Annotated in this window: 50 protein-coding genes, 1 tRNA gene and 4 pseudogenes (2 of these 55 cut by a window edge); 32 read left to right on the plus strand and 23 right to left on the minus strand. The window is 64.4% G+C overall.

Annotated elements, in window-relative coordinates; translation table 11 throughout:
- Window positions 1–492: the 3' end of a ribosome biogenesis GTPase Der gene (der, locus tag ACD578_RS08120; protein ID WP_404292184.1), read on the plus strand. 855 nt of this gene lie to the left of the window's left edge; only the last 492 of its 1347 coding nucleotides appear in the window; its start codon lies off the left edge, out of view; it ends in the stop codon at window positions 490–492.
- 183 nt (window positions 493–675) lie between these two features.
- Complete coding sequence (locus tag ACD578_RS08125) at window positions 676–1971, plus strand: ISNCY family transposase (RefSeq protein WP_404292186.1); 1296 nt, start codon at window positions 676–678, stop codon at window positions 1969–1971.
- 145 nt (window positions 1972–2116) lie between these two features.
- Here ACD578_RS08125 and ACD578_RS08130 read toward each other — a convergent pair whose 3' ends face one another.
- Together ACD578_RS08130 and ACD578_RS08135 are read right to left on the minus strand one after the other, a co-directional pair.
- Window positions 2117–4516: an EAL domain-containing protein gene (locus ACD578_RS08130; RefSeq protein WP_404292188.1), complete on the minus strand. Its 2400-nt coding sequence runs from the start codon at window positions 4514–4516 to the stop codon at window positions 2117–2119.
- 370 nt (window positions 4517–4886) lie between these two features.
- Window positions 4887–5444 (minus strand): calcium-binding protein, encoded by a 558-nt coding sequence (locus tag ACD578_RS08135; RefSeq protein ID WP_404292190.1) that lies wholly within the window; start codon window positions 5442–5444, stop codon window positions 4887–4889.
- Between the two features lie 261 nt (window positions 5445–5705).
- Between ACD578_RS08135 and ACD578_RS08140 the strand changes: the two genes are divergently transcribed.
- Window positions 5706–6905, plus strand: coding sequence for a helix-turn-helix transcriptional regulator (locus ACD578_RS08140; RefSeq protein WP_404292192.1), 1200 nt, complete (start codon window positions 5706–5708; stop codon window positions 6903–6905).
- A gap of 49 nt (window positions 6906–6954) precedes the next feature.
- Here ACD578_RS08140 and ACD578_RS08145 read toward each other — a convergent pair whose 3' ends face one another.
- From ACD578_RS08145 to rpsF, 13 genes are all read right to left on the minus strand, one after another.
- On the minus strand, window positions 6955–7575 hold the full coding sequence (locus ACD578_RS08145; RefSeq protein WP_404292194.1) for a LysE family translocator: 621 nt from the start codon (window positions 7573–7575) through the stop codon (window positions 6955–6957).
- A gap of 174 nt (window positions 7576–7749) precedes the next feature.
- Window positions 7750–8493, minus strand: a complete 744-nt coding sequence (locus ACD578_RS08150; RefSeq protein ID WP_404292196.1) for an SDR family NAD(P)-dependent oxidoreductase — start codon at window positions 8491–8493, stop codon at window positions 7750–7752.
- An 8-nt stretch (window positions 8494–8501) separates the two neighbouring features.
- Entirely contained in the window at window positions 8502–9989 is a 1488-nt protein-coding gene (gene purF / locus ACD578_RS08155; RefSeq protein WP_404292198.1) for an amidophosphoribosyltransferase, read from the minus strand.
- A 110-nt stretch (window positions 9990–10099) separates the two neighbouring features.
- Window positions 10100–10705: a CvpA family protein gene (locus tag ACD578_RS08160; RefSeq protein WP_404292200.1), complete on the minus strand. Its 606-nt coding sequence runs from the start codon at window positions 10703–10705 to the stop codon at window positions 10100–10102.
- A gap of 138 nt (window positions 10706–10843) precedes the next feature.
- Window positions 10844–11860 (minus strand): NADP-dependent oxidoreductase, encoded by a 1017-nt coding sequence (locus ACD578_RS08165; protein ID WP_404292201.1) that lies wholly within the window; start codon window positions 11858–11860, stop codon window positions 10844–10846.
- Between the two features lie 188 nt (window positions 11861–12048).
- On the minus strand, window positions 12049–13290 hold the full coding sequence (locus tag ACD578_RS08170; protein WP_404292202.1) for a calcium-binding protein: 1242 nt from the start codon (window positions 13288–13290) through the stop codon (window positions 12049–12051).
- A 140-nt stretch (window positions 13291–13430) separates the two neighbouring features.
- Window positions 13431–14831 carry a DNA repair protein RadA gene (gene radA, locus ACD578_RS08175; RefSeq protein WP_404292203.1) on the minus strand — a complete coding sequence of 467 codons (1401 nt, stop codon included), beginning with the start codon at window positions 14829–14831 and terminating at the stop codon, window positions 13431–13433.
- Entirely contained in the window at window positions 14831–15997 is a 1167-nt protein-coding gene (gene alr / locus ACD578_RS08180; RefSeq protein ID WP_404292204.1) for an alanine racemase, read from the minus strand. Before alr ends, radA begins: the two co-directional genes overlap by 1 nt.
- Complete coding sequence (locus tag ACD578_RS08185) at window positions 15994–17487, minus strand: replicative DNA helicase (protein WP_404292206.1); 1494 nt, start codon at window positions 17485–17487, stop codon at window positions 15994–15996. Before ACD578_RS08185 ends, alr begins: the two co-directional genes overlap by 4 nt.
- 401 nt (window positions 17488–17888) lie before the next feature.
- The gene (gene rplI, locus ACD578_RS08190; protein WP_152709198.1) at window positions 17889–18455 is read right to left on the minus strand and encodes a 50S ribosomal protein L9; all 567 of its coding nucleotides are present in this window, start codon (window positions 18453–18455) and stop codon (window positions 17889–17891) included.
- 23 nt (window positions 18456–18478) lie between these two features.
- The gene (locus ACD578_RS08195) at window positions 18479–19441 is read right to left on the minus strand and encodes a DUF2232 domain-containing protein (RefSeq protein WP_404292208.1); all 963 of its coding nucleotides are present in this window, start codon (window positions 19439–19441) and stop codon (window positions 18479–18481) included.
- A 258-nt stretch (window positions 19442–19699) separates the two neighbouring features.
- Window positions 19700–19960 carry a 30S ribosomal protein S18 gene (gene rpsR, locus ACD578_RS08200; RefSeq protein WP_036353512.1) on the minus strand — a complete coding sequence of 87 codons (261 nt, stop codon included), beginning with the start codon at window positions 19958–19960 and terminating at the stop codon, window positions 19700–19702.
- Between the two features lie 2 nt (window positions 19961–19962).
- Complete coding sequence (gene rpsF, locus ACD578_RS08205) at window positions 19963–20367, minus strand: 30S ribosomal protein S6 (protein ID WP_152709202.1); 405 nt, start codon at window positions 20365–20367, stop codon at window positions 19963–19965.
- Window positions 20368–20818: 451 nt separating this feature from the next.
- On the opposite strand from rpsF, the pseudogene ACD578_RS08210 reads away from it, so the two are divergent.
- From ACD578_RS08210 to ACD578_RS08235, 6 genes and pseudogenes are all read left to right on the plus strand, one after another.
- Window positions 20819–21573, plus strand: a pseudogene (locus ACD578_RS08210) (pyridoxine 5'-phosphate synthase).
- Window positions 21570–21968, plus strand: coding sequence for a holo-ACP synthase (acpS, locus tag ACD578_RS08215; RefSeq protein WP_162002781.1), 399 nt, complete (start codon window positions 21570–21572; stop codon window positions 21966–21968). The pseudogene ACD578_RS08210 and the gene acpS overlap by 4 nt, the downstream one beginning before the upstream one ends.
- Window positions 21969–22171: 203 nt before the next feature.
- On the plus strand, window positions 22172–22948 hold the full coding sequence (gene lepB / locus ACD578_RS08220) for a signal peptidase I (RefSeq protein ID WP_404292211.1): 777 nt from the start codon (window positions 22172–22174) through the stop codon (window positions 22946–22948).
- Window positions 22949–22951: 3 nt separating this feature from the next.
- On the plus strand, window positions 22952–23662 hold the full coding sequence (gene rnc / locus ACD578_RS08225; protein WP_404292214.1) for a ribonuclease III: 711 nt from the start codon (window positions 22952–22954) through the stop codon (window positions 23660–23662).
- Window positions 23649–24563, plus strand: coding sequence for a GTPase Era (gene era, locus ACD578_RS08230; RefSeq protein WP_152709206.1), 915 nt, complete (start codon window positions 23649–23651; stop codon window positions 24561–24563). Before rnc ends, era begins: the two co-directional genes overlap by 14 nt.
- A 493-nt stretch (window positions 24564–25056) precedes the next feature.
- Window positions 25057–26832, plus strand: coding sequence for an adenylate/guanylate cyclase domain-containing protein (locus tag ACD578_RS08235; protein ID WP_404292216.1), 1776 nt, complete (start codon window positions 25057–25059; stop codon window positions 26830–26832).
- Window positions 26833–26880: 48 nt separating this feature from the next.
- On the opposite strand, the gene ACD578_RS08240 is transcribed toward ACD578_RS08235, so the two are convergent.
- Complete coding sequence (locus tag ACD578_RS08240; RefSeq protein ID WP_404292218.1) at window positions 26881–28761, minus strand: OmpA family protein; 1881 nt, start codon at window positions 28759–28761, stop codon at window positions 26881–26883.
- A gap of 197 nt (window positions 28762–28958) precedes the next feature.
- Between ACD578_RS08240 and recO the strand changes: the two genes are divergently transcribed.
- The gene (recO, locus tag ACD578_RS08245) at window positions 28959–29690 is read left to right on the plus strand and encodes a DNA repair protein RecO (RefSeq protein WP_404292219.1); all 732 of its coding nucleotides are present in this window, start codon (window positions 28959–28961) and stop codon (window positions 29688–29690) included.
- A gap of 66 nt (window positions 29691–29756) precedes the next feature.
- Window positions 29757–32003, plus strand: a complete 2247-nt coding sequence (parC, locus tag ACD578_RS08250; RefSeq protein WP_404292221.1) for a DNA topoisomerase IV subunit A — start codon at window positions 29757–29759, stop codon at window positions 32001–32003.
- Window positions 32004–32175: 172 nt separating this feature from the next.
- On the opposite strand, the gene wrbA is transcribed toward parC, so the two are convergent.
- Window positions 32176–32850: an NAD(P)H:quinone oxidoreductase gene (wrbA, locus tag ACD578_RS08255; RefSeq protein ID WP_404292223.1), complete on the minus strand. Its 675-nt coding sequence runs from the start codon at window positions 32848–32850 to the stop codon at window positions 32176–32178.
- Window positions 32851–33132: 282 nt separating this feature from the next.
- On the opposite strand from wrbA, the gene ACD578_RS08260 reads away from it, so the two are divergent.
- Window positions 33133–33414 carry a hypothetical protein gene (locus ACD578_RS08260; RefSeq protein ID WP_404292225.1) on the plus strand — a complete coding sequence of 94 codons (282 nt, stop codon included), beginning with the start codon at window positions 33133–33135 and terminating at the stop codon, window positions 33412–33414.
- A 65-nt stretch (window positions 33415–33479) separates the two neighbouring features.
- Here the strand turns inward: ACD578_RS08260 and ACD578_RS08265 are convergent, their stop codons facing one another.
- The 5 genes and pseudogenes from ACD578_RS08265 to hemB form a co-directional block, all read right to left on the minus strand.
- Window positions 33480–34226, minus strand: a complete 747-nt coding sequence (locus tag ACD578_RS08265) for an arginyltransferase (RefSeq protein ID WP_404292227.1) — start codon at window positions 34224–34226, stop codon at window positions 33480–33482.
- Window positions 34227–34497: 271 nt separating this feature from the next.
- Window positions 34498–34980: an RDD family protein gene (locus tag ACD578_RS08270; protein WP_404292229.1), complete on the minus strand. Its 483-nt coding sequence runs from the start codon at window positions 34978–34980 to the stop codon at window positions 34498–34500.
- A 10-nt stretch (window positions 34981–34990) separates the two neighbouring features.
- Window positions 34991–36246, minus strand: a pseudogene (locus ACD578_RS08275) (threonine ammonia-lyase).
- Window positions 36247–36261: 15 nt separating this feature from the next.
- The gene (locus ACD578_RS08280; protein WP_404292231.1) at window positions 36262–37629 is read right to left on the minus strand and encodes a branched-chain amino acid ABC transporter permease; all 1368 of its coding nucleotides are present in this window, start codon (window positions 37627–37629) and stop codon (window positions 36262–36264) included.
- 172 nt (window positions 37630–37801) lie between these two features.
- Complete coding sequence (hemB, locus tag ACD578_RS08285; protein ID WP_404292233.1) at window positions 37802–38845, minus strand: porphobilinogen synthase; 1044 nt, start codon at window positions 38843–38845, stop codon at window positions 37802–37804.
- Between the two features lie 392 nt (window positions 38846–39237).
- On the opposite strand from hemB, the gene ACD578_RS08290 reads away from it, so the two are divergent.
- The 12 genes and pseudogenes from ACD578_RS08290 to ACD578_RS08345 all read left to right on the plus strand — a co-directional run bounded on the left by ACD578_RS08290 (window position 39238) and on the right by ACD578_RS08345 (window position 52368).
- Complete coding sequence (locus tag ACD578_RS08290; protein WP_404292235.1) at window positions 39238–40290, plus strand: enoyl-CoA hydratase/isomerase family protein; 1053 nt, start codon at window positions 39238–39240, stop codon at window positions 40288–40290.
- A complete protein-coding gene (locus ACD578_RS08295) occupies window positions 40290–40751 on the plus strand; it encodes a hypothetical protein (protein ID WP_152709232.1) in 462 nt (153 codons plus the stop codon). Before ACD578_RS08290 ends, ACD578_RS08295 begins: the two co-directional genes overlap by 1 nt.
- A 274-nt stretch (window positions 40752–41025) precedes the next feature.
- Entirely contained in the window at window positions 41026–42297 is a 1272-nt protein-coding gene (locus ACD578_RS08300) for a murein L,D-transpeptidase (protein ID WP_404292238.1), read from the plus strand.
- A gap of 399 nt (window positions 42298–42696) precedes the next feature.
- Window positions 42697–44001, plus strand: coding sequence for a serine hydroxymethyltransferase (gene glyA / locus ACD578_RS08305; RefSeq protein ID WP_404292240.1), 1305 nt, complete (start codon window positions 42697–42699; stop codon window positions 43999–44001).
- A 216-nt stretch (window positions 44002–44217) separates the two neighbouring features.
- On the plus strand, window positions 44218–44727 hold the full coding sequence (gene nrdR, locus ACD578_RS08310) for a transcriptional regulator NrdR (protein ID WP_152709242.1): 510 nt from the start codon (window positions 44218–44220) through the stop codon (window positions 44725–44727).
- A complete protein-coding gene (gene ribD / locus ACD578_RS08315) occupies window positions 44724–45863 on the plus strand; it encodes a bifunctional diaminohydroxyphosphoribosylaminopyrimidine deaminase/5-amino-6-(5-phosphoribosylamino)uracil reductase RibD (RefSeq protein WP_404292242.1) in 1140 nt (379 codons plus the stop codon). Before nrdR ends, ribD begins: the two co-directional genes overlap by 4 nt.
- Window positions 45863–46497 (plus strand): annotated as a pseudogene (locus ACD578_RS08320) (riboflavin synthase). Before ribD ends, ACD578_RS08320 begins: the two are co-directional and overlap by 1 nt.
- A gap of 178 nt (window positions 46498–46675) precedes the next feature.
- Window positions 46676–47167 (plus strand): 6,7-dimethyl-8-ribityllumazine synthase, encoded by a 492-nt coding sequence (gene ribH, locus ACD578_RS08325; protein WP_404292244.1) that lies wholly within the window; start codon window positions 46676–46678, stop codon window positions 47165–47167.
- 2 nt (window positions 47168–47169) lie between these two features.
- Window positions 47170–47652, plus strand: a complete 483-nt coding sequence (gene nusB / locus ACD578_RS08330) for a transcription antitermination factor NusB (protein WP_404292247.1) — start codon at window positions 47170–47172, stop codon at window positions 47650–47652.
- 242 nt (window positions 47653–47894) lie between these two features.
- Window positions 47895–48881 (plus strand): thiamine-phosphate kinase, encoded by a 987-nt coding sequence (thiL, locus tag ACD578_RS08335; RefSeq protein ID WP_404292249.1) that lies wholly within the window; start codon window positions 47895–47897, stop codon window positions 48879–48881.
- The gene (locus ACD578_RS08340) at window positions 48856–50085 is read left to right on the plus strand and encodes an MFS transporter (RefSeq protein ID WP_404292251.1); all 1230 of its coding nucleotides are present in this window, start codon (window positions 48856–48858) and stop codon (window positions 50083–50085) included. Before thiL ends, ACD578_RS08340 begins: the two co-directional genes overlap by 26 nt.
- Before the next feature lie 156 nt (window positions 50086–50241).
- Window positions 50242–52368 (plus strand): sodium-translocating pyrophosphatase, encoded by a 2127-nt coding sequence (locus ACD578_RS08345; protein WP_152709261.1) that lies wholly within the window; start codon window positions 50242–50244, stop codon window positions 52366–52368.
- A gap of 124 nt (window positions 52369–52492) precedes the next feature.
- On the opposite strand, the gene ACD578_RS08350 is transcribed toward ACD578_RS08345, so the two are convergent.
- Window positions 52493–52945 carry an outer membrane protein assembly factor BamE gene (locus tag ACD578_RS08350; RefSeq protein WP_152709263.1) on the minus strand — a complete coding sequence of 151 codons (453 nt, stop codon included), beginning with the start codon at window positions 52943–52945 and terminating at the stop codon, window positions 52493–52495.
- Between the two features lie 102 nt (window positions 52946–53047).
- Here ACD578_RS08350 and ACD578_RS08355 point away from each other — a divergent pair.
- From ACD578_RS08355 to ACD578_RS08390, 8 genes and pseudogenes are all read left to right on the plus strand, one after another.
- Window positions 53048–53577: pseudogene (locus ACD578_RS08355) on the plus strand (ubiquinol-cytochrome C chaperone family protein).
- Window positions 53578–53589: 12 nt separating this feature from the next.
- Complete coding sequence (locus ACD578_RS08360) at window positions 53590–54105, plus strand: YceD family protein (RefSeq protein ID WP_404292253.1); 516 nt, start codon at window positions 53590–53592, stop codon at window positions 54103–54105.
- 142 nt (window positions 54106–54247) lie between these two features.
- Entirely contained in the window at window positions 54248–55282 is a 1035-nt protein-coding gene (gene plsX, locus ACD578_RS08365; RefSeq protein WP_404292255.1) for a phosphate acyltransferase PlsX, read from the plus strand.
- A 12-nt stretch (window positions 55283–55294) separates the two neighbouring features.
- Window positions 55295–56272, plus strand: coding sequence for a beta-ketoacyl-ACP synthase III (locus ACD578_RS08370; protein WP_152709272.1), 978 nt, complete (start codon window positions 55295–55297; stop codon window positions 56270–56272).
- 125 nt (window positions 56273–56397) lie between these two features.
- Window positions 56398–56709 (plus strand): integration host factor subunit alpha, encoded by a 312-nt coding sequence (locus ACD578_RS08375; protein ID WP_152709275.1) that lies wholly within the window; start codon window positions 56398–56400, stop codon window positions 56707–56709.
- A 22-nt stretch (window positions 56710–56731) separates the two neighbouring features.
- Window positions 56732–57235: a MerR family transcriptional regulator gene (locus ACD578_RS08380; RefSeq protein ID WP_404292257.1), complete on the plus strand. Its 504-nt coding sequence runs from the start codon at window positions 56732–56734 to the stop codon at window positions 57233–57235.
- Window positions 57236–57391: 156 nt separating this feature from the next.
- Window positions 57392–57468 (plus strand) — tRNA-Asp (locus ACD578_RS08385).
- 187 nt (window positions 57469–57655) lie between these two features.
- Window positions 57656–57671, plus strand: partial view of a low affinity iron permease family protein gene (locus ACD578_RS08390; RefSeq protein ID WP_404292259.1) — the 5' portion only. The gene runs 350 nt beyond the window's last position; the window shows 16 of its 366 coding nt (coding positions 1–16); the start codon lies at window positions 57656–57658; its stop codon lies beyond the right edge, outside the window.

Genomic DNA, 57671 nt, shown 5'->3' on the forward strand with positions numbered 1-57671 from the left:
GTGGAGCAGGAAGGCCGCGCCCTCGTGATCGGGATCAACAAGTGGGATCTCGTGGCCGACCAGAAGGGCCTGCTCGCGGACCTGAAGGAAAAGGCCACCCGCCTGCTGCCACAGGTCCGCGGCGCAGCGGTGGTGCCGCTCTCAGGGCTGGCCGGCAGCGGCATCGATCCGCTCATGAAGGCGGTGCTCCAGGTCTACGAAAAATGGAACACCCGCATCTCGACTGCGCGGCTCAACCAGTGGCTTACCGAGGCGCTGGAAACCAATCCGCCGCCCGCCGTGTCGGGCCGCCGGATCAAGATCCGCTACATGACGCAGATCAAATCGCGCCCGCCACATTTTGCAGTCTTCGGCAATCAGCTCGACGCCCTGCCGAAGAGCTACACCCGCTATCTCGTCAACAGCATCCGTGAAGCCTTCGATCTTCCGGGCACCCCTATCCGCATCTCGCTGCGCATGGGGCAGAACCCGTTCGACAAGGAGCGGAAGTAGGGGCGTATTGAGCCGCCGTGTCATCCCCGGCGGCCCGTAAGGGTCGGGAAGGGGATCCATAACGCGGTACAGGTAGATGGATTCCCTTCCCCTTCTGTAGGTCCTCGATAGAGATGTCACCGCTCTCCTCGTTACAAATGTCACCTCCTCCCGGTGTCATTTGCAGCAGAGAGCTTCGTTTCTATGGTGGTCCTTGCCATGAGCCGTCCCGAGATCGACCGGATGCATGTTCTGCGCGACGTGATGGCAGAGCACATCACGGTCAATGAAGCTGCCCAGTTGCTGCGGATCACACGGCGTCAGGTGTTCCGATTGCTCAAGGCCTATCAGACCGGCGGTCCCGCGGCCTTGGTGTCGCGCCGGCGCGGCAGGCTCAGCAACCGCTCCTACCCGGCGGCGCTGCGCGCCGAGGTGCTGGCGCTCATCACGGCCAACTATGCCGATTTCGGTCCAACCCTTGCCTGCGAGAAGCTCGCCGAGCGGCACGGCATCGATCTGGGCGTCGAGACGATCCGGCGCTGGATGCTCGCGGCGGGCCTGTGGCAGGACCGCAAACAGCGGCTCAAGCGCGTGCACCAGCCGCGCTACCGGCGTGATTGCGTCGGCGAACTCGTCCAGATCGATGGCTCCGAGCATTACTGGTTTGAGGATCGTGGTCCGCCCTGCACGCTGCTGGTCTACATTGACGATGCCACCAGCCGGCTGATGCATCTGAAGTTCGTCGAGACCGAGTCGACCTTCGACTATTTCCGATCGACCCGGGAGTACCTGGAGGCCTACGGCAAGCCGGTGGCGTTCTACTCCGACAAGCACGCCGTCTTCCGGGTCAACGGCAGAGGAGCCGTGGGAGGTGACGGCATGACCCAGTTCGGCCGGGCGCTGCATCAGCTCAACATCGACATCATCTGCGCCAATGCTCCGCAGGCCAAAGGCCGCGTGGAGCGCGCGAATGGCACCTTGCAGGACCGGCTGGTCAAGGAGCTGCGTCTGGCTGGGATCTCAACCCTTGAGGCGGGCAATGCCTTCCTGCCGGCGTTCATGGCGGACTTCAACCGCCGCTTTGCCAAAGCGCCCTACAGCGACAAGGACCTGCATCGCCCGCTCAGCGAAGACGATGAGCTGGATGACGTGTTCGCCTGGCGGGAGGAGCGGACGGTCTCGCGCAGTCTGACCCTGCAGTACGACCAGGTGCTGTTCATTCTCGAGCCGAGCGCGATCACGCTGTCCCTCGCCCGCCAGCGAGTGACCGTCTACGACTATCTGGATGGGCGCTTTGCCATCAAGCACAAGGGCCTGGAGCTGCCGTACAGAACCTTTGACCGCCGCCAGCAGGTGGAGCAGGCGGCAGTTGTCGAGAACAAGCGGCTGGGGCCGGTTCTAGCCTATATCGCCGAGCGGCAGAAGGAGCTCGACATGAGCCGCAGCCGCAAAGCACCTCGCCGGCGAGGGCAGGCCAAGAGCCTGTTCAAGGTGGGCTGAGCTCTCAGCAGTCACTCCCAGAGGTGACATCTCAAATAAGGACAATCAGTGACTTGTCTAATGAGTTCTGACAGATTCCCTTCCCCTTCGCCTCGCTCCGGCCGGGAATGAAACTCTCCCGGCCGGAGCGGTACGCAAGGCAGATTCAATCGGCGGCCGCTCGCCGGAGCGGCTGCGGCAGCACGACGACGTTATCGTTGATCAGCGGCACGAATTCCGCGATCGGGGCAGGGCGGCCGAACAGGTAGCCCTGCGCCTCAGTGCATCCCTCGAGTCCGAGAAAGCGCAACTCCTCGGACGTCTCGACGCCTTCCGCGATCACGGGAAGACCTAAGCCCCGCCCGAGCCCGAGCACGGCGCGAACGATGGCGGCCGCCTGCGGGTTCGTGTGAACCGCCTGAATGAAGGATCGGTCGATCTTGATCTTGTCGAACGGGAAGGCGCGCAGGTTCGAGAGCGAGGAATAGCCCGTGCCGAAATCGTCCATGGCAATGTTGACGCCGAGCGCCTTCAGCTTCTGCAGGGTCTGCAGCGCGCGGTTGGGATCGCGGATCAGCGCCGTCTCGGTGATCTCGATCTCCAGCCGCTCCGGCGGAAGCTTCGTCTGACTCAAGGTGCTCTGGACGAATTCGACGAAGCCGTCGCTCGTCAACTGCAGCGCCGAGACGTTCACCGCGATGGTGAGCGGACGCATCCAGGCGGCGGCCTCATGGCAGGCCTCCCGCATCACCCATTCGCCGATCTTCAGGATCAGGCCGCTATCCTCCGCGATCGGAATGAAGATCGAAGGCGGGACTTTGCCGCGCGTCGGATGGGTCCAGCGCAGCAGAACTTCGAATCCGTTGACCTCTCCCGTGTCGACCTGCGCCTGCGGCTGATAGGCCAGGCTCAGCTCGTTGTTGGCGACGGCGCTGCGCAGATCGTGCTCGATGCTGCGGCGTTCCCGGATCTGCGCTCCCATGGCCGCCTCGAAGAAGCGGTAGGTCCCCTTGCCCTCGGTCTTGGCGCGGTACAGGGCCGCGTCGGCGCTGGAGAGAAGCTCCGTGCGGTCCTTCGCGTCGGACGGATAGAGCGCGATGCCGATGCTGACCGACACGAGTCCGGCCGGAACGCCGTCCTCGTCCCATTTGAGGCTTTTCAGCAGCGTGTCGGCGAGCTGCCCCACCTGGACGGGATCGGTCACGAGAGGAGCGATGATGGCAAACTCATCGCCGCCGAGGCGCGCGAGCATCTGCCCGTCGACGAGAACCGACGAGAGATGCCTGGCGATGTCCTGGAGTACCCGGTCGCCGGTGGCATGGCCGTAGATGTCGTTGACCTCCTTGAAGCCGTCGAGATCGAGGCACAGTAGCGCCATTTGGCGCTTGGCCCTGCGATGCAAGCGGATCTCGCGGTCCAGGCGTTGATCGAAGCTCGCGCGGTTGTCGAGGCCGGTGAGCGGATCGTGATGCGCCAGATAGCGGATCTGGGCCTCCGCATTCCGGCGGTCGCGCAGATCGCGGAACGCGACCACGTTGTGGAGAGCGCCGTTGTAGTTGATCTGGCGGGCGATCAGTTCCACGGGGAGCAGCGTGCCGTCGCCGTTCCGCAGCTCGGTTTCGACGGCCTGTCCGAGAGCCGCAAACAGTTTATTCCGCTTCGAGCTGTCCGGAATCCATGCGGCGAGCGACTGACCCACGATTTGATCGGACGTGAGGCCGGCGAGCCGCGCGAAGCTCTGGTTGACCGTCACGATGGTATCGCCGTTGCAGAGAACGAGGCCCTCGACCGCCGCATCGGTGAGATCGCGCATGCGCTCCATCTCGAGCGACGCGCGACGGCGCTCCCGGATGTCGAGGCTCAGGGCGACGACGGCGAGCAGAAGAATCGCGAGGCTGACGAACGCCACGCCGATGGCGAGCCATTCGGTGCGGATGGATGAGGACGAGAGCGCGATCGCGGGATCGGGCGTGATGGCGACCGCTCCCATGGCGGTGAAATGGTGGCTGCAGATCGCGACCGTGAGCAGCAGCGCGCCTACGAGCTTGGAGCGGAGCGAGAAGCTGCGAAGTGCGACGAACAGCGAAGCCGCGCCGATCAGGCCTCCGAGCAGGATCGAGGACGCCACAAGCGCCGGATCCCACGCGATGGTGCCCGCGACTTCGAAGGCGGCCATGCCGGTATAGTGCATCACGGCGATGCCACCGCCGACCATGGCGCCGCCGATCCAGGGCGCGGCCGCCAGCCCGGGCAGGAGCGCGGCGCCGAAGCCGATGCCGGTCAGCGCGACGGCGGCGATCAGGGAGATGACCGTCAGCACGACGTTGTAGGCGGTCGGCAGGGACGGGGAGAACGCCAGCATGGCGATGAAATGCGTGGCCCAGATGCCGAAGCCGGTCGAGGCCGCCGCGATGCCGAGCCAGACGATACGGCTGCTGTGGCCGGAGCGGCGCACGTGATGCAGCAGGTTGACCGCCGTCAGCGATGCCAGCGCACAGACCAGGGCCGCCAGGGCGACGAGCCGGAGATCGTGCTCGGAAACGATGCAATCATAGACGGTCAGCATTATGAACCTTTGCAGACGGCCCGCTGCAGCGATGTCGCGCACGAGGGAAGCCTGTCGGAATCGGAGATTGAACTTAAGAAAAATCCGGTCTCTCACCGGTATGGCGGGGCGGCATCATGCCTTTGGACCGGCTCGCCCAGGTGAGCCCCAATCCGCCATGGATTTCGGGAAATTGTCCCGCCCGGTAAGATGAGACATCGCCTCGCCAAGTCAACGAAGGGTGGGCACGGGGAGACGTTTATCGGGCAGCAGGGTTAACGGAGGCTGATGACACCGACAGGGTCATGGGCCGGTCCACATATTCGCCGGGCCTCAAACAGAAAAAGCCCCTCCGATCCGGAGGGGCTGGTCTTGGCTCTCGGAATTGCCATTAGATGACAGAGAGATCCTTGAAGGTCAGCAACGTCTGTTTGGTCAGGACGGCGAACTTGATCTGCGCCGCCGCGCCCGTGCCGTCGGGATCGTAGTAAAGGCTGCCGGTACCCTTGTCGTAGATGATGCGATCCGACGCGTCGTGAGCCTTCTTGCCGGCGTGGAACGCGTCCGCCTTCAACGTGCGGGCCGCTTTGAGCTTGCTGAACGTGTGGCGGGACAAGCTGATCATGTCCTCAGTCGGGTCGAAATCCATGATGCGGTCGACGTTGGTCTTCGCGTTCAGCTTGGTATCGAAGAAGAAGGTGTCCGCTCCGGTGCCACCATAGAGTCGGTCGTTCCCGGCAGCGCCGGCAAGAACGTCACCGCCGCCGTAGCCATAAATGGTGTCGTTGCCGCCCATGCCATAGAAGCCGTCGATGCTGTCGGTCCCTTTCAGCACGTCGGCGCGGGGCGTTCCCTGTGGCGGGAGGGTCAGGGCGTTGGCCGCCCAAAGCGCATCCTGGTGATTGCCCGCAAATGTCCAGCTGGATTGCGAAGTGTTCTTGTCGCTCATCGTCTACTCCTCAAATCGATTCTGCCTTGGTCCGAAGGACCGCTGGATAAGAGCAAACAATGGTAAGCGCAATGATATGACGTTTGGAAATGTTGCCTGTGGCGAAATGCCTTATCCGGCCCCAAGCGTGGTCGTAGACAGGAGATCGGTCCCGAAACCCTTGCGCAGCTTGGGTTTCGTTGGAATAATTTCGCCCTATAACCCCATCCAAGGTATGGATGTGGCCGGATGGGAAAAGGTCCAGCCCAGGAGGGAAGGCCGATGGGTGAGGTGCTGTCGCATCGCAAGCTGTCGGAACTGATCGGATCGATCTACGACTGCGCCCTCGATCCCGGCCGCTGGGAACCGACCCTGTCGGAGGTCGCGGACACCTTCGACTGCGCCGTCGTGTCCCTGACCCTGAACGATCTCCACGAAAACCGCTTCCTGATCAACAAGGCCGCCGGCTGGGAGCCGGGCCTCCTGCGGATCAAGTCGGAACGGCACGTGGGAGAGATCAACGCCCGGCTGACCGAGTGGCTGACCCTGCAATCGTCGATCGACGAGATGTTTGTGACCTCGGTCCATCTCAGCCCTGACTATGTCCAGACGTCGCCCTACGCGGAGGAATGCCTGAAGCCGCAGGGCATCGTCGACATCATGCACATGTTCCTCATGCACACGCATCGGCAGTTCGCGGAGATTGGACTGGGGAGGCACGCCCGGCAGGGCGTCATCACACCGCGCGAGATCGAACTCGGCCGCCTGCTGCTGCCTCATCTGCGCAAGGCGGTGACGATCAGCGATATCCTCGACGTGCGCTCCATCGAGCGTGCTCACATGGCCGAAGCGCTCGATGCGCTCCGGTGCGGGGTCGTGCTGACCGACGAGCGCTCCGGCATTCTGCACGCCAACCGCTCGGCCGAGCACATGATGAGCAATGGTGGCCCCATCCGGAGCATCCGCCGCGTCCTGGCCGCCACCGCGTCGTCGGCGAGCCGGGAGCTCCGCAAGGCGATCATGCTCGCCGCCCGCAACGGGACGCACCCCGGCGAGACGAGCACGGCCATTCGCCTGACGGATGTCGATCAGCCGCCGGCCTACGCCCACGTGCTTCCCATGGCGACGGGAGACCTGCGCACGCGGCTGCAGCCCAATGCGGTCGCGGCCATCTTCATCGGGGTGCCCGACGAGCAGACAGGGATCGGCCTGCTCGCCAGGGCCTTCAGCCTCACTGCCGCCGAGGTCCGGATCCTGGACAGTCTCATGGCCGGCCATACCCTGGCCGAAACCGCGCAGCATTTCGGCATCGCCCGGTCGACCGCAAAGACGCATCTCGACCATATCTTCGCCAAGACCGGCGTGTCCCGCCAGACGGAGCTGGTCCGGTTGACGATGCAGATGACCCAGCCGGTCCATGGCGGTCCTCTCGACCTCGGGCAGCCCTGGCAGCAGCAGGGAGATATCGGTCGCCCGAGCTAGAGCATTGGATGTGAAAGGTGGGTGGCACTTTTGGGGTCCATCCGTTGCGCTAGACACTGAGCCCCCACGCATTCGCGGCCATCAGCACGCCCAGCAACCCGAGGACCAGGCCCGAGGCCTTGTTGATGAGGTTCAGGACCGTCACGTTCAGCCGCGAGCGCAGGGCGGCGACGCTGCCGCTCACGATCAGCCACCACGTGACCGAGGCCGCGAACACGCCTGCGATCATCGTGGAGGCGGCCGTCGGGGCGGGGGACGCGACGGCGGGCAGCACGGCTGCCAACAGGGCCGGCGTCAGGGGATTGAGCAGGGCGCAGGCAACGGCGCTGCAATAGGACGAAACGGCTCCTCGTTCCTGCGCGACCGATGCCGTCAGCGACACGGTCCGCCGGAGAACGCGCGCGCTGAACCAAAGGAGGAGGCAGGCGGAGGCGGCCGAGATGAAGGCTTGGCTGTTGCCGAGGACCGGGGTGACGGCCGGCCCGACGCCCAGCACGGCGCAGGTCGTATAGATCGCGAGAACAGTCGCCGCGCCGAGGCCGGTGGCGAAGCCCGCGATGGCGCCATAGATCAGCGCGCGCTGAATGCAAAGTACACTCATGGGACCGATGGGCACAGTGATCACGAACCCAACCGTTGCCCCGGATAGGAATGCCGACATGCCAGTCATGACCATGCCTCGCTGAGCCGTGTCGAGGCGAATGTTCGTCCTGGTGCGAGCAGGTCGTAACACCGCCTCTTGCAGGAGACTCGACGCTAGCTCGACCGGCAACGCGCCGCGTCCACCGTTTGGTGGATGCGGAGCATTCAGGCTGGGGCGGAGGCAGATATTTTTGCCGATCCGTCAGGCGGGCATCTGCGGCTCGATGACCTTACCGTCCTGCGTGAAGTCGTAGATCTTGCCAGTCTCGGTCCACGAGGGCAGGGCGAGCTTCACGATGTGCGGAGCGAGGTCGTCCGGGGTCTTCAGGGTCAGCGGGTCCTCGCCGGGCATGGCCGTGCGGCGCATGGCGGTGCGAAGCGGGCCGGGATTGAGCAGCATGGTCTTGACCGGGGTCGTCGCCGTCTCGGCCGCGTAGGTGCGCACCAGCGCTTCGAGGGCGGCCTTCGACACAGAGTAGACGCCCCAATAGGCCCTGTGCTTGTGGGCGGCGCCGGACGTGATGAAGATCGCCCGGCCCGCGTCCGAGGCCCGCAGCAGCGGATCGAGGGAGCGGATCAGGCGGTAATTCGCCGTCACGTTGACTGCCATCACCTCGTCCCAGACCGGCTGGTCGATATGGGTGATCGGCGCGAGCTCGCCGAGCTGGCCCGCATTGCCGAGCAGAATGTCGAGCTTGCCCCAGCGCTCGTAAATCGCGGCGCCGAGCCGGTCGAGGGCCTCGAAATCCTTCAAGTTCACCGGCACGAGGGTTGCCGAGGAGCCCTTGGCGCGGATCTCGTCGTCGAGGGATTCGAGGGCGCCCTGGGTCCGGGCCAGCGCGATCACGTGCGCGCCGGCCTCGGCAAGGGCGAGCGCCGCGGCGCGGCCGATGCCGCGCGAAGCGCCGGTGACGACCGCGACGCGGTTGAGGAGAGGCTTGTCCATTGAGATGCTCAGTCGGCTTCGGCGAGAACGGCGAGACGGCGCGGGGTGGCGACGGTGAGGTCCGTCAGCGGCGTCGGGTAATCGCCCGTGAAGCAATGGTCGGTGAATTGCGGCTGCGCCGGGTTGCGGCCCTTCTCGCCCATGGCGCGGTAGACGCCTTCGATGGACAGGAAGGCGAGCGAATCCGCCCCGATATACTGGCGCATCTGCTCCAAATCGTGGGTAGCGGCGAGCAGCTTTTCCTTCTCGGGCGTGTCGATGCCGTAGAAGTCCGGATGAGTGATCGGCGGGCTGGAGATGCGGAAATGCACTTCCTTGGCGCCGGCCTCGCGCATCATGCGCACGATCTTGACCGAGGTCGTGCCGCGCACGAGGCTGTCGTCTACGAGCACGATGCGCTTGCCGGCAATCGCCGCGCGGTTGGCGGAATGCTTCATGCGCACGCCGAGCTCGCGCACCGACTGGGTCGGCTGGATGAAGGTGCGGCCGACATAATGATTGCGGATGATGCCGAGTTCGTAGGGCAAGCCGCAGGTCTGGGCATAGCCCAGTGCCGCGGGCACGCCGGAGTCCGGCACGGGAATGACCACGTCCGCCTCGGCCGGCGATTCCAGCGCCAGCTCGCGGCCCATGCCCTTGCGGACGTCGTAGACGCTGCGGCCGTTCACGACGGAATCGGGACGGGCGAAATAGATGTATTCGAAGATATCGGGACGGGGAGTCTGCTCCGGCACGAAGCGGAAGGATTTGATGCCCTCGTCCGAGATCACCACGCATTCGCCGTTCTCGATGTCGCGGACGAAGCGGGCGCCGATGATGTCCAGCGCGCAGGTCTCGGAAGCGAGAATGTAGCGGCCGTCGAGCTCTCCCAGCACCAGCGGGCGGATGCCCAGCGGGTCCCGGGCGCCGATCAGTTTCTTGTTGGTGAGCGCCACCAGGGCATAGGCGCCCTCGATCTTCTGGATCGCCTCGACGAAGCGGTCGACCACCTGGTCCTTGCGGCTGCGGGCGACGAGGTGGACGATCACCTCCGTGTCCGTGGTCGACTGACAGATCGCGCCGTCGCGGATCAGATTGCGGCGCAGGGTCAGGCCGTTGGTCAGGTTGCCGTTATGGGCCACCGCGAAGCCGCCGCCGTCGAGCTCGGCGAAGAGGGGCTGCACGTTGCGCAGAACCGTCTCGCCCGTGGTCGAGTAGCGGGTATGGCCGATGGCGGACAGGCCTTCCAGACGCTCGATGGTCGCCCGGTCGGAGAAGTTGTCGCCCACGAGACCCAGCCTGCGCTCGGAATGGAAGACCGACCCATTGTAGGAGACAATGCCCGCCGCCTCCTGGCCGCGGTGCTGCAGGGCGTGGAGGCCGAGTGCCGTGATGGCGGCCGCATCCGGGTGTCCGTAGATGCCGAAGACGCCGCATTCTTCGCGCAGGGTATCGCCGTCGAGGTCGAGGTCGACCTGCTTCGGGGTGACCTGCCACGTCTCTGACAAAGCAGACATCGATCAAATCCTTGGGATTCGCGCCCCCACCGGCGCCGCCCTTATGTAGTCGGCCTTAGGCCGAACGCCAATGGCTAAACTGACGCTGGCGGAAACGTGAAGGATAAGGCTCAGCTCCGCCGCTGGGGCGGCTGCGGAGCTGCGGGAGCGCCTGGCGCCGCCGGGCGCTGCGGGTCGGGCTCGGCCGGCTCGGCTTCCGTCGGCGCTTCCTTGTTGCGCAGGCGTTGGAGCAGGGCCTCGGCATTCTCAGGCAGCATCGCGATGATGCTGTCACGGGTGTTTTCCATTGCCGGCCGGGTGCGGGAGGAGGCCGCCCATTCAGGCTCCTTGCCCTGGAGCAGCCAGCCCAGGAAGGCCCAGCCGATCACGCAGATGAGGAAGCCGCGCGCCGCGCCGAAGAACAGCCCCAGCGTCCGGTCGAGGGCGCCGATGCGCGAATCGAGGATAAGGTCGGAGACCTGCACCGTGATGATCGAGACGATGATCAGCGTCACCACGAAGATGCCGCCGATAGCGGCTACGAGCGCCACCGTGTTGCTGCTGATATATTGCTGCGCGATCGGCAGGGCCGTCGGATGCAGGTACCAGGCCGCGGCGGCTGCGACCACCCAGGCTACGATGGCGAGAACCTCGCGGGTGAAGCCGCGCACGGCAGCAAGAAGAGCCGAGATCAGGACGATACCGATGACGACGAGGTCCAGAACGGAAAAGGGCATGGGCCGGGCCTACGCAAGATAACAGGAATGGAGCCGCCTTTGCGGGTTCAGAGCCTGGCTCTATAGCGTTAAGAAAGGCTTTCGTCACCCTTGGAACGCTGGAAGGTTGTGCGAAGGAGAACGCAGAGCAGCCTTCGATCAGGAAACCTGCACGATCAGCTTGCCGAAATTCCTGCCCTCCAGCATGCCGATGAAGGCCTCCGGTGCGCTCTCAAGTCCGTCGACGATGTCTTCCTGGTACTTGACCCGTCCCTCGGCGATCCACTGGGCCATCTCCCGGTAGAAGGCGGGGCGCTGCGCGTGGAACTCGCGCTGGATGAAGCCGCGGATGGTCAGGCTCTTGGTGAGCACGTCGCGCATGAGGATGGGCAGGCGATCAGGCCCGTCGAAGGGGCCGGTGCTGTTGTACTGCGCCACAAGTCCGCAGACCGGGATGCGGGCGAAGGTGTTCAGCAAAGGAAACACGGCATCCCATACCTTGCCGCCGACATTCTCGAAGTAGACATCGATGCCGTCCGGACAGGCTGCCTGCAATTCCTCCGCAAAGGTGGGCGAGCGATGGTCGAGGGCGACATCGAAGCCGAAAGCGTCGCGAACCAGCGCGCATTTGTCCGGTCCGCCGGCGATTCCCACCGCACGCGCCCCTTTGATGCGCGCAATCTGGCCGACCGTCGCTCCGACTGGCCCGCTTGCCGCAGCCACCACGACGGTCTCTCCCGGCTTGGGCTGCCCGAGGGTGAGCAATCCGGCATAGGCCGTGAAGCCCGGCATCCCGAGTACGCCAAGCGCGGTCGTGACAGGTGCTTGTTGCGGATCGAGCTTGCGCAGATCGGTGCCGTCCGACAGGGCATGGGCCTGCCAGCCTGAATAGGAGAGAACCATATCGCCCGCAGCATAATCGGGATGCCGGCTCTCCAGCACCTCGGCCACCGTGCCGCCCTCCATGACCTGCCCGATCTCGACAGATGCCGCGTAGGATTTCGCGGCGCTCATGCGGCCACGCATGTAGGGATCGAGCGAGAGATACCGGATCTTGAGAAGAACCTGTCCTTCGCCTGGACTCGGGATGGGCGTCTGCGCGAACTCGAAGTTATCGGGCGAGGGGCGACCGACCGGACGCGAGGCGAGGAGGATTTGAAGGTTTTGTTCTGTCACAGCTTCGACTCCTGGGGCGGGACTGGCGCAAGGCGCCGTCTGTCGTGGCACGTGCGATTTACACCTGATAACGGGTGATGTGCAGAGCCCATTCGTCAAGGATTCGAGATGTCGTTTAGGGGATGTGAGAGCAATAAAAAAGCTCCGGCGGATAACGCCGGAGCCCGATATCGGGATGGTACCCGATCTTAGATGAACAGGAAGTCGTTGAAGGAGAGGGTGGTGCCGGGCTTCAGCTTGAGGATTTCGATCGGTTTCGCGCTGCCGGATCCGTCAACATCCAGGTAAACCGTTCCGCTCTTCTTCGTGTATACGACGTAGTCGTTCCCGTCATTGGAGGCGGTCCCGACGGTGAAGAATTTCTTCTCCAGCTTGCCTTCTTTGAAGACCTTATCAAGCCCGACCGAGGACTTCTTATCCAGCTTACCCTTCTTGGCGAGGTCAAGAAGATCGCTCTTCGCGGCTTTGACCTTGAACCCCTTCAGGGCATCGAGGTCGAAATGGATCTTGTCCTGTCCGGATTTGAAGTCGTTGATGTGGTCGAAATGGCCCTTCTTGAAGGAATTGTCGAACACGAAGGTGTCCGCACCATCGCCGCCGGAGAGGATATCCTTGCCGGCACCGCCGTTGAGCGTGTCGTTTCCGGCAAGGCCATAAAGCTTGTCGTTGCCGGCGCCGCCGTTGAGCATGTCGTCGCCGGCGAGGCCATAGAGCGTGTCGTTGCCGGACAGATCTTTGAATAGGGCCGCTTCGGCACTGCCGAAGAGCCGGTCGTCCGTTGCGGCAGCGTCCTGGAGGTTGACGGCATCGGACACGTTGATGGTCAGGCTTTCCGTGTAAACGTTACCGTCGGAATCTTTGACCTCGACCGTGATCTGATGCGACTTGGCGCTCAGATAATCCAGCAGAGAGCCGTCCTTCACCACGACATTACCGTCCACGATGTCAAAGCGTCCGCCGGCATTGTCGGTCAGGGTGTAGGTGAAGGTGTCGTCGTCATCGGGATCGAACGCCCAAAGGGAACCGATCACAGTGCCTGTTTGCGCATGCTCGACCACGGAGCTGTCCGACAGGATGACCTCGGTCGGAGCCGTATTGTCCGTCACCGAAACCGTGAAGGTCGTCAGCGCGACGACGGTGCCCACATCTCCGGTGGCGGAAATCTTGAAGGTGAACTGATTGAGGGCATCGTTCTCGAAATCGAAGAGGCTGCTGCCGTCGCCGCTTACGCTGTTTTTGACGACCAGCACCCAATTCAAGATGCCTTCCTGGGAGATTGGCTTGATTTCGAAGCGGCCGCTGCCCGGATCGATCAATCTGAAGGCGGCATTCTCGCTGGCACCCTCACCGGTGACGCCGATGAAGCCCACAATCGTGCCGACTTGAGGATTCTCGATGACTGTCGAGTTCGAAAGAGTAACCGTCGCCATGCTGTCCCCCAAGATTCCAGGCCTATCGTTGATTCTGCCGACGAGGTCATCCGGCAGACTTATAGGATTAATGATACATAATATCATTTGGCGATCAAGTAGACCGGATGGCCTAAGACACTTCCAGAAGGAACAAGCCGTCAGGAGGCTTTGCGCCGGCGCGCTGCAATTCCTGCAACCAGATCAGTGATATGGCCGATGGAGGATGTTGCGAGAGGCAGCTTCTCCGGCTTGCCTTTCTCCAGGCGCGGTGCCGGTGCGACAGCGCCGGAAAAGCCAAGTTTCGCCGCCTCCTTAAGCCGGGCCGGCGACTGCGCCACCGGGCGGATTGCGCCCGAAAGACCGAGCTCGCCGAAATAGACCGTGTCGGGGGGCAGCGGATTGCCGGAGAGGGACGACACCAAAGCTGCCGCAGCCGCGAGATCCGCGGCGGGTTCGGTGATGCGCAGGCCTCCCGCCACGTTGAGATAGACGTCGTGCATGCCGAGCTTGAGCCCGCCATGGGCCTCCAGCACCGCGAGCACCATGGACAGGCGGCTCTGATCCCAGCCGACCACAGCCCGGCGCGGCGTGCCGAGGGAGGTCGGCGCGACGAGGGCCTGGATCTCCACCAAGAGCGGGCGCGTGCCCTCCATGCCGGCGAAGACCGCCGTGCCGGCGGTCGCCATGTCGCGTCCGGCGAGGAACAGCTCTGACGGGTTGGTCACCTCGCGCAGGCCTTGGTCGGACATTTCGAAGACGCCGATCTCGTCGGTGGGGCCGAAGCGGTTCTTTACGGCGCGCAGGATTCGGAAGTGGTGGCCCGTGTCGCCCTCGAAGGAGACCACCGCATCGACCATGTGCTCGACGACGCGGGGGCCGGCGATCTGCCCGTCCTTGGTCACGTGGCCGACGAGAATGACGGCCGTACCGGTGGTCTTCGCGAAGCGGATCAGCGCCTGGGCGGAGCCGCGGACCTGCGTGACGGTGCCGGGCGCGGATTCCACCGTCTCGGTCCACATGGTCTGGATCGAGTCGATGATGGCGAGCGCCGGCGGACGGCCCTGGCTCAAGGTGGCGATGATATCCTCGACATTGGTCTCGGAGGCGAGTTCGACGGGCGCCTGGCCGAGGCCGAGGCGCTCGGCCCGCAGGCGCACCTGCGCCACCGCCTCTTCGCCCGAGATATAAGCGACCCGCTCGCCCCGCAGGGCAAGGGCGGCGGAGGCCTGCATCAGCAGCGTCGACTTGCCGATGCCGGGATCGCCGCCGAGCAGGATGATCGAGCCATGCACGAAGCCGCCGCCGGTGACCCGGTCGAGTTCGGCAATGCCGGAAGGTGTGCGCGGGGCCTCCTTGCTCTCGCCGGAGAGACCTTCGAGCGGAAAGATCCGGCCCTTAGCACGAGACGGGCGCGTGGCGACGGGACCGGCCATCGGGCTCGCGGAGCCTGCCTCCTCGGCGATGGTGTTCCAGCCGCCGCAGGCCTCGCACTTGCCTTTCCAGCGGGTATAGACTGCGCCGCATTCCTGGCAGACGAAGGAGGGGTGACGTTTGGCCATCAGCCTTGCCCCCCGCCATAGGTGCGGGCGTAGCGCGATCCGAGATTGGTCAGAATTTCGTAGCCGATGGTGCCGGCGCGGCGGCCGACCTCGTCGACGGTCAGATTTTCCCCGATCAGAGTGACGGTGTCGCCGCGCTGAACCTGGTTCTCCGGTACATCCGTCACGTCGATCGTAATCAGATCCATGGAGACGTTGCCGGCGAAGGGGCAGGTGCGTCCTGCCACCAGGGCCATGCCGGAGAGCAGCTCGTCGCCGCTCTTGCCGCGGGCGCTCGCGGCGCGCGGATAACCGTCAGCATAGCCGACGGAGAGGGTGGCGATGCGGCGTTTTTCCAGCGCAAGCCAGCGGCCGTTATAGCCGACACTGTGATCCGCCTCGACCCAGCGCAGCTGCACGATGCGGGCTTCGAGACCCACGACCGGCTTCATGGGGTTGTCCCGGTCCGGCGTCGGGTTGCCGCCATAGAGCGCGTACCCCGGTCGGGCGAGATCGAAGTGTGGCTTCGCTTCAAGGAAAATACCGGAGGAATTGGCGAGCGAGGCCGTGATGCCGGGAAGCGTTGCCCGCACGGCCTGAAACGCTTCGATCTGCTGCCGATTGAGCAGATTATCGCTTTCCTCGGCGCTCACGAAATGGCTCATGAGCAGCGCGGCCTCAAAATCCTTCAGGCTAACCGAGTCCTTGAGCGTCAATCCTTGCGGCACGGTGAGGCCGAGCCGGTTCATGCCGGTATCGACATGGATCGCGGCTTTCCGCTTTTGGCCCTCAGCGCGGCAGAAGCCGGCCCATTCCTCGATCTCCTCGAAGGAGCCGAGAACGGGACGCAGATCGAATTCCGCGTAAGTGGGGCAGGTGCCGGCAAAGAGGCCGTTCAGCACGTAGATCGTGGCGTCGGCGGCAACGGCGCGGACGCGGATCGCCTCGCTCAGGTGCGCCACGAAGAACGTGCGGCAGCCGGCCCCGGCGAGAGCAGGGACGGCCTTCTCGATGCCGATGCCATAGGCGTTCGCCTTGACCACGGCGGCAGTCTCCGCGCCGCCTGCATTGTCACGCAGAATGCGCCAGTTCGCGGCGAGGGCATCGAGGTCGATATGGAGGACACCACCGGCCGCATTCTCGGGAATGCCGCCGGCTGCATTGGTTGGTGAGGTAAGCTTGGTCAATCGCCAATCCGTTCAGGGAGTTTGTCTTCATCCGCAAGGTTGGTGAAGCGGGTGATGTCGGCCTGGAAGGCCAGCTGCACGGTGCCGGTTGGTCCGTGACGCTGCTTGCCGATGATGACCTCGGCCTTGCCGTGGACCTGATCCATCTCCGCCTGCCACTTGAAATATTCCTCGGTGCCGGGTTTCGGCTCCTTGTTCTTCAGATAGTACTCATCGCGATAAACGAACATGACCACGTCGGCGTCCTGTTCGATCGAGCCCGATTCACGAAGGTCCGACAGCTGGGGGCGTTTGTCGTCGCGCGATTCCACCTGACGGGAGAGCTGGGACAGAGCCACGAGCGGAACGGAGAGTTCCTTGGCAAGGGCCTTGAGACCGGTGGTGATCTCGGTCAGCTCCTGCACGCGGTTTTCGCCCTTCTTGGCCGAACCGGAGAGGAGCTGGAGATAGTCGACGATCAGAATGTCGAGGCCGCGCTGGCGCTTGAGGCGGCGCGCACGGGCCGCGAGCTGGGCGATGGAGATGCCGCCGGTCTGGTCGATGTAGAACGGGATCGACTGCATTTCGCGGGCGGCTTCCGTGATCTTGTAGAAATCGTCCTCGCGCATGTCGCCGCGGCGGATCTTGTAAGAGGGCACGCCCGATTGCTCGGCGATGATACGGGTGGCGAGCTGCTCGGCCGACATTTCGAGGGAGAAGAAGCCGACGATGCCGCCGTTCACGGTCTTGAGCGTACCGTCCTGCTGCTTCTCGGCCTGATAGGCCTTGGCGATGTTGAACGCGATGTTCGTCACCAGCGAGGTCTTGCCCATCGCCGGGCGTCCGGCAAGGATGACAAGATCCGACGGCTGCAATCCGCCGAGCGAACGGTCGAGATCGACCAGACCCGTTGAGACGCCTGACAGAGCGCCTTCGCGCTTGTAAGCGGCGGCAGCCATATCGATGGCTGACGTCAGGGCTTCGGAGAAGCGCTGGAAGCCGCCGTCATAGCGGCCGGTCTCGGCCAGGGCGTAAAGGCGGCGCTCCGCCTCCTCGATCTGGTCACGGGGCGAGGTCTCCACGGGTGCGTCGAAGGCGACGTTCACCATGTCCTCGCCGATATTGATCAGGTTCCGGCGCACCGCGAGGTCGTAGATCGTGCGGCCGTAATCCTCCGCATTGATGACGGTCGTTGCCTCGGCGGCCAGACGTGCGAGGTACTGGGAGACGGTGATGCCGCCGAGATCCTGATCGCCCAGGAATGTCTTCATGGTGATCGGAGTCGCGACCTTGCCGGCCTTGATCAGGCTCGTCGCCACCTCGTAGATGCGCCGGTGCAGGTCTTCGATGAAATGGCCGGCCTCGAGGAAATCGGAGACGCGGTAATAGGCGTCGTTGTTGACCAGAACCGCGCCCAGCAGAGCCTGTTCGGCTTCGATGTTGCTGGGAGGCGTCCGAAACTGCGGCTCGGCGGCTTCGAGGCGGGCGATCAGGGCATTGGCGGCGGCCATCTGGCGCTCCGAAAACAAAAGAAGGGTTAGAGTCTCTTAGACCGCAATTGGTGTCCTAAAGGTTGCCGTGCGGACACGAAGTCGGGACTCTTCCCGATCTGTCCTCGCTGTCCTCGATTCTCACACCGTTCCTCTTTTCGCAGGCGTTGCAGCTTGACTCTTCGACAAGCCTGGAACCCAAAAGAAAAACGCTCCCCGTCGAATCGACGGAGAGCGCGATTTTAGAACAAATCAAGAACTAGAGCAATCGCTCCAGCTTGCTGCCTGGAACTTGTCATCACCGGCCTTGTGCCGGTGATCTCGATCCGAAGAGCGCGGCGCCTCGCGGGGTCGTCATGGCCGGGACACGCCCGGCCATGACGGAGAGAGGGTTCATTCCCGGCAGGGAAATGACGAAGGCCTTAGATCTCTTCGTCGCCACCGGCCTCGGCCAACGCGGCGCCGACCTCGAGGCCGAGATCGTCGAGATTCAGTTCATCGCGAGCCGTGACGGCTTCGCCGCGAGCCTGACGCTCAGCTTCCTCGGGGCTGCGGGCGACGTTGATGGTCACCCGAACCTCGACCTCCGGATGGAGGGCGACCGGCACATTGTGCAGGCCGATGGTCTTGATCGGCTGGTTGAGAGCGATCTGGTTGCGGTCAACCGTGAAGCCGTTCTGGGTCATGATCTCGGCGAGGTCGCGGGTCGAGACCGAACCGTAGAGCACGCCGGTCTCACCGGACTGGCGCAGGATGATGAAGCTCTGGCCGTTCAGCTTCTCGCCGACGACTTCCGCTTCCTTGCGGCGCTCGAGATTGCGGGCCTCAAGCTGGGCGCGCTGAGCCTCGAAATGCTTCTTGTTGCCCTCGCTGGCGCGCAGAGCCTTGCCGCGCGGCAGGAGAAAGTTGCGTGCGTAGCCCGAGCGGACCTTTACGGTCTCACCCATCTGGCCGAGTTTTGCGACGCGCTCGAGAAGGATCACTTCCATGGTTGTCTCCTTTAGGTTCGTGATCAGGTGGAAAGAGTTGGCGGGGGATTCGGCCGCGTGCCGAAGCGGCGGCGCAGGCGGAAGACGGTGTCGGCAATGCCGAACAGGGCCAGAGCAACCATCAGGATGCCCTGGGTAATGAAGATGAGGACGTACAGAGCCGACAGGATGAACGAGCGGCCGGACTTGCCCCGCGTACGGTCGTGAACGGCGGCGAGACCCTGCAGGGCAAAGGCCATGAGGAAGGCTCCCGACAGGGCCATTCCCAGTGCGCCGATGAAGCCGTCGAAGCTTGCCACCACGAGAGCGCCGATCAGGATCAGCCCGGCAGAACGGGGCATCACGAGTTCCGGAACCGACGGCCAGGGGCGCGGCAGGCGCTTGGAGGCGTGCACGATTCGGGCGGCCGCCCAGAGATAGAGCGCCAGCACGGTGGCGAAGCCTTGGGCCGAAAGGAAAGGCGTCAGGCGGGCGAAGATGCTGACCAGTTCCTCACGGGTTTCCGCGTCGAGCGCGTCGGGCCCGGATGTGTTGAACTGCGTGTTGACGAAGGCCTCGGACACCGCGCGGGCATTCTGGTCGAAGGCGCTGAAATCGCCGCCCGTCGAGATCACGCCGGCGGCGATGATGGTGAGCGCTGCCGTTGCAGCGATCCAGGCCAGGAGCCGCCCGACCGGGTACCATTCCATGGTTCCGTCCTGTCCGGGGCGCCCGAGAAGGGCGAGATAGGACAACCACCAAGCGGGCAGGGCGGTGATGAGGGCAAAGCCCAATCCGCTGAGCGGAGACAGGATCAGCGCGATCGCAAGACCGCCGACGAGAGCCGCAATGAGCCCGGAGCGGTGGTCCCACCCAAGGGAAACGATCAGAACGGGAATCGGGGCAAGGAGATACAACACGGCCGCGAGCGGCGTCGCCTTGACGATCACCGCAGTCAGAAGGGCCGATACGAGGCCCGCGCCTATGCCTGTTGCAACAAAATGCATCGTCTCGCTGTCCCACTGCTCGCTGGCAGGGTTAGGGGTTTTTGCCCCAACTGGCCCGGCGGGTTTTCACCGCTGGGCTATGAAAAATCTATCCTCTTCGACCTCATCCTGAGGAGCAGCGAAGCTGCGTCTCGAACGAGGCTCCAGAGAACTCTGGAACCGCCATCCTCGTCCTTCGAAACGCCGCCCATGGCGGCTCCTCAGGATGAGGATGGCTTTTCGCATAGCTGTCCGACCAATCGGGCAGCCGGGTAGTCTTTAGCGGATCACGTAGGGCAGGAGGCCCAGAAAGCGGGCGCGCTTGATCGCCTGGGCGAGCTCACGCTGCTTCTTGGCCGACACGGCCGTGATGCGCGAAGGAACGATCTTGCCGCGCTCCGAGATGTAGCGGGACAGGAGCTTCGTGTCCTTGTAGTCGATCTTCGGGGCGTTGGGACCCGAGAAGGGGCAGGTCTTGCGACGACGGAAGAACGGACGGCGACCGCCGCCGGCAGCCCCACCAGTAGCACCAAATGCCATGATTAAGCCTCCTCAGCTTCGTTGCCGCCGTCGAAGCCGCCGCCGTCGCGCTCGCGGCGCTCCCGGTCCTTGCGCTCGTCGCGGTCACGCTTCTGCATCATCACGGACGGCTCGGTCTCGAGCTCTTCGACCTTGATGGTCATGAAGCGAAGGATGTCTTCGTTGATGCGCATCTGACGCTCCATCTCAGCCACCGCAGGAGCGGGAGCGTTGAGATTGAACATCGTGAAATGCGCCTTGCGGTTCTTCTTGATCCGGTAGGCGAGGGACTTCACGCCCCACATCTCGGTCTTGTCGACGCTGCCGCCATTCTGCTCGATGACGCCCTTGTACTGGTCGACCATAGTTTCGACCTGCTGCGGGGTGACATCCTGGCGAGCCATAAAGATATGCTCATAGAGAGGCATAGTGGGCCTTTCTCAGGTTTGAGGTTCAAGCCGTGGCACTGTTTTAAAGAGTGTCGTGGCCGTTTCGCGCGTCCGATCGGCGCCAAGCCCTTCGAGCCTGCAAGGCCCGAGCGATTGTCGAAGGCGGAGACACGGGACGACGGGTTCAAGAACCCTGCATGGCAAGCCAAGCCGTCCGTTCAGCCCCCGGCCGGAGCGAGCGAACGCGAAGCGGGGGCTATAGTCGATTTGGGTCGGGAAGGCAAGGGCTCGGCCTGCTCCCGCGTCATCACCGGCCTCGTGCCGGTGATCCCGATTAAGAGAGGCGCAGCGCTTTTCTATATCGAGATGGCCCGCCCAAGGCCGGCCATGACGGGAGGAAAGGTAAGAGCGGCGAATTGCCGTTGATAGCGCGCTTGAACTGCAATGGGACTCTGGTCAACGCGGGGTGGTAGGCTAAAACACCCTTATGATGGCTCCTCCTCTACGCCTTGGCGTCAATATCGATCACGTCGCGACCGTGCGGAATGCGCGGGGCGGCATCCATCCCGACCCGGTCCGGGCCGCGAACCTGGCCGTTCTGGCCGGAGCGGACGGGATCACCGCGCATCTGCGCGAAGACCGGCGACACATCCGCGATGCGGATATGTGGCGGCTCAAGCAGGAGCTGTTCGTGCCGCTCAATTTCGAGATGGCGGCGACCTCCGAGATGGTGGCGCTCGCCACGCGGATGCATCCCCATGCGGCCTGCCTCGTGCCCGAGAAGCGCGAAGAGCGCACCACGGAAGGGGGCTCGACATCATCGGCGCCCATGCCCATCTGCGTCCGGTGATTCAGGAATTGAAGGGTGAGGGCATCCGGGTGTCGCTTTTCGTCGAGCCGGAAATTGCGGTCATGGACGCCGCCTGCGACCTGCGGGCGCCCGTGGTCGAACTCCATACGGGCACCTATTGCGAGGCGGTCGTCGATGGCGACCCGGCAAGGATCGCCCATGAGCTGGAGCGCCTGAAGCGCGCTGCCGAGCACGGGGCCGGGATCGGCCTCGAGATCCATGCGGGGCACGGCCTCACCCTCGACTCGGTCCGTCCCGTCGCGGCGATCCCGCAGATCGTGGAACTCAATATCGGCCATTCGCTGATCGGCGAGGCCATCTTCCTCGGGCTCGACGAGGCCGTGCGGGCCATGCGCGCCGCCATGGACGAGGGTCGGGCACAGGTGCCGGCGTGATTCTCGGCATCGGGTCCGACCTTTGCGACATCCGGCGCATCGAGAAGTCGATCGAACGCTTCGGCGACCGCTTCACCCACCGCATCTATACCGAGGGCGAACGGGCAAGGAGCGACCGCCGGGCCGCCCGGGCCCCGTCCTATGCCCGCCGCTTCGCCGCCAAAGAGGCCTGCGCCAAGGCCTTGGGAACGGGCCTGAGCCATGGGGTCTTCTGGCGCGACATGGAGGTTGTCAATCTTCCGACCGGCCGCCCGACCATGCGGCTGACGGGAGGAGCTCTGGAGCGCCTGAAGGCCATGACGCCCCCGGGGCACAAGGCGGTGGTCCATGTCTCTCTGACCGACGATCCCCCCATGGCCCAGGCCTTCGTGATCATCGAAGCGCTTCCGGCCTGAGAGGGGCTGCGTTGCGGCAGGACGCGCCTTAGGTTAGAGCATGCCGCGGCAGGATGGATTCCGGTCGCCGGACGAGACTGCAGTAACGAATAAATCCATCGAGAGTGGTTTGCCCTTGGGGCTTAAGTGCAAACCCCTCTCGACTTGCCACACGGATGAAGACGGCCTCCGCCGTCATGGTCCAAGAGCATAGGTCGACAGACGTGAGCGAAAAAAGCAGCAAATACGTAGGCAGCAGCACGAAGAACGAAGAAGGCGGCCTTTGGGAGACCATCAAGGTCATCGTTCAGGCCCTTCTGATCGCGGTCGTCGTTCGCACGGTGCTCTTCCAGCCCTTCAACATCCCGTCGGGATCCCTGATCCCGACCCTGCTGATCGGCGACTACCTGTTCGTCTCGAAGTATTCCTACGGCTATTCCAAGCACTCGATCCCCTTCAGCCCGGGCATCTTCTCCGGCCGCATCTTCGGCGCCGAGCCGAAGCGGGGCGAGATCGCCGTGTTCAAGCTGCCCAAGGACAATTCGACCGACTACATCAAGCGCGTCATCGGCCTGCCGGGCGACAAGATTCAGGTGATCGGCGGCGTGCTGCACATCAACGGCCAGCCGGTGCAGCGCGAGCGTGTCGAGGACTACAAGACCACCGACCTCTACGGCCGCACGATCTCCGTGCCGCAGTACAAGGAGACGCTGCCCGGAGGCGTGTCCCACTTCGTCATCGAGCGTGACGCCGACCGCGGCTACTGGGACAACACCAATGTCTACACGGTGCAGCCCGGCCATTTCTTCATGATGGGCGACAACCGGGACAACTCCACCGACTCGCGGGACGAGGCGAGCGTCGGGCAGGTACCGTTCGAGAATCTGGTCGGCCGGGCCGAGATCATCTTCTTCTCCATCGACGAGAGCGCTTCCCTGTGGCGCCCGTGGGAATGGCCGCAGAAGATCCGCTGGAATCGTCTGTTCGAGCGGATCCAATAGCCCGTGGCACGCCGCAAGCCAGATCTAGAAGAGCTTCTGAAGAAGCTCGGCTACCGCTTTGAAAAGCCCGAACTCCTGGACGAGGCGCTGACCCATGTCAGCGCCCCCCAGGCGGCGGGCCAAAGCTATCAGAGGCTGGAGTTCCTGGGGGATCGGGTGCTCGGTCTCGCCATCGCCGAACTGCTCTACAAAACCTTTCCCAATGCACCCGAGGGGGAACTCTCACGGCGCTTGGCGGAACTCGTGCGGCGGGAAAGCTGCGCCGAGATCGCCATCGCGTGGGACGTAGGGCCCTATCTCAAGCTCGGCGCCGGCGAGGCGCATTCGGGCGAGCGGCGCAACCAGACCATCCTGGCCGATGTCTGCGAGGCGATCATCGGCGCCGTCTTCCTCGATGGCGGCTACGAGGCGGCCAGCGACCTTGTCGAGCGCTCGTTCCAGGCATTGCTGGAGGCTCCCCGCCGCCCCCTGCGCGACCCGAAGAGCGCCCTGCAGGAATGGGCCCAAGGCAGGGGCCTCCCGCCGCCGACCTATTCCATCGCCGAGCAGACAGGACCCGATCACGCGCCGAAGTTTCGGATCATGGTCAAGGTGAAGGGGACCGAGAGCGCGTTCGGCCAAGGAACTTCAAAGCGCATCGCGGAACAGGCGGCGGCGCGAAGCCTTCTCTTGAGAGAGGGCGTCTGGACGGAGGAAGAGCATGGAACAGCCTGAGCAAACCCATACCAAGGCCGGTTTTGTCGCTCTCATCGGTGCGCCGAACGCCGGCAAGTCGACCCTCCTGAACTCGCTGGTCGGTTCCAAGGTCTCGATCGTGTCCCGCAAGGTGCAGACGACCCGCGTCCTCGTGCGCGGCATCGCCATCGAGGGCGAGGCGCAGATCGTCTTCGTGGACACGCCCGGCATCTTCAAGCCGAAGCGCCGCCTCGACCGCGCCATGGTGACGTCGGCCTGGGGCGGGGCGGGCGACGCGGACGTGATCGCCCTCCTGCTCGACGTGCGCAAAGGCATCGACGAGGAGGCCGAGGCGATCCTCGACAAGCTGCCCGACCTGAAGCGCCCGAAGGTGCTGATCCTCAACAAGATCGACCTGATCGAACGCTCGAGGCTGCTGGAAATGGCCGCGAAGCTCAACGAGAAGGTGCCCTTCGCCCATACCTTCATGATCTCGGCCCTGAAGGGCGACGGCATCCAGACATTGAAGCGGCAGCTCGCCGAGATGATGCCGGAAGGGCCATGGCTCTATCCGGAGGACCAGATTTCCGATGCGCCCCTGCGCATGCTGGCCGCCGAGATCACCCGCGAGAAGATCTACGAGCGCCTGCACGAGGAACTGCCCTATCAGTCCACCGTCGAGACGGACCAGTGGCAGCAGCGCCCCGACGGCTCGGTGCGCATCGAGCAGACCGTGTTCGTGGAGCGCGACAGCCAGCGCAAGATCGTGCTCGGCAAGGGCGGGCAGACCATCAAGGCCATCGGACAGGCGGCCCGCAAGGAGATCGCCGAGATCGCCGAGGCTCCCGTGCACCTCTTCATCTTCGTGAAGGTGCGCGAGAACTGGAGCGACGATCCCGAGCGCTATCGCGAGATGGGTCTGGAGTTCCCGCGCGGTTAGGCGCGGCAGGCCGTGCGCAGTCCGCCCCAGCAGCAGTTTGTAATCCGTGTCGAGACGACGCTCGCGCAATCACGGGCGTCAGTTCCTCGTGACGATCTGAACAGTATTGTCCAAAGCATCGATGTATTGAGCGCGCCGCAGAATACCGAACATCGTTGGGCCCCTCGTCTTAATGTTCCTCACCCAACTTCACGTTAAATGGTCGACGTAGGCAGAATACTTGAGGGATGTTCTCCTAAGGTCTTAGAAAGGCAGTATTGCGTCCAAAGCCTTCAGGGCTGCTCCATCCACACGAGGGTAACTTCGGCAGTCATCCAGTAAAGCTTATGGACACTCGGAAATCGTTGATTTGCCTCGATTTCAGGCGGCTTTTGAACGCAACCAGATCAGGCGTAAGGCTTTATCCTGAAAGGATTGTACGAAGGCAGGCCTTTGCCGGCAAAACCTTCTTGAAGTAGCCCATCAGTGTCGACGTCGACGTCCTGGAGAGGCCATGAGCAGCTCTTCTGATCAGACGGCGCAAAGACGTCTCGCCGCTGTCCTTGCCGCAGATGTGGTGGGCTATTCAGATCTCATGTCCAAAGACGAGGAAGGCACGCTCGCCCGTCTCAGAGATCTGCGGCGCCAGGTCATCGAACCGCGAATCCGCATCCATCATGGTCGCCTGGTGAAAACCATTGGGGATGGCTTCCTATGCGAGTTCTCGAGCCCCGTCGAAGCGGTTCGCTGTGCCGTCGATCTTCAGGAGACTGTTTCCCAGGTTTCGGATGGAGAGATTATCAAGCCTCTCCAGTTGCGGATCGGGATCAATCTCGGCGACATCATCATCGAGGAGGACGGAGACATCTTCGGCGACGGAGTGAACATCGCCTCACGCCTGCAGAAGATGGCGTTGCCCGGCGGAATCTGCCTGTCCGGAAAAGTCCATGAGGAGGTAAGAGACAAGCTGCCGTACCAATTCGAGGATCATGGCGAGCATCGCTTCAAGAACATCGGGAGGCTCATCAAGGTCTATTGCCTTCTGGCAGGACTGGATCCGTCGACGATCTCATCCGAGGCACGGCCCGCCTCTTCGCTGCGGGACAGGCCGTCCATTGCGGTCCTGCCGTTCGTCAATCTCACCAATGATCCTGAACAGGAGTATTTCGCAGACGGCATTGTTGAGGACATCATCGCTGCCCTGTCACGCTTCAGATCCGTTTTCGTCGTCGCCCGCAACTCGACCTTCACCTACAAGGGTCGGAATGTGAGCGTTCCGCAGATCGGGCGCGAGTTGGGCGTGCGGTATGTGCTCGAGGGCAGTGTCAGGCGTTCCGGAGAAAGAATCCGTATTACCGCGCAACTGGTCGATGCCGCCAGCGGCATGCATCTCTGGGCCGAGCATTACGATGGTGTGATGGCGGATGTGTTCGATCTCCAGGATCGGATCACGACCAGCGTCGTCGGTTCGATTCAGCCCTCCATCCGGGCCGCCGAGATCGAACGGGCAAGGCGCAAACGCCCGGAGAGCCTCGATGCCTACGATCTCGTCATGAGATCCCTGCCGAACGTCTGGGCGCTGGAGTTCGAGGCCAACAAGGAAGCAACCCGGCTTATTGACAAGGCCCTTCTGCTCGATCCGAGCTATCCGCTCGCCCTCTCTCTGGCCGCGTGGTGCCGAGGGCAGCGCATCGTCTACAACTGGTCCAAGAATGTGCAGGAGGATAAGCGCGAGACCCTGCGTCAGGCACAGGCGGCTGCCGCGATCGCCCACGACGATCCGTTCATTCTGACGGTGCTCGGCGCCGCTCTGACGATCACGCGGGAGTACCAGCGCGCCAAATCCATGCTGGAGCGATCCCTCACGTTGGATCCGAACTCGGCCTGGGCCTGGAACCGCAGCGGATGGCTGCACAACTACCAGCATGATCCGGAGGTGGCGATCCAGCATTTCGAACGTTCCCTGCATCTCAGTCCGTACGATCCGATGGCGTTCAACTGCGACATGGGCATCGGCTGCGCCCACTTCATCGCCAAGCGATACGATGAGGCGGCGCAGTGGCAGGAGAAGGGACTGATGGCGAAACCGAGCGCCGCCTGGATTCATCGGACGCTCGCCCCCTCCTATGCTTTGGCCGGCGATCTCGACAAGGGTCGGGACAGTGTTGGCGAGTTGGTGAAGAATTATCCCGGGATCACGATCTCGGACATCATCGCGGCCATGGCCTTCAGCAAGGAAGCCATGAGCCGCTTCGCGGAAGGCCTGCGCCTTGCCGGTCTTGCGGAATGACAGCTCAAAAGGGGCCGGGAGGATGAGGATCCTCCCGGCCTTCTCGTCTTACTGCTGGTTCTGTCCCTGCAGCAGCGGGGTGATCCGGCGCATGGCCACCCGGCGGTTCTGTCGCTCGGGAGATTGCGTATCCACCTTCAGGTATTGTTCGCCGTAGCCCTGGGTCGTCAAGTTCTCGGCCGGGATCTGGAAGCGTTCCGTAAGGATGGTCGCAACCGTCTCGGCGCGCCGGTCGGAGAGGGTCAGATTGTCCTCGTCCGCGCCGACGGCATCGGTATGGCCCTCGATCAGGAAGATCTCGTTGGGATTCCGAGACAGGGCGGAGCGGATCGCCTCGGCGATACCCGTCAGGGCGCCGGCCTGATCTCCAGCCAGTTCCCAGGAGCCGAACTCGAAGGTGACCGTATCCACGTCGACCCGACGCATGCGTTCGCGCAGTGGCTGACTGCGACGAACCTCGTCGAGCGTATAGGACCGCTCGATGCGCTCGACGGGAGGAGCGGTGAAAGCCTCGACCAGATCGTCCTGAGAGGCGTCCTCCACGTCCACGATGTACTGCTCGCGGGGAATGCGGACGACCGGCGGCGGCAGCCGCACGACCTCCTCCTCGGAATATCCGTATCCAGTCGGACGACGGCTGCCGCGCCTGTTCTCGATCAGCACCACCTCGCGGCCTGCGGCCTCGCGCCTCGACCGGCGGATCAGGTTGCCGTACTGGTCCCGGACCGTCACGATCTCGGATCCGTCAGGACGGCGTACGATGGTGACCTCCTCGTCGGCCCCACGCCGCTCCGTGCGGATATCAGCATCGCGATAGCTGCGGCGGAACCGCTCGTTCTCGTCGTGCCGGATGATGACCTGATTGCCCTCGCGGATGATGGTCCGGTTGCCGGGCTCCTCGATGATGACCCTATCGCCGTCCCGCCGCTCACGGCGCTGGCCGCGCAGGTCCTCGATGCGGACCCGCGACGGATCCAGAGGCTGCATCGCGCCGGGAGCCGCCTGCTGAGGAGCGGTCCGTCCGGGCGCCTGCTGGACGGGGGCTCCCGGAACGGACGGTGTCGGCTGGGCGCGGGTTGCGGGCGCAGGAGCCGCGGGAGCAGGAGCGGCTGGCGCCGCCGCAGGTGTGCGCGGCGCAGGAGCCGCGGGAGCAGGAGCGGCTGGCGCCGCCGCAGGTGTGCGCGGCGCAGGCTGAGCGGCCGCCGGAGGCGTTGCGGGAACGGCCGGTTGCTCCTGCGTCGGCCGCTGGCCGCGCGTGCGATCGGGATTCTCGGTGTTGTCGGACCGGCCGGGGCGCTGGCGCTCCGCTGGAGGCGCAGCGTCTGGAGCCTGCCGCTGCTGCACCGGCGCCGGGGGCGCTGCCGGCTGGGCAGCGGGCGGAGGGGCGGCAGGACGGGTCTGTCCAGCCGGGGCCTGAGGCCTCGGTCGCTCGGCTGGTGGCTGATCGCGCTCCTGGGCGGCCGGGCGCTGCGGTCGTGCCGGGGTGTCCGCCGGGGGCTGCGGTCGTTCGGCGGGAGCCTGTTGTGCCGGACGGGCCGGGGTGGCTGGCGCGGCAGCGGGAGGCGGTGCCGGCCGTTCGGTCGGAGGGCCGGGCTCGCGGCGGGGGCGCTGGGCTCCAGGACCATCATCGGGTCCTTGTGCGCCGGGACCTGCTCCGCGAGGCGGACGCTGACCGCGTTCCTCGGACGCGCCGGGGCCACCCTGATCCTGTCCGCCCTGCCTGCGGTCCTGACCGGGGCGCCCGCCGCGTTCTCCGTCCTGTCCCTGCCGCCTTTGACGCGCTCCGGGCGGCAACTCTTCATCGGTTGCCGGTCCAGCCTGAGCCAGAACGAGGGGCGTTGCCGGGCTTGGCTGGAGAGCCGAGACATGCGCCGGCAGCAGCATCAGGGGAAGGGCGGTACTCGCAAGAAACAGACTGGAAAGCTTCATGATCCTCAATTCATCGTTTGGCGCACTAAGGTCATCGACAATGACAAGCTGCCGGGTTGGTTCCGAGAAAGGCGGGATTCCGCTTTTGAAACAGAATTTTAGAAGTTCGCCGATATGGTTGGAGACCATGGATGAATGCGGCCTGAATGCTTACATCTGCATTCGGGAAACACTCTCGCCGAAGGCAGCCGAGACGGATGCAGTGGACTGATGAAGGCGTCGTTCTCGGCGTCCGCAAACACGGGGAAACGAGCGTCATCCTCGAGCTGATGACCCGCGGGCACGGGCGCCATCTGGGCCTGGTCCATGGCGGCCGCTCGAAAACCCTGCAACCCGTGCTCCAGCCGGGGAATACCGTCCATGTGACCTGGCGGGCGCGGCTCGACGAGCACCTGGGGGCCTATCAGGTCGAGGGCCTGGACCTGCGCGCCGCGCGCCTCATGGGCTCCTCCATGGCCCTGTATGGCCTCGCGACCCTGGCCCATCTGCTGCGCTACTTCCCGGAGCGCGATCCGCATTTTCCCCTTTACGAGACCCTGACCGTGCTGGTCGATCACTTGGATGATGCCGACCTCGCGCCGGCACTCTTCGTGAGGTTCGAGCTCGCCATGCTGACCGAGCTCGGCTTCGGTCTCGACCTGTCCTCCTGCGCCGCCACGGGAAGCGAACGGGATCTCACCTATGTCTCCCCGAAGAGCGGGCGGGCCGTCAGCGCCACGGCCGGGGAGCCCTACAAGGACAGGCTCTTGAAGCTGCCGGGTTTCCTGATCGGACAATCCAGGGCCAACCGGCCCGGCGAGGAGGAGATCCGCGCGGGATTTGCCCTGACGGATTTCTTCCTGCATCAGAATGTCTTCGATCCCCAGGGCCAGAAGGCGCCGGAGGAGCGGGCGCGTTTCGTCGCACTGGCCACGGCTGGGGACGAATGAGTTTTGTTTCTGTTATGTTCTCATTTCAGATGGTAAGAAGCGATTCGCAGTTGAGGATTTCGAGTCATGGGTAAGCCGGTCAATCCGCCGTCAGGGGGCGCGATCGAGAACATCAATCTCAAGGACGCCCTGGAGGAGCGCTACCTCGCCTATGCGCTCTCCACCATCATGCACCGGGCGCTGCCGGATGCGCGCGACGGCTTGAAGCCCGTTCACCGCCGCATTCTGCACGCCATGCGCCTCCTGCGGCTCGATCCGAAGTCGGCGCCGAAGAAATGCGCCCGCATTGTCGGCGACGTGATGGGTCAGTTCCATCCGCACGGCGACCAGTCTATCTACGACGCCCTGGTGCGCATGGCGCAGGACTTCGCCCAGCGCTATCCGCTGGCGGACGGGCAGGGCAATTTCGGCAATATCGACGGCGATAACGCCGCGGCCATGCGCTACACCGAAGCCAAGCTGACGGAAGTGGCGCGGCTGCTGCTCGAAGGCATCGACGAGGATTCCGTCGACTTCCGTGAGACCTACGACCAGACCAACGAGGAGCCGGTCGTGCTCCCGGCGGCCTTCCCGAACCTGCTCGCCAACGGCTCGCAGGGCATTGCGGTCGGCATGGCGACCTCGATCCCGCCGCACAACGCCGCCGAACTCTGCGATGCGGCGCTGCATCTCATCTCGAAGCCGAATGCGACCTCCGAGCAGCTGATGCAGTTCGTGCCGGGCCCGGACCTGCCGACCGGCGGCATCATCGTCGACATGCCGGCCTCCATGGCCGAGACCTATCGCACGGGCCGCGGCTCGTTCCGCGTGCGCGCCCGCTGGGCGAAGGAGGATCTCGGCCGCGGCAACTGGCACATCGTCGTCACCGAGATCCCGTATTCGGTGCCGAAGTCCCGCCTCATCGAGAAGATCGCCGAGTTGCTGCAGGAGAAGAAGCTGCCGCTGCTCGCCGACGTGCGCGATGAATCGGCGGAAGACATCCGCGTGGTTCTGGAGCCGCGCGCCAAGACGGTCGATCCGATCATCCTGATGGAATCGCTCTTCAGGCTGACCGAGCTCGAGAGCCGCATCCCGATGAACGTGAACGTGCTCGCCGGCGGCAAGGTGCCGAAGGTGCTGGGGCTGGTGGAATGCCTGCGCGAATGGCTCGACCATCGCCGCGAGGTGCTGATCCGCCGCTCGGGCTTCCGCCTGGCGGCCATCGACAGGCGCCTGGAGATCCTGGGCGGCCTGCTCATCGTCTATCTCGACCTCGACCGCGTGATCAAAATCATCCGCGAGGAGGACGAGCCGAAGCAGGAGCTGATGCGCTTCTTCAAGCTCACCGAGCTCCAGGCCAACGCCATCCTCGACACGCGCCTGCGCTCGCTTCGCAAGCTCGAGGAGATGGAGCTCAAGCGCGAGCAGAAGAACCTGCAGGACGAGAAGGCCAAGATCGAGGAGCTTCTCGGCTCCGAGAAGGTGCAGTGGAAGACCATTGCGGGCGAGATCAAGGAGGTCCGCAAGACCTTCGGGCCCGAGACCGCCTTGGGCAAGCGCCGCACCTCCTTCGCCGAGGCGCCGGACACCTCCGACATCGACTTCGCGGAGGCCATGATCGAGCGTGAGCCTATCACGGTCATCGTGTCCGAGAAGGGCTGGATCCGCGCCATGAAGGGCCATCAGGCCGATCTGTCGGGCGTGCAGTTCAAGGGCGACGATGCGCTCAAAGTCGCCTTCTTCGCCGAGACCACGTCCAAGATCGTCGTGGTGGCGGATAACGGGCGCTTCTTCACGCTCGATGCCTCCAAGCTGCCCGGCGGGCGCGGCTTCGGCGATCCGATCCGCCTCATGGTCGATCTTGAGGAGGGCGCCGACTTCATCGCGGCCTTCCCGTACAAGGCGGGCTCGAAGCTCCTTGTAGCGGCAACGGACGGCCGAGGCTTCGTGGTGCCGACCGAGGAGATCACGGCGAACACCCGCAAGGGTAAGCAAATCCTCAACCTCGACGCGCCCGCCAGGATGGTGGTCTGCGCCGAGGCCGAGGGCGACCACGTCGCGATCATCGGCGAGAACCGCAAGCTCCTGATCTTCCCGTCGAAGCAGGTGCCGGAGATGACCCGCGGCAAGGGCGTGCGCCTCCAGCGCTACAAGGACGGCGGCGTCTCCGACGCCAAGGTCTTCAAGCTCAAGGAAGGCCTGACCTGGAAGGATACTTCGGGCCGCACCTGGACGGTCGCCAAGGAAGACCTGCGCGACTGGACGGGCGACCGCACCGAAGCCGGCCGCCTGCCGCCCAAGGGCTTCCCGAAGTCGAACAAGTTCGGAGAGTGAGCATCGGACAGTCACCCCGGATGGCTAGCGCCGTTCGGGATCACTTTCGGAGTTCTCCACGCATAACAATCCATGTCATGGCCGGGCTTGTCCCGGCCATCCCGATCATGGGGAGCGCCATTCTTTTCGAATCGAGATCACCGGCACGAGGCCGGTGACGACCTGCCCAGGATCAACCCGCCGTCCCGCCCGTCGTCTCCGTCGGGTTGTTCATGTCCGGCGGTACGGGACCGCGCTCTCCCGCTCCGCGTTCGAGTCGGGCTGCGATCTCGGCCACGTGCCGGCCCTGGAAGCGGGCGCCTCCGAGTTCGTTCTCGCTCGGCTTCCTCGAGCCGTCGCCGCCCGCAAGCGTCGTCGCGCCGTAGGGCGTGCCGCCCGTGATCTCGTCCATCTTGGTCTGACCCGGATAGGAATAGGGCAGGCCGACGATGATCATGCCGTGGTGGAGAAGCGTGGTGTGGAACGACGTGATGGTGGTTTCCTGCCCGCCATGCTGGGTCGCCGTGGACGCGAAGACGCTGCCGACCTTGCCGACGAGCGCGCCTTTCACCCACAGGCCGCCGGTCTGGTCGAGGAAGTTGCGCATCTGGGCGGCCATGTTGCCGTAGCGGGTCGGCGTGCCGAAGATGATGGCGTCGTAATCGCCGAGTTCGTTCGGGTCGGCCGTCGGCGCATCCTGGTCGATCTTCATGCCGGACTTGCGCGCAATCTCCTCCGGCACGAGTTCAGGCACGCGTTTGACGACGACCTCCGCGCCCGCGACCGAGCGGGCGCCCTCCGCGACGGCCTGGGCCATCGTCTCGATATGGCCGTAGGACGAGTAGTAGACGACCAGGATCTTGGCCATGGCGCACCTTCGTTTGCGTGAGGATTACGCAACGAACAAGATGCGGGCGGGGTTGTTCCGGTTCACTCGCCGAATGACCTGTCTGTTCGAGCCGCGCCGGGCCAAAGTCGTGCAGAGCCTGCGCGCTTCCACCTGCGGATTTATCGACCCGGCCCCTCCGTTTGGAGGGCTCGATCGCCGCGATCTTCCTTTAAGGAAGGGATAAGCCGCGAAGCGCAGGATCGGCTCACGCCGATCTTGAGGCCCAACGGCGGAATGCTTTTTTTCCGAAGGGAAGCCCTCATGATCGCTCGTTTCCTCTTGATTGCCGGCATTGCGGGCGGTTCCCTGATCGCCGCCAATCCGGCCACGGCCCAGTCCTTGCCGCTCGGGGCGGCGATCAATGCGATCGGCCACGCCCAGCGCTCTGGCGCCGCGCCATCGAGTTCCGACAGCGGCCGGATGTCCGGCAGCGGGCGCCCGAAAGGGGCCGCAACTCCTTCTCGCCCAGTCGCCCGGCAGCCCTACAGCGATCGGCCGGCCAGGAGGAAGCATCCCGTCAACATATCCCAGGACAATGGCTGAGGATTAGGCGGGAAAACTGCTCCGGCGTCGGCCGTCGGCCGAACGCCTTCGGGTGAATTCAACTCTCAATCCACCCGCTCCCAGCCAGGGGCGAGAAGCCGCTCCTGCGGCTTGAAGCGGGCCTTGTAGCCCATCTTCTTCGAGCCCTCGACCCAGTAGCCGAGATAGAGATAGGGCAGGCCCATCGCCTTCGCGCGGCGGATATGGTCGAGAATCATGAAGGTGCCGAGGCTGCGGTCGTGCATCTCCGGTGCGTAGAACGAGTAGACCATGGAGAGGCCGTCGCTCATCTCGTCCGTGAGGCCGACGGCGATCAGGTCGCCCTCGCCGCGGCCGGTGAGCCCGCTGTCGATCCCGCGCCGGCGATACTCGATCAGCTTCGTGTCCACATGGCTGTCCTCGACCATCATGGAGTAGTCGAGCACCGTCATGTCGGCCATGCCGCCGTCGGCGTGTCGCGTGTCGACGTAGCGGCGGAAGAGCGAATACTGCTCCGAGGTCGGACGGTTGGGCAGCGCATGGCCGATCAGATCGGCATTGTCCTTCAGAACCCGCTTCAGATTATCGGAGGGCTCGAACTCGTTCACGAGCACGCGAACGGACACACAGGCGCGACACGTGTCGCAGGCCGGTCGGTAGGCGATGGTCTGCGACCGGCGGAAGCCGCCCTGCGTGAGGATCTCGTTGAGCTCCCGGCCGCGGCGTCCGACGATATGCGTGAAGACTTTGCGCTCCTCCTTGCCCGGCAGATAGGGACATGCGGACGGGGAGGTGAGATAGAATTGCGGGGCGTCGCGGGGCTGGCTCGTCAATCGGGAAAGCCTCGTGGAGAAACCTTGAGCGCTACGTCAACGCCCAAGGATAACATTGGTGTCAGCCACGTCCAGGAAAAGAGGGCGAATGTCACAGGCGTTTGATTGCGAGCGCTCTGCGGCTCGCAGTCTTCCCCGGACAGGCATGACATCCACCACGTCATGGCCGGCCTTGTGCCGGCCATCCCGATCGGAAAACGCGGCGCCTCTCGAATCGAGATCACCGGCACGAGGCCGGTGATGACGAGCGTTGGTTTCGGATCGCGATAGATTACGCCCGCACGACCATCATGCCCGTGAGCAGATCGCGCAGGAAGCGCCGGTCGTCGCGGACGAAGCCGACGAGCACGTCGCAAGCCCAGAGCAGGAAGGTCGAGATCGCGACATAGAAGAAGAGCGCATGCACCGCCGCGGCCAGCGGCGACGCGCCTCTGCCGGTCTGCGGGTTGATCACGCGAAGGCCCATGTAGCGCATGCCCACGGTCGCCTGCGAGGACCCGCCGATGGTGACGGCGTTGTAGACGATGAAGATCAGGGCCGTGAGGGGCAGGGCGAAGAACAGCCCCCAGCCGAGGCCGAGCGTGATGATGCCGAGGAAGAAGATCCCGATGGAAATCAGGATGACCCAGAGCGCGATCACGACCAGATCGATGAGATAGGCCCAGAACCGCCGGGAGATGACGCCCTCCGTCAATCGGGTGTCCAGATCGTAGGACGGGTAGTTCAGCGTCGGCGGGTAAGGTCGGTTGACCATCTTTCTCTCCTCAGAAGGCGCTCTCGGGCAGGCTGCGGGATTCAATGCGCTGCGGCGCGAGCCCCTCCGCCGCAAGGGCCTCGAACACCTCTAATGTATGCGCTCGATCCCGCGTTTCGATAGTGATGTCGATGGACACGCCTTTCGCGGGCACGTCCAGGAACAGACGACCGTGGGAAACCTCGAGGATATTGGCGCCGAGACTCCCGAGAAGGCTCGCCACCCGCCCGAGCAGCCCCGGCCTGTCGTTCGAGGTGATGCGGAAGGACGTGATGCGGTCGTCCCGTTCCAGCTCGCGCACCATCACGGAGGCCAGGATTCGCGCGTCGATGTTGCCGCCGCAGAGCACGAGGCCGACCCGCTTGCCCTGGAAGCGCTCAGGGGCCGCCAGCATGGCGGCGAGGCCGGCCGCGCCGGCGCCCTCCGCCATGGTCCTCTGCAGGGTGGCATAGGCATTGACCGCCCGCTCGATCAGCGCCTCCTCGACGGGGATGATGTCGGACACGAGATCGCGCACGATGGGCAACGGGAGCTGCCCGACGGTCTTCACCGCGATGCCTTCCGCCAGCGTGGCGCCGCCGATGGGACGGTTCTCGCCCCGGATGGCATTGCGGAAGGACGGGTAGAGGGCTGCTTCCACGCCGACGATGTCGATCGAGGGTTTGAGGGCCTTCGCGGCGACCGTGATGCCCGAGATCAGTCCGCCGCCGCCGATGGGCACGACGATCTGGTCGAGATCGGGAGCGTCGGCCAGCATTTCGAGCGCGATGGTGCCCTGGCCTGCCATGACCTTCGGATCGTCGTAGGGATGGACGAAGATCAATCCGTCCTGCTCGGCGATCTCGCGGGCGCGGGCGGCGGATTCGTAGAGCGTCTCGCCGTCCAGGATGACCTGTGCGCCATAGGAGCGGGTGTTCTCCGCCTTCACCAGGGGGTGCCTTCCGGCATCACGATGGTGGCCGGGATGCCGAGGCGGCGCGCATGATAGGCGACGGCCTGGGCATGGTTGCCGGCCGACATGGCAATGACGCCGCGCCCGCGCTCGGCCTGGTCGAGGCTCTCCAACTTGGTGGCGGCACCCCGCTCCTTGAAGGAGCCGGTCGGCTGCATGTTCTCATGCTTCACGAACACGGTCGCGCCGGTGAGCTGCGACAGGCGAGGGGCGGGCACGAGGGGCGTTCGCAGGACTTGGCCCTGGATCGTCTCCGCCGCGCGCTTCACATCCTCGATGGTGATGGCGTATTCGGCCACGTTGTCCTCCGGAATTCTGATTATACGCCCTTACACGGGCCGTGGCGTTGGATCCCTGAATCCCAGCAGGCCGCCGGGCCGAAAGATCAGAAAGACGACAAGGGCCATGTAAAGTGCCATGTCGCGTATCTCGATCGGTAGATACGCCGACCAGAGGGTCTCGAACAATCCCACCGCGAAGCCTCCCAGCATTGCACCAGGGATCGAGCCGATGCCGCCGATGATGGCGGCGATCAGCGCCTTGAGGCCGTATTGAAAGCCGCCGGCGAAGCCCAAGCCGCCATATTGCGCGACGATCAGCATCCCCGAGAGCCCCGCCATGGCGCCGGCCAGCGCCAGCGTCTGGACGAGCAGGCGGGGTCCGTTGACGCCCATGAGGGCTGCCGCATGCGCATCGTCCGCGTAGGCCCGCCAGGCCCGTCCGAACCGCGTCGCCTGGACGAGCCAGAGGAGACCGAGAGCCGCGAACAGCCCGATGCCCGCCGTGATGAGCGTAATCGGCGTCAGGCTGACGATGAAGCCGTCCGCACGCGCGAGGGGCCAGGCTTCCGACCAGATCGGAGGGAGCCAGACCGTCACCGGGCTCTGCACGAGGCGCAGGTATTCCATCAGGAAGAGAGAGAACCCGACCGTCGCGATCAGGCTCGGCTGCGGGCTCGCGCTGACGATCCGGCCGATGGTGAAGTACCCGCCGACCGCGCTATGGATCGCGCCTGCGAAAAGAGCGGCCACGAGACCGGCCGCCAAGCCGAGAACGGGCGAGCTGGCGCCGAAACCCAGCACGACCGAGGCTCCGGCAATCGTCGCCGCCGAGCCGATCGCCGCGAGTTCGCCGAAGGCCAGATTGATCCGGCCGCTGAGGCCGAAGACGAGGGCGAAGGCGACGGACAACAGCGCGTAGATCGCCGTCCGAGGCAGGCTCACCAGGATCTGCTGCAGCCAATAGGCGGCATCCATGGGGATTTCGGCCACGTCGACAGCCTGCTGACTGCCGGGATCGCCCGCCGATCCCTCCGGCGTCTCGAGATAATAGCGCTTGAGGAGGTAGAGGCTGGCGCCGGAGAGCGGGCCTTCCTCGGTCGCAAGACCGGTCAGTTCAGCCTTGTTCGGGGAAAGCCCCTCCGCCACGAACTGGCAGATGGCGAAGCGCTCGAGGATCGGGCGGTCGTGGTACTGTGCCAGGTAATCCACCTGGAGGCTTCTCGGCACGGGACCCGTCTGGACGCGCTCGACGGTGATCGCCGCGCCGGGATTGAGAGCCGGCAGAGCGGAGCGGCAGACCCGCGCCTGCTCCGCATCGATGGACAGCCCGCAGGCGGTAAGCAGGCAGAGACTTAACAGGAGAGAAACGAACCGGGCGAATTTCAGGGACTGGTTCCTGAAAGCCTTGCCCAGCATTTTCCCTCGCCCTTGCAGGGAGGGGCAGGGGTGATCCGGTCGGGTGGCCCCCTCCCACGTCATGGCCGGGCCCGTCCCGGCCATCCCGATCCTGTAAGGCGCCGCGCTTTTCCAAGCGGGATCACCGGCACAAGACCGGTGATGACGAGGTAGGGAGCATAGCCAGTAATGGTCAGCCCTGGTTTTTGAGCTTTTGCGCGACCTGAGGGGCGAAATAGGTAAGGATGCCGTCCGCGCCAGCACGCTTGAAGGCCAGGAGGCTTTCCATCATCGCCCGTTCTCCGTCGATCCAGCCGTTCCCGGCCGCGGCCTGGATCATGGCATACTCACCGGAGACTTGGTAGGCGAAGGTCGGAACGGCGAAGCTGTCCTTCACCCGGCGCACGATGTCGAGATAGGGCATGCCGGGCTTGATCATGATCATGTCCGCGCCTTCCTCGAGATCGAGGGCGACCTCGCGCATGGCCTCGTCGGAATTCGCCGGATCCATCTGGTAGGTGCGCTTGTCGCCGACGAGGCACGTGCTGGTGCCGATGGCGTCCCGGAACGGGCCGTAGAAGGCGGAGGCGTATTTCGCCGCATAGGCCATGATCTGCACGTCCAGGAACCCGGCCTCGTCGAGACCCTCCCGGATAGCGGCCACGCGGCCGTCCATCATGTCGGACGGGGCGATGACGTCGGCGCCGGCTTCCGCCTGGAGCACGGCCTGACGCACCAGGAGCGCCACCGTCTCGTCGTTGAGGATGCGTTCGCCGTCCATCACGCCGTCATGGCCATGGCTGGTATAGGGATCGAGCGCCACGTCGCAGACGATGCCGATCTGCGGCACCGCCTTCTTGATCTCGCGCGCGGCGCGGCAGACCAGGTTGCGGCTGTTGAGGGATTCCGATCCCGTCGGATCGCGCAATGAAGGATCCGTGTAGGGGAAGAGCGCGATGGCGGGGATGTTGAGGGATGCCGCCCGCTCGGCCTCGCGCACAGCCTCTCCGATGGTAAGGCGCTCGACGCCGGGCATGGACGTCACCGGCTGCCGTCCGCTGGCGCCTTCGACCACGAAGATCGGCCAGATCAGGTCGTTGGCCGTCAGCACGTTCTCGCATACCAGCCGCCTCGACCACTCGGCCTTGCGGTTGCGTCGCAGGCGGTGGGACAGGTTCAGGGAAGAAGTGGGGGCTTCCTCCGAGGAGCGGCGGGGGAACGGCGACGGCTTCGACATAATCCTCACACGGCGCCGGCTTCGCTGCGCCGGCGGATGCCGAGAGGGTTAGCACATTTAAATCTCTCTAAAAAAGGGTTCGAGGTCGCAGTTCGGCCCGATCCGTGTGAAATTGGCCTCAACCCAGCCATGCATCGGGGGCTGCGCGGGTCTGTCATCCTTACCAACGTCATCACAGGCCTTGTATCCTCCCACCGTCATGGCCGGGCTTGTCCCGGCCACCCCGATCCTGTGAGACGCTGTGCCTGACGGATCGGGATCACCGGCACGAGGCCGGTGATGACGTCGCAAAAGCAATCCATCATGCTGATCCTCGGATCTGGATCGGCATGATTGCATTGACGGCTGGCCCGGGCCTTGTTCTAAGCCGCAACGCGATGAAGGAGTGTTTCATGGACGAGAGCGTCGAAGTCCTCTGCGAGACACAGGGCGAGGCTGGCATCATCACGCTCAACCGTCCACGGGCTCTCAACGCGCTGAACCTGACCATGGTGCGCGAGATGCGCCGGGCGCTCGACGCCTGGGCCAGGGATCCCGCCGTGACGCGGATCGTCGTCCAGGGCGCGGGCGAGAAGGCCTTCTGTGCCGGCGGCGACATCCGGCAGCTCACGGAAGACCTGCGGGCCGGCAAGCGCGATGAGGCGCTCGCCTTCTGGCGTGAGGAGTATCAGCTCAACATTGCCATCAAGCGCTATCCGAAGCCGTATATCTCCCTCATCGATGGGATCTGCATGGGCGGGGGTGTCGGCGTGTCCCTTCACGGCACGGTCCGGGCGGCGGGCGACCGCTACCTCTTCGCCATGCCGGAGGTCGGCATCGGGTTCTTCCCCGATGTGGGCGCGACCTACGCGCTCCCGCGCCTGCCGGGACAGACGGGCATGTACCTTGCCCTCACGGGCGAGCGGGTGAGGCGTGCCGATGCGGTGATGCTGGGTTTGGCGACCCATGCGGTGCCGAGCGGGAACATCGAGGGTTTGCGCCAAGCCTTGATCGCCGGTGACCCTGTCGAGGTGGCCCTGTCCCGGGTCGTGACGGATCCCGATCAGGCTCCTCTGGAGGCCGAGAGGGACCTCATCGATTCCTGCTTCTCCGCCGACAGCGTCACCGACATCCTGGCCCGCCTCGACCAGGCCGCCGAGAAAGGCTCCGACTTTGCCGCCAGGACCGTTGCCGGCATGCGGGCGAAATCGCCGACCAGCATGAATCTGGCCTTCGAGCAGGTCCGCCGCGGCGCAACCATGGATTTCGAGGAGGCCATGAGGACCGAGTTCCGCATCGTGTCCCGGATCGGTGACGGCCACGACTTCTACGAGGGCGTGCGGGCGGTCCTGATCGACAAGGACAACCAGGCGCGCTGGCAGCCCGCCTCCCTGGAGACGGTGGACCGGGCTGTGATCGAGCATCACTTCGCCAGCCTGGGCGAACGGGAATTGGAGATCGCCTGATGCCCCGCAACGGCAGCCAAACCCCATCCACCCATGCGGCACGGGAGTACCTGTCCGACCGGATCGAGGAGCGTCCCGTCGCCACCACGGTCATGCGCTGGAGCTTCGTTCTCACCTGGTTCATGCGGGTCCTGGCGATCCTCTGGATCATGAAGGGCCTGAGCGCCTGGGCGGTGATCCTCGGCGTCTGGACGCCGGTCGGGCAGTTCGAGGGGCGCTCGACGGGGTATCAGGCCACCATCATCTATTTCGCCTTGATCGACCTGATCGCCGCGGTCGGCCTTTGGATGGCCAGCACCTGGGGCGGAATCATGTGGCTCCTCGCCATCATGAGCCACCTGATTCTCGCAGCATTTTTTCCGGGAATCGTCTCCGGCGGCGTCATGACGCTGGCGTTCTTCCTGACGCTGATGGCGGTCTATCTCGGCGTCTCATGGCTGGCCGCGCAGGAAAACCACTGAGGAAAACCACTGATCGCGTGCAGCCTGCCAAGCTCCTCACGCAGAAGTGTATCCTCAAGAACACAGTTCAAAGTTACATAGGGGCCAAAGGCGGTCCAGACGCGCGGGGAGCACCGGGCAGGGCGGTTTGCCATAAAACGGCCCCGATGTTCCTCGCTTTCGATACCGTTCCTTAATCCTATCCCGGCACTTATCGCTGGGAAGGGGGCAGATGCGGACATTCGTCCGCCGCTTCCCTGATCGACAACATCTAACCGGGAAAGAGCCTGCGCTCATGTTCTCTCGCCGTACCCTCCTGACCGGATCGCTCGCCCTGATCTTCACGCCGGCTACCGGAGCCCTGGCCCAGCAATCCGCCCCGAGCCAGGCCGAGTGGTCGCAGAACTACGAGGCGGTGTCCCGCACCCGCGTCCAGCGCACCTCGACCCCGATGCTGTCCGCGGAAGCGCTCGCCGCCACCGAGCAGATGATCGAGTACTACCGCAACATAGCCGCCCGCGGCGGCTGGCAGCCCGTCCAGGGCGTCCAGGGCCTGCGCGTCGGCTCGAAGAGCCCGGCCGTGGTGGCGCTGCGCCAGCGCCTCATCATCACGGGCGATCTCGATCAGGCCGCCGGCGAATCGCCGATCTACGATTCCTACGTCGAGGCCGGCGTGCGCCGCTTCCAGGCCCGCCACGGCATCAGCTCCACCGGCACCGTATCGGCTCCGACCGTGGTCGCCATGAACGTTCCGGCCGAGATGCGCATCCGCCAGCTCGAGATCAACGTGGCCCGCCTGCGCAGCCTCATCGGCAGCGGACTTCCCAATCGGTATGCGGTCGCCAACATTCCCGCCGCTCTCGTGGAGACGGTGGAGGGCGGCGTCGTCCACACCCGCCACGCCGCGGGCGTCGGCAAGAGCGACCGCCAATCGCCGCTGCTGAACTCCAAGGTGGTCGAGGTCAACTTCAACCCGTTCTGGACGGCTCCTGCCTCGGTGGTCAAAAAAGACCTCATTCCGAAGATGCAGAAGGAGCCGAACTACCTGGCTGAGAACAGGATCCGCATCTTCAACGGGGCCGGCCAGGAGGTTCCCTCCAGCCAGATCAACTGGTTCTCGGACGAGGCGACCCGCTACCGCTTCCGCCAGGATCCGGGCGGTGATCTCAACTCCATGGGCTTCGTGCGCATCAACATCCCGAACCAGCACGGCGTCTACATGCACGACACGCCCTCCAAGGGCATCTTCGGCGACGATTTCCGCTTCGTCTCCTCGGGCTGCATCCGCATCCAGAACGTGCGCGACTACATCGAGTGGCTCCTGAAGGACACCCCTGGCTGGTCCCGCGAGCAGATCGACGCCACCTTCAAGTCCGGCGATCGCATCGACGCCCGCCTGGCGCAACCGGTTCCGATCCACTGGATCTACATGACCGCCTGGGCGACCCCGGACGGCCTCGTCCAGTTCCGCGACGACATCTACAACAAGGACGGCCTCGGCAACGCGATCCCGGTCGCCAGCCGCACCCCGACCGAGCCGGACGAAGAGATGTTCCTGCAGAACTGAGACCGTCGCGACGGTCTCTCGAATCTCACGTCATCGCCGGCCTCAGGGCCGGCGATTTCGTTTGTGGGGCGTGCCGCGCTCGACCTGGCTGACGGCGCCTATGCTCGGCCGTTCCGCACAACCCGTCAGACACCCACCTCGTCATCACCGGGCTCGTCCTGGTGATCCCGATGGAATGAAGCGTCGCGCTCTTCCAATCGGGATGGCCGGCACGAGGCCGGCCATGACGTGGCGCGTTGCCCCCCGGCAGCCCGTAGCCCCCCGCCGTTGCATTTCCGCAGGCGAGTAGGCATGTCTCCAGTGCGGGTTGGCGCGGTCAAGCCAGCCATGGTAAAGGCCTGGGCAATTCGGATCGAGCGGCCCGTTCCAGCCGGGCTCACAGGAAGACGAGGGTGACCCATGAGCGCGAGTGAAGCGGCACGCAGCCATCTGTCCAACAGCTTTTTCTCGGCGAGCCTTGCCGACGGCGATCCCGAGATCGCCCGCGCCATCGGGCTCGAACTCGGCCGCCAGCGCGACGAGATCGAGCTGATCGCCTCCGAGAACATCGTCTCCCGCGCCGTCCTGGAAGCCCAGGGCTCGGTGATGACCAACAAGTACGCGGAAGGCTATCCGGGCCGCCGCTACTACGGTGGCTGCCAGTTCGTCGACATGGCCGAGGAGCTTGCCATCGAGCGCGCCAAGCGCCTGTTCGACTGCAGGTTCGCCAACGTGCAGGCCAATTCCGGCTCCCAGGCCAACCAGGCCGTGTTCATGGCCCTGATGAAGCCGGGCGACACCTTCATGGGCCTCGATCTCGCCTGCGGCGGCCACCTGACCCACGGCTCCCCGGTCAACATGTCCGGCAAGTGGTTCAACGTGGTGAGCTACAAGGTGCGCGAGAGCGACCAGATCATCGACATGGACGAGGTTGCGGAACTTGCGCGCACCCATAAGCCGAAAGTGATCGTCGCCGGCGGCTCGGCCTATTCCCGTTTCTGGGATTTCGCCCGCTTCCGTGAGATCGCGGACGAGGTCGGGGCCTTCTTCATGGTCGACATCGCCCACTTCGCGGGCCTCGTGGCAGGCGGCGCGCATCCGTCGCCGTTCCCGCACGCCCATGTGGTCACCACCACCACCCACAAGACCCTGCGCGGCCCGCGCGGCGGCATGATCCTCACGAACGAGGAGGATATCGCCAAGAAGGTCAATTCGGCGATCTTCCCCGGCCTCCAGGGCGGCCCGCTCATGCACGTGATCGCCGCCAAGGCGGTGGCCTTCGGCGAGGCCCTGCGTCCCGAGTTCAAGCTCTATGCCCGCTCGGTGGTCGATAACGCCAAGGTTCTCGCCGACACCATGCTGGCCGGCGGCTACGCCATCGTGGCCGGCGGCACGGACAACCACCTGATGCTGGTCGATCTGCGCCCGAAGAAGCTCACCGGCAAGGCGGCGGAAGCGGCCCTCGGCCGCGCGCACATCACCTGCAACAAGAATGGCGTGCCCTTCGACCCCGAAAAGCCGATGATCACCTCCGGCATCCGCCTTGGCACCCCGGCGGCCACCTCGCGCGGCTTCGGCGTCGCCGAGTTCAAGCGGGTGGGCGAGTTGATCGTCGAGACGCTCGACGGGCTCGCCAAGCACGGTGACGAGGCCAATGCCTCGGTTGAGGAATCGGTCAAGCAGCGTGTGCACGAGCTGACCCGCCGCTTCCCGATCTACGGTTGATCGAGAAGCCAGAGTGTGGCCGGACCTTCCGCTCCTGCGTCATTACCAGCCTTGTGCCGGTGATCCCGATTGTCCGAGGTGCAGCGCTCTTCCGATCGGGATGGCCGGGACAGGCCCGGCCATGACGGCTAATGGTTGTTCTCAGATGGCCGGCATCGCGTTCCGGATATGTGTGGCCTTGAAAAATCTTGATCTGGATCTGCGGGTAGAAGGCTGATGCGCTGTCCCTATTGCGGGAGCCTGGACACCCAGGTGAAGGATTCCCGTCCCACGGACGATTCCTCGTCCATTCGCCGTCGCCGCATCTGCCCGGATTGCGGCGGCCGCTTCACGACCTTCGAGCGCGTGCAGCTGCGTGAGCTCACGGTCCTGAAGCGCTCGGGCCGGCGGGTGCCGTTCGATCGGGACAAGCTGCAGCAATCGGTCGAGGTGGCCCTGCGCAAGCGTCCGGTCGATCCGGAGCGGGTCGAGCGGATGATCAACGGCATCGTGCGCCAGCTCGAGAGCATGAGCGACGGCGAGGTGCCGAGCGAGACGGTGGGCGAGCTCGTCATGGAGGGCCTGAAAGGGCTCGACGACGTGGCCTATGTGCGCTTCGCCTCCGTGTATAAGAACTTCCGTGAAGCCAAGGACTTCGAGGAAATTCTCGGCAAGCTGGCCGAAGGCGAGGGGGACGAGGATCTGCCGCCTCCGCCGAAGAAGAAGCGCGTACAGACCGAGCAATGAACTCCCCGGGGGCGACAGGGCGACAATCCGATCGGGCCATTCAGGACGAGCGCTTCATGCGCCTCGCCATTGCTCTCGGTGAACGCAATCTCGGCCTGACCTGGCCGAATCCATCCGTCGGCTCGGTCGTCGTGGACGAGAGCGGGGATGCTCCGGTGATCCTTTCGCAGGGCGCCACTCAGGCCGGAGGCCGGCCCCATGCCGAGCGCGTGGCCCTGGCGGCCGCCGGCGAGCGCGCGAGGGGCGCGACGCTCTACGTCTCCCTCGAACCCTGCTCGCACCACGGCAGGACCGCGCCTTGCGCGGATGCGGTGGTCGAAGCGGGAGTGACACGGGTCGTATCGGCACTCGAGGATCCGGATTCGCGCGTCGCCGGGCTCGGCCATGCCCGGTTGCGGGAGGTCGGGATCGACGTGACGGTCGGCTGCCTCGCTAGGGATGCCCGCCGCGCCCATATCGGCCATATCACCCGCGTCACGAAGGGGCGGCCTGCGGTCACGGTGAAGCTCGCGCGCAGCACCGAAGGCTTCGCCGGTTCGCGCCAGGGCCCGCGCCTGATGCTCACGGGCGGTATCGCCAACGCAAAGGTTCACCTGATGCGCGCCCATGCGGACGCGATCATGGTCGGAGCCGGGACCCTTCTCGCCGACGATCCGCTGCTGAACGTCCGCCTCCCGGGTCTCGAAGCCCGCTCGCCCATCCGCATCGTCGTCGATTCTCACCTGCGCACGCCTCCGACCGCTCGCGCGGTGGCCGGTGCACGGGACATTCCGACCTGGATCGTCACGACCGTCGCCGCTCCCGTCGAGGCAGAGAAAGCGCTTACAGCCCACGGCGTCGAGGTCTTGCGGGTCGCGGCCGACGAGAGCGGCCGTGTCCTGCTGCCGGAAGCCCTGCAACTCCTCGGCACCCGCGGCATCACCCGTGTTTTCTGCGAGGGCGGCCCCGAGCTGGCGGATGCGCTGGCCGAGGCCGACCTCGTCGACGAACTGGTCCTGGTCACCGGCCGCTCGGCCAGGGGGCAGGGCGACGTTCCGGCCCTCGGCCCGTCGCTCCAGGATTTCATGGACCTTCTCGATTGCTGGGCCGAGGAGCAGATCGGCCCCGATCTTTTCATGTTTTGGGAGAGACCCTGATGTTTACGGGAATCGTCACCGATGTCGGTGAGATCGCGACCGCCGAGGGGACTCAGGGAACCCTGAAGCGCTTGCGCATCCATGCGTCCTATGACCCCGCCACCATCGCGCTCGGTGCGTCCATCGCCTGCGGCGGGCCGTGCCTGACAGTGGTGGCCGTCGGCCCCCGCGACGGCGGCTGCTGGTTCGACGTGGATGCCGCCGCCGAAACCCTGGAGCGCACCACCGTGGGCGACTGGCAGTCCGGCACCAAGGTCAATCTGGAGCGCTCGCTGAAAATCGGCGACGAACTCGGCGGCCATATCGTGACCGGGCACGTGGACGGCGTTGCCACCATCGTGGGCAAGAGTCGATCACCGCCGGCGACGACCCGTGGGGGCCGACCGCCCGCTTCGTCATCAAGGCGCCGCATGCACTGGCCCCCTTCATCGCGGAAAAGGGCTCCGTCTGCCTCGACGGCACGTCGCTCACGGTGAACTCCGTGAACGACGACATGTTCTCGGTGCTGATCATTCCCCATACCCTGAGCGTCACGACCTGGGGCGACCGGCAGGTGGGCGACAAGCTCAACCTCGAGGTCGATCTCATGGCCCGCTACGCCGCGCGGCTTGCGGATGCGCGCCGGGCGGAGTAGGTGAACCCTAACGTTTCCCGTATCCAATACACCACCCTCATCCTGAGGAGGCGCGTCAGCGCCGTCTCGAAGGATCAGGGCGTCTCCGGTGCTCTCTGGACCCTCCTTCGAGACGCAGCCTCCAGCTGCTCCTCAGGACGAGGGCAGAGAGACTGTCAGAATTCTGAACGGATTTCATATGGTCGCGCCTTCCGATAAGCCGAAAAGCCCCCGTCCGCCGGTTCCCGGCGCCCGCATCCTGGTCGTCGAGGCCCGCTTCTACGACGACATCGCCGACGAGCTTCTGCGCGGCGCGAGTGACGCGGTCGAGGCGGCGCAGGCCAGCATGGACGTGCTGACCCTCGATGGTGCGCTCGAAATCCCCTCCACCATCGCGATCGCGCTCGATGCCGCCGAGAAGGCCGGCAGGCCTTACGACGCCGTCGTGGCTCTGGGCTGCGTGATCCGCGGCGAGACCGGGCATTACGACATCGTGGCCGGCGAGAGCGCCCGCGCCCTGATGGACCTCTCCGTGGGCCGCCGCATTCCGCTGGCAAACGGCATTCTCACCGTCGAGAATGACAAGCAGGCCTGGACCCGCGCGAGCGTGAATGAATTGAATAAGGGCGGTGGAGCGGTGGATGCGGCTCTCGCCGTCCTGCGCATCAAGCGCCAACTCGTGGAGGCCTGATCATGACGAAGCCAGCAGAGCGCTCGGCCGCTCGCCTCGCTGCCGTCCAGGCCCTTTATCAGATGGACGTGTCGGGCAAGACCGTGCTCGATGCGCTCGCCGAGTTCGAGGCCTTCTGGATCGGCCGCGAGGTCGAGGGCATCGAGTTCCAGCCGTCGGACAACGTGTTCTTCCGCGACATTCTCTCGGGCGTGGTCAAGAACCAGCGCGAGATCGACGTGAAGATCGACAACGCGCTGGCCAGCGACTGGCCGCTGAAGCGCATCGAGGCGGTGCTGCGCGCCATCCTGCGCGCGGGCGGCTATGAACTGATGTTCCGCAAGGATGTGCCGGCCCGCGTCGTCATCACGGAATACGTGGACGTGACCCACGGCTTCTACGGCGAGGACGAGCCCGGGCTCGTGAACGCGGTCCTCGACAAGGTCGCCCGCGACGTCCGCCCGGGTGAGCTCGAAAAGAAGGCCGCCGGCCAGGGCAAGCGCTGAAGGCGGCCGGACACTGGGAAATGGGTCGCAAAGCGGGGCGCTGCACTCGACGAGAAACGAGAGCGCGCTTCCTCCCCACGTCATCACCGGCCTTGTGCCGGTGAGCCCGATGATTTGAGGCGCTGCATTCTTCCGCATCGGGATGGCCGGGACAAGCCCGGCCATGACATGAGAGAATGGCTCGTCCGCACCCCACCCTGACTTCCTCCTCAATATGGGGAGGGAAGGAGTCGCGTCTGTCCATGAGCGTGCAACGACCTTCGGAGGACAGCCTGATCGCCCGCTTCTTCGCGCCCATCGCCGGCGAAGGGGCCCTGAGCCTCAAGGACGATGCGGCCCGCCTCACGCCGAAGCCCGGCCACGACCTGATCCTCACGGTCGACGCGCTCGTGGAGCGCGTCCATTTCCTGCCCGAGGATGCTCCCGGATCCGTAGCCCGCAAGGCGCTCGGCGTGAACGTCTCGGATCTGGCCGCCAAGGGCGCCGACCCGGCCGGTTTCCTGCTGAGCCTCGCTCTGCCCGACGACTGGACCGAGAGCTGGCTCGCCGAGTTCGCCGATGGGCTTGGAAAAGCGTCACGGGATTTCTCCTGCCCGCTCCTCGGCGGCGATACCGTGAAGGCGAGGGGGCCGTTGACCCTGTCCGTCACCGCTGTCGGGCAGGTTCCGGCTGGCCGGATGGTTCTGCGCACGACGGCGAAAGCCGGCGACGTCATCTGCGTCACCGGCACCATCGGCGATGCAGCCCTCGGATTGAGACTCCGCTCCGCTCCAGCCTGGGCCGAGGGCCTGTCGCCTGAGGAACAAGCGCATCTCGCCGACCGCTATCTCCACCCCCGGCCGCGTCATCGCCTCGCGGCAGCCCTGCGAAGCCATGCCAGCGCCGCCATGGACGTCTCGGATGGCCTCGCCGGAGATCTCGCCAAGATGATGCGGGCAAGCGGCGTCGGCGCCCTCATCGAGGCCGACCGGGTGCCGCTGTCGGCTGCCGCCGCGAAGGCTGTGCAGGCTTCGCCCGACCTGCTCGACCTCGCCCTAACCGGCGGGGACGACTACGAGATCCTCTGCACCGTGCCGGAAAAGAATCTCGACAGTTTCCGGAAAGAGGCCGATAGGGTCGGGATCACCCTGTCCGTCATCGGCCGAGTCGTCTCAGGACATGACCTGCCGGTCTTTCGGATCAACGGTCTCGAAAGACGCTACGATGTCGGCTCCTACCAGCATTTCTGATAGTTTATTCGAGGCCCCTTCCAGCGACGCCATTGCCAAGCACAACGCCGTCGTTCTGGCCGTCGCCATGGCACTCGGTGGCTCGAGTCCAGCCATCGTCGTGTCGCTCGGCGGCCTCGTAGGGCAGGCGCTCGCATCGAACAGGGAACTGGCGACACTTCCCGTCAGCCTGCTCAATCTCGGGCTGGCGCTCGGCACCATCCCGGCCGCCATGCTGATGCGCAAGGCCGGGCGGCGCATCGGCTACATCATCGGTGCAGGGATCGGCCTTGCAGGCGGCTGCCTAGCCGCCTTCGGCATCGCCTCGTTCAGTTTTACCTTGTTCTGCCTCGGTACCCTGATTATCGGCAGCTACGGCTCCTTCAATCAGAGCTACCGCTTTGCCGCGACGGATTCCGCCTCCGAAGCCTTCAAGCCCAGGGCGATCTCCTGGGTCATGACCGGAGGCCTGGTGGCTGGCGTGATCGGGCCGCAAACCGTGATCTGGACCCGGGACGCGGTCCAGGCAGCTCCTTTTGCGGGAGCGTTCCTGGCACAGGCGACCCTGGCCCTGCTCTCGATGATCGCCATTTCGTTCCTGCGACCGGCACCGGTCAGCCCTACGTCCACGAAAGCGGCCGGCCGGCCCCTGATCGAGATCGTGCGTCAGCCCCGGTTCATCGTGGCCGCGGTCACAGGCCTCGTATCCTACAGTCTCATGACCTTCATCATGACGGCAGCCCCTTTGGCGATGATCGACTGCGGCCACTCGATCGGCGCGGCGGCGCTCGGCATCCAGTGGCATATCCTGGCCATGTTCGGCCCGAGCTTCTTCACCGGTCGCCTGATCGCCCGATTCGGCAAAGGAAAGGTGACGGCCACGGGTCTGGTTCTGATTGCTCTGTCTGCCCTCATCGGCCTGTCCGGCATCGGCATCGCCCACTTCTGGACAGCGCTCATCCTTCTCGGGGTCGGATGGAACTTCGGCTTCATCGGCGCGACCGCCCTGGTGACCGACTGCTACCGGCCGGAGGAGCGTGCCAAAGTCCAGGCGGCCAACGACTTCCTCATCTTCGGCTCAGTCGCCATCGCCTCCTTCTCTTCAGGGAAGCTCCTGAGTGCGGGTGGCTGGGAGAGCGTGAACTGGCTGGTCTTCCCGCCCGTCCTCATCGCACTAGTTCTGCTAGCTTGGCAGCAGAGGATGAAGGCGGTCGCACCCGCTTAAAGTATTAAGGCGTTCCTGTGGGTTCTGCGTGCAGGATTGTTGCGAACGGACTAGTTTTTTGTCACCAAATATGACGTTCGCTGGGGGTGGAGGTCCTTCAAGGCCAAAATATGGGCCTTGAGGAGTGGCTTTCTGCTTTCCCATAACAAGGATGGCATGATGGCACTGACCCTTATTATCTTGGGTGGTCTTCTTTCGATTGCGTATGGCTTCTGGGCCATCAGCGACGTGATGAAGCGGGACGCCGGTTCTCAGCGTATGCAGGAAATCGCGGGGGCGATTGCCGAAGGCGCAAAAGCTTATCTTCGCAGGCAATATTTCACGATCGCGATCGTCGGCATCGTCCTGTTCGTGATCATCGCCTACTTGCTCGGCATTCGGGTCGCCATCGGCTTCGCCATCGGTGCCATTCTTTCCGCTGCGGCAGGATTCATCGGCATGAACGTATCGGTTCGCGCCAATGTTCGTACGGCCCAAGCTGCAACCCAGTCCCTGGGCGCCGGTCTCGACGTTGCCTTCAAGTCGGGTGCCGTGACCGGTATGTTGGTGGCGGGCCTCGCCCTTCTCGGCGTCGCAGTCTATTACGGCTACCTCACTCGCGTTGCAGGCTTGGCTCCGTCCGACCGCGTGGTCATCGACAGCCTTGTGGCCCTCGGCTTCGGAGCCTCGCTGATCTCGATCTTCGCCCGTCTCGGCGGCGGCATCTTCACCAAGGGTGCCGACGTCGGCGGCGATCTCGTCGGCAAGGTCGAGGCCGGCATTCCCGAGGACGACCCGCGCAATCCAGCGACCATCGCCGATAACGTGGGCGATAATGTCGGCGACTGCGCCGGCATGGCGGCCGACCTGTTCGAGACCTACGCGGTGACCGTGGTCGCCACCATGGTTCTCGCGGCCATCTTCTTCGCCGGCCAGGCAACGCTCGACACCATGCTGTTGTATCCGCTCGCCATCGGCGCTGCCTGTATCGTCACCTCGATCATCGGCACCTTCTTCGTGAAGCTCGGGCAGAACGAGTCCATCATGGGCGCTCTCTACAAGGGGCTCATCGTGACCGGGGTTCTGTCGGCGGCGGCGATTGCCGCGGTCACTTGGCAGATGATCGGCTTTGGCCCGGTCGCCGGGGCCGATTTCACGGGTCAAGCCCTGTTCTGGTGCGCCATCGTGGGGCTGGCCGTGACGGCGCTCATCGTGGTCATCACCGAGTACTACACCGGCGTCGGCTTCCGTCCAGTGCGCTCTATCGCCCAGTCTTCCGTGACTGGCCATGGGACGAACGTGATCCAGGGCCTTGCGGTCTCGCTGGAGGCGACTGCGCTGCCGACCATCGTCATCATCGCGGGCATCATCGTGGCCTTCAAGCTTGCGGGTCTGTTCGGTATTGCGATTGCCGTGACGGCCATGCTGGCTCTTGCCGGCATGATCGTTGCCCTGGATGCCTTCGGCCCCGTGACCGACAATGCCGGCGGTATTGCCGAAATGGCTGGTCTGCCGAAGGAGGTCCGCAAGTCGACGGACGCTCTCGACGCGGTCGGCAACACCACGAAGGCAGTGACGAAGGGCTATGCCATCGGCTCCGCAGGCCTCGGCGCCCTGGTGCTGTTCGCGGCCTATACGTCGGATCTGAACTATTTCACCCAGAACGCGGCGCAGTACCCGTACTTCCAGGGCGTGGCGCCGAACTTCTCCTTGACCAATCCCTATGTTGTGGTCGGTCTCCTGTTCGGTGGTCTCATCCCGTTCCTTTTCGGCGGCATCGCCATGACGGCGGTAGGCCGGGCGGCGGGAGCGGTGGTGGAGGAGGTGCGTCGTCAGTTCCGCGAGAAGCCGGGCATCATGGCCGGCACCGACCGCCCCGATTACGGGCGTGCGGTCGACATGCTCACCCGTGCCGCGATCAAGGAAATGATCGTGCCTTCGCTCCTGCCGGTGCTGGCGCCGATCGTGACCTACTTCGTCGTCTACTGGGTAGCCGGCAAGTCCGAGGCCTTCTCGGCCGTGGGCGCCATGCTGCTTGGCGTGATCGTGACGGGCTTGTTCGTCGCCATTTCGATGACCTCGGGCGGCGGCGCCTGGGACAACGCCAAGAAATCCTTCGAGGACGGCTTCACGGATGCCTCGGGCACGACCCATCACAAGGGCTCTGAAGCCCACAAGGCTTCCGTCACGGGCGATACCGTCGGAGACCCCTACAAGGATACGGCAGGACCTGCTGTGAACCCGGCTATCAAGATCACCAACATCATCGCCCTGCTGCTCCTCGCGATCCTCGCCCACTCCTAAGAGCGGCACTGCCAAACAGCATGAGACCCGCGGCGAAAGCCGCGGGTTTCGCTTTTGCAAGCGCCTCAAAGCAAAATGGCCGGGACAATGCCCGGCCATCCTGAATTCTCGTGCTGATCTTGGATCAGCTGAACGGGTTGAAGCTGGTCACGCCCTTGAAGATCTGGCCGATGAAGCTGGCCTCTTCGCCGCCGGCCGGGGTGGTACGGCTGATGAAGTCGAAGACCTTGCCGTCCTGGAGGCCATAAAGGGCGATGCGCTCGACCCGCAGGCCCTGGTCGAAATAGACGGCGGTCACCTGCTGGTCCACCACCTGCTCGCCCATGAACTGCAGCGTACGGCGGGATTTCTGGCTGATGTAGTACCAGTTGCGGTTGCCGACCGTGGACACGGTCGAAGGTGTTCCGAGGGTCTGAAGGACCTGGTCGGCGCTCATGCCCTTTTTCACCTGAGCGATGGCGCGCTCATCCGCGACGTAGCCGCGTTGGAACTCGTCGCCCATCGTGCAGGCGGCTACGGACGAAGCGAGAACGGTTGCAGTAGCCAGGCGCATCAAAAGGGTATGATATCGACGCATCGTACGGTTCTTCCAGAAATGGGGCGCGGATAAGCTTGCGCCTACGGATGGTGATGGCGTAACCCGAGGCTACGATTTTGACAAGCTTGGAAGGGCAGAGCCGTGATCTTCAGTCTCTTCCGCAAGGACCCCCGGCGCACCACCATCGCATCCCTCTACAAGAGAATCGCGACGGCATCGCGCATGCCCGGGCTCTATGCGGCACTTGGCATTCCGGACACTCTGGAAGGGCGGTTCGAGGCCCTGTCGCTGCATATGGTTCTGGCCCTGCGTGCCCTGCGTGAGTTCCCGGATCCCGCCGATGAGGTCGCCAAAGACCTGACCGATGCCTTCTTCCGGGATATGGATGCCTCATTAAGAGAAATGGGCGTCGGCGATACCGTCGTGCCGAAGCGGATGAAGAAGGTCGCCGAATCCTTTTATGGGCGGGCGCATGCCTATGATGCGCCCCTCAACGGCGCCGACGAGGCAGGTCTGGCGCTGGCCCTCGGCCGCAACGTCTACGGCAGCGAGGCACCGGCCACCCCCTGGCGCGTTATGCTCTCGCAGCCGATCGGGGATTCAAGACGGTGGATCTGGATACACTTCTGGAAACAGGGCCTGTTTTCCCTGCGCCCGAGACCTTTGCTTAAGGAGGCAATCTGATGACACCCGAAACCGTGGGACCTTTGTCGCGGCTCGTCGACATCATGAGGATCCCGCCCCGTGGGCAAGAGGTCCATGTGGAGGCGACGGCCGAGGAATGCGCCGCCCTGGCCCGGGATTTCGGCTTGCCAGGGATCCAGGCACTTTCTGGCGACTACCACTTGCAAGCCTCCGCCAAGGGCATCCATGTGACAGGAGCGGTCAAGGCCTCGATCACACAGATCTGCGTGACCACCCTCGAACCCTTCGATTCCATGATCGAGGAAGAGGTCGAGGTGGATTTCGCGGAGCCTTCAGGCATGCCGGCGGAGCCGCCGACCGACATCCATGAATATGAGCCGCCGGATGAGATCGTGAATGGTCAGATCGACTTGGGCGCGCTCACGGCCGAATTTCTCGTACTCGGGCTCGATCCCTATCCGCGCAAACCCGGTGTCGACTTCACTTATCGGGATCCTGCGGACGAGAAGGATTCGCCATTCGCAGCATTGAACAAGCTGAAGGGGAGCAAGTAGGGGACTGGCGGCAGCGATCCTTACGGCATATCTCCACCATATGTCCGGCTGATCTCAGGACCACAGAATTCAGTTGCGGAGCGACCGCAAACCGCTATTTTCCGCCCCCTGTTGAATGACTTAAAAGAAAGAACAATCGTTTATGCCGAAGCCGGTGCGTATTTCGCTTGATGCGATGGGGGGCGATCACGGTCCGTCCGTCGTGATCCCGGGCGCAGCCTTGGCCTTGGAGCGGCACCCCGATCTCCGCTTCCTGATGTTCGGCAATGAAACGATTGTTGCGCCTCTCCTGAACGCTCATCCCAAGCTGAAGGAAGCCACCGAGCTGCGCCATACGGACATCGCCATCGCCATGGACGAAAAGCCCAGCCAGGCCATCCGGATGGGGCGGGGCAAATCCTCCATGTGGCGGGCCGTCCAGGCCGTCCGCGATGGCGAGGCTGACGCGGCCGTCTCAGCCGGCAACACTGGGGCCCTGATGGCGACCGCCAAGGTCTGCCTCAAGACGATGGCGCATATCGAACGCCCGGCGATCGCATGCATGTGGCCGACAATGCGGGGCGAGAGCATCGTGCTCGATGTCGGTGCGACCATCGGCGCGGATGCGAGCCATCTGGTGGATATGGCAATCATGGGCGCTGCCATGGCGCGCATCGTGTTCGACCTGGATCGCCCGACCGTGGGGCTTCTCAATGTCGGCACAGAGGAAATCAAGGGAATCGAGGCGGTCAAGGAAGCCAACCGAATCCTGAAGGAATCCAACCTTCCGCACTTGGATTATCGCGGGTTCGTGGAGGGTGACGATCTCGGCAAAGGCACCGTCGATGTGGTCGTGACCGAAGGATTCACGGGCAATATCGCCCTGAAGACCGCGGAGGGAACGGCCAAGCAGATCGCCCAGTACCTGCGCTCGGCCATGAGCCGTACCTTGATGGCGAAAATCGGCTACCTGTTCGCGAAACAGGCCTTTAACGCTCTCCGGGACAAGATGGACCCGCGCAAGGTCAACGGCGGCGTCTTCCTGGGCCTCGAAGGGGTGGTCGTCAAAAGCCACGGCGGCACGGACGATCTCGGCTTCGCAAGCGCCATCGACGTCGCTTACGACATGGCGCATTTTGAATTGATGAACACGATCCGGAGCATGTTGGACCATGATCCGGTGGGCCAAACGGCCTGAGGAAGGCGCATCTTGAAACGCACCCGTTCCGTCGTACGCGGCATCGGCTCCTATCTGCCGAGGCGCAAGCTGACAAACCAGGACCTCGAGAAGTTCGTGGAAACCTCGCACGAGTGGATCGTGCAGCGGACCGGCATCGAGGAGCGCCACATCGCCGACGATGACGAAACCACGTCCGTTCTCGGGATCAAGGCAGCGGAAGCGGCCCTGGCGGACGCCGGGCTCACGGCCGACGACATCGATCTGGTCATCTGTGCCACCTCGACGCCCGATTATACGTTCCCATCGACGGCCACGATGATCCAGACCGGCCTCGGCATGACCCATGGGGCAGCCTTCGACCTCCAGGCCGTTTGCACGGGCTTCGTCTATGCCGTGGCTACGGCGGACAAGTTCCTGCAGTCCGGCTCACACAAGCGAGCCCTTGTGGTCGGTGCCGAGACCTTTTCCCGCATCCTCGATTGGAATGACCGCACCACCTGCGTGCTGTTCGGCGACGGGGCAGGAGCCATCGTCCTCGAGGCCCAGGAAGGGGAGGGCACGTCCGCCGACCGTGGCGTCCTGACGTCCCACCTCCGTTCAGATGGGCGCTACCGCGACAAACTTTACGTCGACGGCGGCCCGGGCTCGACGAAAACAACCGGCGTTCTGAAGATGGAGGGCCGCGAGGTCTTCAAATTCGCCGTCGGCATGGTGGCGGACGTCGTGCAGGATGCCTTCAAGGCGACCGGCACGAGCGCCGAGGAGCTGAAGTGGTTCGTGCCGCACCAGGCCAACAAGCGCATCATCACGGCGAGCGCGGACAAGCTGGGTATCGCGCCGGAGAAAGTCGTCATTACCGTCAACAAGCACGGCAATACCTCGGCTGCTTCGATTCCCCTCGCTTTGGACGCTGCCCGAAGGGATGGGCGGATCAGGGACGGGGATCTCGTCATGATCGAGGCCATCGGTGGCGGCTTTACGTGGGGAAGCGCCCTGATCCGCTGGTAGCTCCGAAGGACTTCGACTCTGGTGGTATCCCGTATTTCTACCTTGGCGGTTGACCATAGGGAGCCATCTGCATAGCGTCGTCGGGGACGACAAGACCAACGAACTCATTCGCGCTGGGGAGCTCAATGGCTGGCAAGACGATAACGAGAGCGGATCTGAGCGAGGCCGTCTATCAGAAGGTGGGTCTCTCGCGGACCGAATCGGCTGAACTGGTGGAGCGGGTCCTGGGCGAAATCTGCGACAGCCTGGCCGCCGGGGAGACCGTGAAGCTCTCATCCTTCGGATCGTTCATCGTGCGCAGCAAGGGAGAGCGTGTCGGCCGTAATCCCAAGACCGGTGTCGAGGTTCCAATCGATCCCCGCCGGGTCATGGTGTTCAAGCCTTCAAACGTCTTGAAGGCGCATATCAACGGTGAGACCTTCGAAGGCGAGGATTGATCCGGCTATGGCGAGCGGCGTCATGGACAAAAGCCCCGACGCATTCCGCACGATCAGCGAGGTCGCTGAAGACCTCGATGTCCCCCAGCATGTGCTGCGCTTCTGGGAAACCCGCTTCAACCATATCAAGCCGCTCAAGCGTGGCGGTGGGCGGCGCTATTACCGTCCTGACGACGTCGATCTGCTCAAGGGCATACGCCAGCTTCTCTACGGCGAAGGCTATACGATCAAAGGCGTTCAGCGGATCCTGAAAGAGGAAGGGGTTCGCTTCGTCCAGGGCATCGGGCGCGGAGAGCAGAGCGTCACGACGCTTCATCCCGAGGCGGCACAAGCAGGCGTCGGGGAGATTGAGCTTCCTAACGGAAGTCACCTTTACGAGGAAGAGGATGCAGCCTGCTCCCCTCTTCAGCAGGGTTTGTCTCCGGAGGCACTTCATGGGCTTCAGGCTGCCCTCGAGGAGCTCTATGAGTGTGACCGGGTGCTGTCCTCCCTGAAGAGTTCGGGTGAGGTCCCGGCGGGTGAGTGATGTCTCGTATGATAGGGGCCTCGGCCGTGGTCCGAAATGCCTTATCGCCTCTGCAATTCCGTTTTTTGCAAGCTTTCCAAAATGAGCACATTCAACGCTTGACAGGGGTCGGGGTGGCCCTTAAACCGCACCCACACCGCTTCGGCGGTCCGATGCGCGGGCGTAGCTCAGTCGGTTAGAGTGCCGGCCTGTCACGCCGGAGGTCGCGGGTTCGAGCCCCGTCGCCCGCGCCACTTTCCTTCCTCAAAATCGGTTCGATACCAGTCCGAATGGATGAATTCCGGGCGTGATGCGACATTCCGATAGTCGTGCTCGTGTATCGAAAGCGGCACTTTTCCTGCAGAACTGCATTCTCTCCAAGGTTCTGAGGCGTTTGGCGAAGCTGGGCGTTACCGGCGCGTGAGTATGGGGCCGTTGCCTATGTTGACGTCCAGAT

Source organism: Microvirga sp. RSM25 (assembly GCF_044784385.1).
In the GTDB taxonomy this organism is placed as follows: Bacteria; Pseudomonadota; Alphaproteobacteria; order Rhizobiales; family Beijerinckiaceae; genus Microvirga; species Microvirga tunisiensis.

Coding starts and splice junctions, on each gene's coding strand:
- ACD578_RS08125 (WP_404292186.1), top strand. CDS start 676: ATGGTGGTCCTTGCCATGAGCCGTCCCGAGATCGACCGGATGCATGTT.
- ACD578_RS08130 (WP_404292188.1), bottom strand. CDS start 4,516: ATGCTGACCGTCTATGATTGCATCGTTTCCGAGCACGATCTCCGGCTC.
- ACD578_RS08135 (WP_404292190.1), bottom strand. CDS start 5,444: ATGAGCGACAAGAACACTTCGCAATCCAGCTGGACATTTGCGGGCAAT.
- ACD578_RS08140 (WP_404292192.1), top strand. CDS start 5,706: ATGGGTGAGGTGCTGTCGCATCGCAAGCTGTCGGAACTGATCGGATCG.
- ACD578_RS08145 (WP_404292194.1), bottom strand. CDS start 7,575: ATGACTGGCATGTCGGCATTCCTATCCGGGGCAACGGTTGGGTTCGTG.
- ACD578_RS08150 (WP_404292196.1), bottom strand. CDS start 8,493: ATGGACAAGCCTCTCCTCAACCGCGTCGCGGTCGTCACCGGCGCTTCG.
- purF (WP_404292198.1), bottom strand. CDS start 9,989: ATGTCTGCTTTGTCAGAGACGTGGCAGGTCACCCCGAAGCAGGTCGAC.
- ACD578_RS08160 (WP_404292200.1), bottom strand. CDS start 10,705: ATGCCCTTTTCCGTTCTGGACCTCGTCGTCATCGGTATCGTCCTGATC.
- ACD578_RS08170 (WP_404292202.1), bottom strand. CDS start 13,290: ATGGCGACGGTTACTCTTTCGAACTCGACAGTCATCGAGAATCCTCAA.
- radA (WP_404292203.1), bottom strand. CDS start 14,831: ATGGCCAAACGTCACCCCTCCTTCGTCTGCCAGGAATGCGGCGCAGTC.
- ACD578_RS08185 (WP_404292206.1), bottom strand. CDS start 17,487: ATGGCCGCCGCCAATGCCCTGATCGCCCGCCTCGAAGCCGCCGAGCCG.
- rplI (WP_152709198.1), bottom strand. CDS start 18,455: ATGGAAGTGATCCTTCTCGAGCGCGTCGCAAAACTCGGCCAGATGGGT.
- ACD578_RS08195 (WP_404292208.1), bottom strand. CDS start 19,441: ATGCATTTTGTTGCAACAGGCATAGGCGCGGGCCTCGTATCGGCCCTT.
- rpsR (WP_036353512.1), bottom strand. CDS start 19,960: ATGGCATTTGGTGCTACTGGTGGGGCTGCCGGCGGCGGTCGCCGTCCG.
- rpsF (WP_152709202.1), bottom strand. CDS start 20,367: ATGCCTCTCTATGAGCATATCTTTATGGCTCGCCAGGATGTCACCCCG.
- era (WP_152709206.1), top strand. CDS start 23,649: ATGGAACAGCCTGAGCAAACCCATACCAAGGCCGGTTTTGTCGCTCTC.
- ACD578_RS08235 (WP_404292216.1), top strand. CDS start 25,057: ATGAGCAGCTCTTCTGATCAGACGGCGCAAAGACGTCTCGCCGCTGTC.
- ACD578_RS08240 (WP_404292218.1), bottom strand. CDS start 28,761: ATGAAGCTTTCCAGTCTGTTTCTTGCGAGTACCGCCCTTCCCCTGATG.
- recO (WP_404292219.1), top strand. CDS start 28,959: ATGCAGTGGACTGATGAAGGCGTCGTTCTCGGCGTCCGCAAACACGGG.
- parC (WP_404292221.1), top strand. CDS start 29,757: ATGGGTAAGCCGGTCAATCCGCCGTCAGGGGGCGCGATCGAGAACATC.
- wrbA (WP_404292223.1), bottom strand. CDS start 32,850: ATGGCCAAGATCCTGGTCGTCTACTACTCGTCCTACGGCCATATCGAG.
- ACD578_RS08260 (WP_404292225.1), top strand. CDS start 33,133: ATGATCGCTCGTTTCCTCTTGATTGCCGGCATTGCGGGCGGTTCCCTG.
- ACD578_RS08270 (WP_404292229.1), bottom strand. CDS start 34,980: ATGGTCAACCGACCTTACCCGCCGACGCTGAACTACCCGTCCTACGAT.
- ACD578_RS08280 (WP_404292231.1), bottom strand. CDS start 37,629: ATGCTGGGCAAGGCTTTCAGGAACCAGTCCCTGAAATTCGCCCGGTTC.
- hemB (WP_404292233.1), bottom strand. CDS start 38,845: ATGTCGAAGCCGTCGCCGTTCCCCCGCCGCTCCTCGGAGGAAGCCCCC.
- ACD578_RS08290 (WP_404292235.1), top strand. CDS start 39,238: ATGGACGAGAGCGTCGAAGTCCTCTGCGAGACACAGGGCGAGGCTGGC.
- ACD578_RS08295 (WP_152709232.1), top strand. CDS start 40,290: ATGCCCCGCAACGGCAGCCAAACCCCATCCACCCATGCGGCACGGGAG.
- ACD578_RS08300 (WP_404292238.1), top strand. CDS start 41,026: ATGTTCTCTCGCCGTACCCTCCTGACCGGATCGCTCGCCCTGATCTTC.
- glyA (WP_404292240.1), top strand. CDS start 42,697: ATGAGCGCGAGTGAAGCGGCACGCAGCCATCTGTCCAACAGCTTTTTC.
- nrdR (WP_152709242.1), top strand. CDS start 44,218: ATGCGCTGTCCCTATTGCGGGAGCCTGGACACCCAGGTGAAGGATTCC.
- ribD (WP_404292242.1), top strand. CDS start 44,724: ATGAACTCCCCGGGGGCGACAGGGCGACAATCCGATCGGGCCATTCAG.
- ribH (WP_404292244.1), top strand. CDS start 46,676: ATGGTCGCGCCTTCCGATAAGCCGAAAAGCCCCCGTCCGCCGGTTCCC.
- nusB (WP_404292247.1), top strand. CDS start 47,170: ATGACGAAGCCAGCAGAGCGCTCGGCCGCTCGCCTCGCTGCCGTCCAG.
- thiL (WP_404292249.1), top strand. CDS start 47,895: ATGAGCGTGCAACGACCTTCGGAGGACAGCCTGATCGCCCGCTTCTTC.
- ACD578_RS08340 (WP_404292251.1), top strand. CDS start 48,856: ATGTCGGCTCCTACCAGCATTTCTGATAGTTTATTCGAGGCCCCTTCC.
- ACD578_RS08345 (WP_152709261.1), top strand. CDS start 50,242: ATGATGGCACTGACCCTTATTATCTTGGGTGGTCTTCTTTCGATTGCG.
- ACD578_RS08350 (WP_152709263.1), bottom strand. CDS start 52,945: ATGCGTCGATATCATACCCTTTTGATGCGCCTGGCTACTGCAACCGTT.
- ACD578_RS08360 (WP_404292253.1), top strand. CDS start 53,590: ATGACACCCGAAACCGTGGGACCTTTGTCGCGGCTCGTCGACATCATG.
- plsX (WP_404292255.1), top strand. CDS start 54,248: ATGCCGAAGCCGGTGCGTATTTCGCTTGATGCGATGGGGGGCGATCAC.
- ACD578_RS08375 (WP_152709275.1), top strand. CDS start 56,398: ATGGCTGGCAAGACGATAACGAGAGCGGATCTGAGCGAGGCCGTCTAT.
- ACD578_RS08380 (WP_404292257.1), top strand. CDS start 56,732: ATGGACAAAAGCCCCGACGCATTCCGCACGATCAGCGAGGTCGCTGAA.